55 protein-coding genes and 4 tRNA genes (1 of these 59 cut by a window edge) are annotated in these 57671 nt (G+C 66.8%); 50 read left to right on the forward strand and 9 right to left on the reverse strand.

All coding sequences use genetic code 11. The features are described 5' to 3' along the window. Positions 1 to 44 precede the first annotated feature (44 nt). Positions 45 to 485 carry a DUF6918 family protein gene (locus tag ACLQ3J_RS07175; RefSeq protein WP_296551267.1) on the forward strand — a complete coding sequence of 147 codons (441 nt, stop codon included), beginning with the start codon at positions 45 to 47 and terminating at the stop codon, positions 483 to 485. Positions 486 to 590: 105 nt separating this feature from the next. Here ACLQ3J_RS07175 and ACLQ3J_RS07180 read toward each other — a convergent pair whose 3' ends face one another. Together ACLQ3J_RS07180 and ACLQ3J_RS07185 are read right to left on the reverse strand one after the other, a co-directional pair. After that, the gene (locus ACLQ3J_RS07180; protein WP_425902684.1) at positions 591 to 1454 is read right to left on the reverse strand and encodes a siderophore-interacting protein; all 864 of its coding nucleotides are present in this window, start codon (positions 1452 to 1454) and stop codon (positions 591 to 593) included. A 72-nt stretch (positions 1455 to 1526) separates the two neighbouring features. Next, positions 1527 to 2117: a flavin reductase family protein gene (locus ACLQ3J_RS07185; RefSeq protein WP_296551258.1), complete on the reverse strand. Its 591-nt coding sequence runs from the start codon at positions 2115 to 2117 to the stop codon at positions 1527 to 1529. A gap of 106 nt (positions 2118 to 2223) precedes the next feature. Here ACLQ3J_RS07185 and menD point away from each other — a divergent pair, with 106 nt between their 5' ends. From menD to ACLQ3J_RS07200, 3 genes are read left to right on the forward strand one after another with little or no spacing between them, the layout of a single operon-like run. Beyond that, positions 2224 to 3843, forward strand: a complete 1620-nt coding sequence (gene menD, locus ACLQ3J_RS07190; RefSeq protein WP_422424501.1) for a 2-succinyl-5-enolpyruvyl-6-hydroxy-3-cyclohexene-1-carboxylic-acid synthase — start codon at positions 2224 to 2226, stop codon at positions 3841 to 3843. Next, positions 3840 to 4292 (forward strand): DUF3592 domain-containing protein, encoded by a 453-nt coding sequence (locus tag ACLQ3J_RS07195; protein WP_425902685.1) that lies wholly within the window; start codon positions 3840 to 3842, stop codon positions 4290 to 4292. The genes menD and ACLQ3J_RS07195 overlap by 4 nt, the downstream gene beginning before the upstream one ends. 53 nt (positions 4293 to 4345) lie before the next feature. Then, on the forward strand, positions 4346 to 5044 hold the full coding sequence (locus ACLQ3J_RS07200; RefSeq protein ID WP_169619483.1) for a demethylmenaquinone methyltransferase: 699 nt from the start codon (positions 4346 to 4348) through the stop codon (positions 5042 to 5044). 42 nt (positions 5045 to 5086) lie between these two features. On the opposite strand, the gene ACLQ3J_RS07205 is transcribed toward ACLQ3J_RS07200, so the two are convergent. Beyond that, positions 5087 to 6358: a geranylgeranyl reductase family protein gene (locus ACLQ3J_RS07205; RefSeq protein ID WP_169619484.1), complete on the reverse strand. Its 1272-nt coding sequence runs from the start codon at positions 6356 to 6358 to the stop codon at positions 5087 to 5089. 112 nt (positions 6359 to 6470) lie between these two features. On the opposite strand from ACLQ3J_RS07205, the gene ACLQ3J_RS07210 reads away from it, so the two are divergent. Further along, the gene (locus ACLQ3J_RS07210; protein ID WP_169619485.1) at positions 6471 to 7517 is read left to right on the forward strand and encodes a polyprenyl synthetase family protein; all 1047 of its coding nucleotides are present in this window, start codon (positions 6471 to 6473) and stop codon (positions 7515 to 7517) included. Between the two features lie 108 nt (positions 7518 to 7625). Continuing rightward, complete coding sequence (gene htpX / locus ACLQ3J_RS07215; protein ID WP_296551253.1) at positions 7626 to 8489, forward strand: zinc metalloprotease HtpX; 864 nt, start codon at positions 7626 to 7628, stop codon at positions 8487 to 8489. A 117-nt stretch (positions 8490 to 8606) separates the two neighbouring features. On the opposite strand, the gene ACLQ3J_RS07220 is transcribed toward htpX, so the two are convergent. Continuing rightward, positions 8607 to 9098 (reverse strand): YajQ family cyclic di-GMP-binding protein, encoded by a 492-nt coding sequence (locus ACLQ3J_RS07220; RefSeq protein WP_169619487.1) that lies wholly within the window; start codon positions 9096 to 9098, stop codon positions 8607 to 8609. A gap of 146 nt (positions 9099 to 9244) precedes the next feature. On the opposite strand from ACLQ3J_RS07220, the gene ACLQ3J_RS07225 reads away from it, so the two are divergent. The 26 genes from ACLQ3J_RS07225 (at position 9245) to ACLQ3J_RS07350 (ending at position 35464) form a co-directional block, all read left to right on the forward strand. Continuing rightward, positions 9245 to 9330, forward strand: a tRNA-Tyr gene (locus ACLQ3J_RS07225). A 247-nt stretch (positions 9331 to 9577) separates the two neighbouring features. Next, positions 9578 to 9650: transfer RNA gene (locus ACLQ3J_RS07230), tRNA-Thr, on the forward strand. 43 nt (positions 9651 to 9693) lie between these two features. Further along, a tRNA-Met gene (locus tag ACLQ3J_RS07235) sits at positions 9694 to 9769 on the forward strand. A 57-nt stretch (positions 9770 to 9826) separates the two neighbouring features. Continuing rightward, on the forward strand, positions 9827 to 9994 hold the full coding sequence (gene rpmG, locus ACLQ3J_RS07240) for a 50S ribosomal protein L33 (RefSeq protein WP_003941903.1): 168 nt from the start codon (positions 9827 to 9829) through the stop codon (positions 9992 to 9994). A gap of 88 nt (positions 9995 to 10082) precedes the next feature. Then, positions 10083 to 10655, forward strand: a complete 573-nt coding sequence (gene hadA / locus ACLQ3J_RS07245) for a (3R)-hydroxyacyl-ACP dehydratase subunit HadA (protein WP_169619488.1) — start codon at positions 10083 to 10085, stop codon at positions 10653 to 10655. Next, positions 10642 to 11067 carry a (3R)-hydroxyacyl-ACP dehydratase subunit HadB gene (hadB, locus tag ACLQ3J_RS07250; RefSeq protein ID WP_169619489.1) on the forward strand — a complete coding sequence of 142 codons (426 nt, stop codon included), beginning with the start codon at positions 10642 to 10644 and terminating at the stop codon, positions 11065 to 11067. The genes hadA and hadB overlap by 14 nt, the downstream gene beginning before the upstream one ends. A 179-nt stretch (positions 11068 to 11246) precedes the next feature. Continuing rightward, a tRNA-Trp gene (locus ACLQ3J_RS07255) sits at positions 11247 to 11319 on the forward strand. A gap of 32 nt (positions 11320 to 11351) precedes the next feature. Continuing rightward, complete coding sequence (gene secE, locus ACLQ3J_RS07260) at positions 11352 to 11783, forward strand: preprotein translocase subunit SecE (RefSeq protein ID WP_425902686.1); 432 nt, start codon at positions 11352 to 11354, stop codon at positions 11781 to 11783. Positions 11784 to 11827: 44 nt separating this feature from the next. Continuing rightward, a complete protein-coding gene (nusG, locus tag ACLQ3J_RS07265; RefSeq protein ID WP_296550972.1) occupies positions 11828 to 12643 on the forward strand; it encodes a transcription termination/antitermination protein NusG in 816 nt (271 codons plus the stop codon). Positions 12644 to 12706: 63 nt separating this feature from the next. Next, complete coding sequence (rplK, locus tag ACLQ3J_RS07270) at positions 12707 to 13141, forward strand: 50S ribosomal protein L11 (RefSeq protein ID WP_169619492.1); 435 nt, start codon at positions 12707 to 12709, stop codon at positions 13139 to 13141. 124 nt (positions 13142 to 13265) lie between these two features. After that, positions 13266 to 13979, forward strand: coding sequence for a 50S ribosomal protein L1 (gene rplA / locus ACLQ3J_RS07275; protein ID WP_169619493.1), 714 nt, complete (start codon positions 13266 to 13268; stop codon positions 13977 to 13979). Between the two features lie 385 nt (positions 13980 to 14364). Next, complete coding sequence (rplJ, locus tag ACLQ3J_RS07280; protein ID WP_169619494.1) at positions 14365 to 14892, forward strand: 50S ribosomal protein L10; 528 nt, start codon at positions 14365 to 14367, stop codon at positions 14890 to 14892. 111 nt (positions 14893 to 15003) lie between these two features. Further along, the gene (rplL, locus tag ACLQ3J_RS07285; protein ID WP_169619495.1) at positions 15004 to 15390 is read left to right on the forward strand and encodes a 50S ribosomal protein L7/L12; all 387 of its coding nucleotides are present in this window, start codon (positions 15004 to 15006) and stop codon (positions 15388 to 15390) included. A gap of 328 nt (positions 15391 to 15718) precedes the next feature. Continuing rightward, positions 15719 to 16828: an ABC transporter ATP-binding protein gene (locus ACLQ3J_RS07290; RefSeq protein ID WP_296550975.1), complete on the forward strand. Its 1110-nt coding sequence runs from the start codon at positions 15719 to 15721 to the stop codon at positions 16826 to 16828. 8 nt (positions 16829 to 16836) lie between these two features. Then, positions 16837 to 17628 (forward strand): MlaE family ABC transporter permease, encoded by a 792-nt coding sequence (locus ACLQ3J_RS07295; protein WP_169619496.1) that lies wholly within the window; start codon positions 16837 to 16839, stop codon positions 17626 to 17628. 4 nt (positions 17629 to 17632) lie between these two features. Beyond that, entirely contained in the window at positions 17633 to 18493 is an 861-nt protein-coding gene (locus tag ACLQ3J_RS07300; protein WP_169619497.1) for an MlaE family ABC transporter permease, read from the forward strand. Further along, complete coding sequence (locus ACLQ3J_RS07305; RefSeq protein WP_425902690.1) at positions 18490 to 19860, forward strand: MCE family protein; 1371 nt, start codon at positions 18490 to 18492, stop codon at positions 19858 to 19860. The genes ACLQ3J_RS07300 and ACLQ3J_RS07305 overlap by 4 nt, the downstream gene beginning before the upstream one ends. After that, positions 19857 to 20936 (forward strand): MCE family protein, encoded by a 1080-nt coding sequence (locus tag ACLQ3J_RS07310; protein ID WP_169619499.1) that lies wholly within the window; start codon positions 19857 to 19859, stop codon positions 20934 to 20936. Before ACLQ3J_RS07305 ends, ACLQ3J_RS07310 begins: the two co-directional genes overlap by 4 nt. Then, complete coding sequence (locus tag ACLQ3J_RS07315; protein ID WP_296550974.1) at positions 20933 to 21931, forward strand: MCE family protein; 999 nt, start codon at positions 20933 to 20935, stop codon at positions 21929 to 21931. The genes ACLQ3J_RS07310 and ACLQ3J_RS07315 overlap by 4 nt, the downstream gene beginning before the upstream one ends. Then, complete coding sequence (locus tag ACLQ3J_RS07320; RefSeq protein WP_169619501.1) at positions 21931 to 23187, forward strand: MCE family protein; 1257 nt, start codon at positions 21931 to 21933, stop codon at positions 23185 to 23187. The genes ACLQ3J_RS07315 and ACLQ3J_RS07320 overlap by 1 nt, the downstream gene beginning before the upstream one ends. Further along, complete coding sequence (locus ACLQ3J_RS07325) at positions 23184 to 24524, forward strand: MCE family protein (RefSeq protein ID WP_169619502.1); 1341 nt, start codon at positions 23184 to 23186, stop codon at positions 24522 to 24524. Before ACLQ3J_RS07320 ends, ACLQ3J_RS07325 begins: the two co-directional genes overlap by 4 nt. Next, positions 24521 to 25768 carry an MlaD family protein gene (locus ACLQ3J_RS07330; RefSeq protein WP_169651253.1) on the forward strand — a complete coding sequence of 416 codons (1248 nt, stop codon included), beginning with the start codon at positions 24521 to 24523 and terminating at the stop codon, positions 25766 to 25768. The genes ACLQ3J_RS07325 and ACLQ3J_RS07330 overlap by 4 nt, the downstream gene beginning before the upstream one ends. A gap of 125 nt (positions 25769 to 25893) precedes the next feature. Next, positions 25894 to 26493, forward strand: a complete 600-nt coding sequence (locus tag ACLQ3J_RS07335; protein ID WP_169619621.1) for a hypothetical protein — start codon at positions 25894 to 25896, stop codon at positions 26491 to 26493. A 58-nt stretch (positions 26494 to 26551) separates the two neighbouring features. Beyond that, positions 26552 to 27520: a hypothetical protein gene (locus ACLQ3J_RS07340; protein WP_425902692.1), complete on the forward strand. Its 969-nt coding sequence runs from the start codon at positions 26552 to 26554 to the stop codon at positions 27518 to 27520. A gap of 352 nt (positions 27521 to 27872) precedes the next feature. Then, positions 27873 to 31379 (forward strand): DNA-directed RNA polymerase subunit beta, encoded by a 3507-nt coding sequence (locus ACLQ3J_RS07345; RefSeq protein WP_346765036.1) that lies wholly within the window; start codon positions 27873 to 27875, stop codon positions 31377 to 31379. 113 nt (positions 31380 to 31492) lie between these two features. Then, on the forward strand, positions 31493 to 35464 hold the full coding sequence (locus ACLQ3J_RS07350) for a DNA-directed RNA polymerase subunit beta' (RefSeq protein ID WP_169619506.1): 3972 nt from the start codon (positions 31493 to 31495) through the stop codon (positions 35462 to 35464). A 94-nt stretch (positions 35465 to 35558) separates the two neighbouring features. Here the strand turns inward: ACLQ3J_RS07350 and ACLQ3J_RS07355 are convergent, their stop codons facing one another. Together ACLQ3J_RS07355 and ACLQ3J_RS07360 are read right to left on the reverse strand one after the other, a co-directional pair. Beyond that, positions 35559 to 36050, reverse strand: coding sequence for a SixA phosphatase family protein (locus ACLQ3J_RS07355; protein WP_169619507.1), 492 nt, complete (start codon positions 36048 to 36050; stop codon positions 35559 to 35561). A 19-nt stretch (positions 36051 to 36069) separates the two neighbouring features. Further along, complete coding sequence (locus ACLQ3J_RS07360) at positions 36070 to 36858, reverse strand: acyl-[acyl-carrier-protein] thioesterase (RefSeq protein WP_425902693.1); 789 nt, start codon at positions 36856 to 36858, stop codon at positions 36070 to 36072. Between the two features lie 172 nt (positions 36859 to 37030). Here ACLQ3J_RS07360 and ACLQ3J_RS07365 point away from each other — a divergent pair, with 172 nt between their 5' ends. From ACLQ3J_RS07365 to ACLQ3J_RS07385, 5 genes are all read left to right on the forward strand, one after another. Next, the gene (locus tag ACLQ3J_RS07365) at positions 37031 to 38710 is read left to right on the forward strand and encodes a 4Fe-4S binding protein (RefSeq protein WP_296549344.1); all 1680 of its coding nucleotides are present in this window, start codon (positions 37031 to 37033) and stop codon (positions 38708 to 38710) included. Between the two features lie 151 nt (positions 38711 to 38861). Next, on the forward strand, positions 38862 to 40388 hold the full coding sequence (locus ACLQ3J_RS07370) for a DHA2 family efflux MFS transporter permease subunit (protein WP_296549327.1): 1527 nt from the start codon (positions 38862 to 38864) through the stop codon (positions 40386 to 40388). Between the two features lie 130 nt (positions 40389 to 40518). Then, on the forward strand, positions 40519 to 40974 hold the full coding sequence (locus tag ACLQ3J_RS07375; RefSeq protein WP_169619510.1) for a Rieske (2Fe-2S) protein: 456 nt from the start codon (positions 40519 to 40521) through the stop codon (positions 40972 to 40974). Positions 40975 to 41014: 40 nt separating this feature from the next. Then, the gene (locus tag ACLQ3J_RS07380; protein WP_169619511.1) at positions 41015 to 41386 is read left to right on the forward strand and encodes a YidH family protein; all 372 of its coding nucleotides are present in this window, start codon (positions 41015 to 41017) and stop codon (positions 41384 to 41386) included. A gap of 7 nt (positions 41387 to 41393) precedes the next feature. Continuing rightward, the gene (locus tag ACLQ3J_RS07385) at positions 41394 to 41717 is read left to right on the forward strand and encodes a DUF202 domain-containing protein (protein WP_425902695.1); all 324 of its coding nucleotides are present in this window, start codon (positions 41394 to 41396) and stop codon (positions 41715 to 41717) included. A gap of 46 nt (positions 41718 to 41763) precedes the next feature. Here the strand turns inward: ACLQ3J_RS07385 and ACLQ3J_RS07390 are convergent, their stop codons facing one another. After that, a complete protein-coding gene (locus tag ACLQ3J_RS07390) occupies positions 41764 to 42813 on the reverse strand; it encodes a YeiH family protein (RefSeq protein ID WP_425902696.1) in 1050 nt (349 codons plus the stop codon). A gap of 101 nt (positions 42814 to 42914) precedes the next feature. Between ACLQ3J_RS07390 and ACLQ3J_RS07395 the strand changes: the two genes are divergently transcribed. Continuing rightward, positions 42915 to 43808, forward strand: a complete 894-nt coding sequence (locus ACLQ3J_RS07395) for a LysR family transcriptional regulator (RefSeq protein ID WP_425902698.1) — start codon at positions 42915 to 42917, stop codon at positions 43806 to 43808. Positions 43809 to 43815: 7 nt separating this feature from the next. On the opposite strand, the gene ACLQ3J_RS07400 is transcribed toward ACLQ3J_RS07395, so the two are convergent. Continuing rightward, a complete protein-coding gene (locus ACLQ3J_RS07400; protein WP_296549330.1) occupies positions 43816 to 44709 on the reverse strand; it encodes an EamA family transporter in 894 nt (297 codons plus the stop codon). 119 nt (positions 44710 to 44828) lie between these two features. On the opposite strand from ACLQ3J_RS07400, the gene ACLQ3J_RS07405 reads away from it, so the two are divergent. The 8 genes from ACLQ3J_RS07405 to ACLQ3J_RS07440 are packed head-to-tail and all read left to right on the forward strand — an operon-like array spanning position 44829 to position 54829. Beyond that, complete coding sequence (locus tag ACLQ3J_RS07405; protein WP_425902699.1) at positions 44829 to 45644, forward strand: TIGR03084 family metal-binding protein; 816 nt, start codon at positions 44829 to 44831, stop codon at positions 45642 to 45644. Next, on the forward strand, positions 45641 to 47380 hold the full coding sequence (locus tag ACLQ3J_RS07410) for an acyclic terpene utilization AtuA family protein (RefSeq protein WP_425902701.1): 1740 nt from the start codon (positions 45641 to 45643) through the stop codon (positions 47378 to 47380). The genes ACLQ3J_RS07405 and ACLQ3J_RS07410 overlap by 4 nt, the downstream gene beginning before the upstream one ends. Then, positions 47377 to 48525 carry an acyl-CoA dehydrogenase family protein gene (locus ACLQ3J_RS07415; RefSeq protein WP_378527996.1) on the forward strand — a complete coding sequence of 383 codons (1149 nt, stop codon included), beginning with the start codon at positions 47377 to 47379 and terminating at the stop codon, positions 48523 to 48525. The genes ACLQ3J_RS07410 and ACLQ3J_RS07415 overlap by 4 nt, the downstream gene beginning before the upstream one ends. Next, on the forward strand, positions 48522 to 50120 hold the full coding sequence (locus ACLQ3J_RS07420) for an acyl-CoA carboxylase subunit beta (RefSeq protein WP_169619518.1): 1599 nt from the start codon (positions 48522 to 48524) through the stop codon (positions 50118 to 50120). Before ACLQ3J_RS07415 ends, ACLQ3J_RS07420 begins: the two co-directional genes overlap by 4 nt. A gap of 7 nt (positions 50121 to 50127) precedes the next feature. Continuing rightward, complete coding sequence (locus tag ACLQ3J_RS07425; protein WP_425902702.1) at positions 50128 to 52218, forward strand: acetyl/propionyl/methylcrotonyl-CoA carboxylase subunit alpha; 2091 nt, start codon at positions 50128 to 50130, stop codon at positions 52216 to 52218. Then, positions 52215 to 53375 (forward strand): acyl-CoA dehydrogenase family protein, encoded by a 1161-nt coding sequence (locus ACLQ3J_RS07430; RefSeq protein WP_169619520.1) that lies wholly within the window; start codon positions 52215 to 52217, stop codon positions 53373 to 53375. The genes ACLQ3J_RS07425 and ACLQ3J_RS07430 overlap by 4 nt, the downstream gene beginning before the upstream one ends. 8 nt (positions 53376 to 53383) lie before the next feature. After that, a complete protein-coding gene (locus ACLQ3J_RS07435) occupies positions 53384 to 54184 on the forward strand; it encodes an enoyl-CoA hydratase family protein (RefSeq protein WP_425902704.1) in 801 nt (266 codons plus the stop codon). A 30-nt stretch (positions 54185 to 54214) separates the two neighbouring features. Next, positions 54215 to 54829 carry a TetR/AcrR family transcriptional regulator gene (locus ACLQ3J_RS07440; protein WP_296549346.1) on the forward strand — a complete coding sequence of 205 codons (615 nt, stop codon included), beginning with the start codon at positions 54215 to 54217 and terminating at the stop codon, positions 54827 to 54829. A 4-nt stretch (positions 54830 to 54833) separates the two neighbouring features. Here the strand turns inward: ACLQ3J_RS07440 and ACLQ3J_RS07445 are convergent, their stop codons facing one another. Continuing rightward, positions 54834 to 55388, reverse strand: a complete 555-nt coding sequence (locus ACLQ3J_RS07445; protein WP_169619522.1) for a TetR/AcrR family transcriptional regulator — start codon at positions 55386 to 55388, stop codon at positions 54834 to 54836. A gap of 167 nt (positions 55389 to 55555) precedes the next feature. Here ACLQ3J_RS07445 and ACLQ3J_RS07450 point away from each other — a divergent pair, with 167 nt between their 5' ends. From ACLQ3J_RS07450 to rpsL, 4 genes are all read left to right on the forward strand, one after another. Further along, on the forward strand, positions 55556 to 56185 hold the full coding sequence (locus ACLQ3J_RS07450; RefSeq protein ID WP_169619523.1) for a TetR/AcrR family transcriptional regulator: 630 nt from the start codon (positions 55556 to 55558) through the stop codon (positions 56183 to 56185). A gap of 10 nt (positions 56186 to 56195) precedes the next feature. Next, entirely contained in the window at positions 56196 to 56750 is a 555-nt protein-coding gene (locus ACLQ3J_RS07455) for a DUF3558 domain-containing protein (protein WP_240951861.1), read from the forward strand. Positions 56751 to 56797: 47 nt separating this feature from the next. Continuing rightward, positions 56798 to 57307 (forward strand): DUF3558 domain-containing protein, encoded by a 510-nt coding sequence (locus tag ACLQ3J_RS07460; protein WP_425902706.1) that lies wholly within the window; start codon positions 56798 to 56800, stop codon positions 57305 to 57307. A 336-nt stretch (positions 57308 to 57643) separates the two neighbouring features. Further along, on the forward strand, positions 57644 to 57671 hold the beginning of the coding sequence (gene rpsL / locus ACLQ3J_RS07465) for a 30S ribosomal protein S12 (protein WP_072704519.1). Its footprint extends 347 nt past the window's final position; only the first 28 of its 375 coding nucleotides appear in the window; the start codon lies at positions 57644 to 57646; the stop codon falls past the right edge of the window.

Consider the following 57671-nt stretch of genomic DNA (forward strand, 5'->3'; position numbering starts at 1 on the left):
TAGTCCCAACAGTCACAAGTGTCACATTTACGGAGGCAGTGAAAGTGGTTGCAGCTCTGCACGATGCTCTGCTCGGACCCGACAAGTTCCCGGCGGTCAAGGCCGACGTCGAAGCTCTGATCGATGCCGAGGTGTCGGACAAGAAGGGTGCATCGGGCCTCGCCCTCAAGGGCGGCTACGCCGCAGTGAAGAAGGTCGGACCGTCGGTCGTGCCCGGCGCGATCGAGAGCCTGCTCCCCGACTTCGTCGAGCGGCTCCAGCCGTTCTGGATCGAGTACGCCGGTGCCGGTTCGTTCGCCGACTTCCTCGTTGCTCGCGGTGACGCGGTCGCCGACGCACTCCTCGGCGTGACCGACGAGAAGATCGCCGGGTCGTCGAAGACCGCCGTCAAGAAGGTCTACGACTCGCTGCGTCCCTCGGCGAAGAAGCACGTCATCGAGGCCCTGCCTCGTCTGGGCGACCTCGTCCAGAAGCACGCGGGCTGATCCGATACTGCGGATCGATCCGACGAACGTCGCGGTGACCACCGGCTCCGGCCGGTCGGCACCGCGACGTTCTGCTTTCGTCGCAGGGTTCTCCCGAGGGAGACCTCAGTAGACGGGCTCGCCGTACTTCCAATAACCCGTGAACGTCACTGCCGACCTGTCCCAGCCGCGCTCGCGCACGAGGTGACGTCGCACCCCGGTCGCGAGATCGGATTCACCGGCGACGAACGCACAACCGCGTGCCGACGGGAGGGTCGCGGCTCGCACCGCTTCGACGGCGAGAACCCCCGGACGCGCCGCTCTGTCGGTGCGGATGAGGGGATGGACCCGCACGTTCGGGCCGGTCGCCAGGTGCTGCGCCGCGAGATCCTCCGGATGGGGAACCTCGGCGAACACGTCCACGGCGGCCGACGGATCGCGGGAGAGGACGGACTCGAGGATGCCGGCTACCGCGGGCAGCGCGCTCTCGTCGGCCACGAGCAACTGCCAGTGCGCGTTGTCGTCGGGTACGTAGCCGATTCCTTCGTCGAGCACACCGAGTTCTTCACCGGCCGAGACGGTGTTCGCCCACGCCGACGCCGGTCCGAGGTCTCCGTGCGACGCGAAGTCGATGTCGATTTCCGCCGTGTCGCCGAACGTTCCGGCGCCGGCCGCGCGGAACCGGCGGAAGGTGTAGTTCCGGAGCACGGGCCGCTCGTCGTCCGGGATCACCTGATATTCGGGCCACCACCGGTCGTCCGTCGCCGAGGGCAGCGTGAATCCGCGCCGGCCGGGGACGGGAAAGAACATCCGGAACCAATGGTCGAAGCCCATCGGACCGATGGTCGACACCGCATCGCCGCCGATGGTGACGCGGACGAACGTCGGGCTGATCCGTGCGGTGGCGAGCACGCGAGCGCGCACGATCTCGCGTGTCGCCGGTTTGACGAACTTCGGCGCCTTGCGCGCTGCCCTGGTGCGTTCGGCCATGACCACCCTTCCGGAGCCGCCCCCTACTGAGCCGACCCTAACCTGCGGGGGCGGTGTCCGGTGACGCAGGGCTCAGCAGGTAGGGCGCTCGAGGGACCGAACCTGCGGCGTCAATCCCCACTCGGTGCGTCCCAGCCTGCTCGCGGGCGCGAGCGCCGCGAAGTCCGGCGCTCCGTCTTCGGCCAGCACGTCGCGCCGAACCGTCACCGCGACCACATCGCCCATGACCACGAACGAGTCGCCCACCTCGATCACCCGGCGCAACGTGCACTCGATCGACGCGGGCGATTGCGCGACGCGGGGAGGGCGCACCCGCTCGCTCGGCTCCGCCCGCAACCCGACTTCCGTGAACTCGTCGACCTCGTGCGGAAAATTCGCCGAGGAGGCGTTGACCTGCTCCATCAGCGGAACCGTCGCGACGTTCACCACGAACTCGCCCGTCTCCTCGATGTTGCGAAGACTGTCCTTGCGGCCCACCGAGGTGAACTGCACGACCGGTGGCGCCGTGCTGGCGACCGTGAAGAAGCTGTAGGGAGCCACGTTGGCGACCCCGTCGCCCGACACGGTCGAGACCCACGCGATGGGACGGGGCACGATCGTGGCGGTGAGCAGCCCGTAGAAACGTCCGGGACTCAGATCGGCGGGATCGAAGACGGTGCGCATCCCCCCATTGTGGTGGTTGCCGGGCGGTGGATCGCTGCCCGGCCGCAACCCGGCGCGGCGCGGGGGAGAACCCGGGCACCTGCCGCCCCGCACTACCCTGGACGTCGTGAACCCGTCCACAGCCCAGGCCACCGCAGTCGTCGACGAACTCGCCCGAGGTGGGGTGCGGGATGTCGTGCTGTGCCCGGGCTCGCGCAATGCCCCGCTCGCGTTCGCGTTGCAGGCGGCAGATGCTGCCGGGCGGCTTCGTCTGCACATGCGCATCGACGAACGGACCGCCGGCTTTCTCGCGATCGGCCTGGCCCTGTCGTCGAAGCGGCCCGTGCCCGTGGTGATGACATCCGGGACAGCGGTGGCGAACCTTGCCCCGGCGGTCCTCGAAGCGAACTATGCGCGCGTGCCGCTCGTCGTTCTGAGCGCCAACCGCCCCTATGAACTGCTCGGATCGGGTGCGAACCAGACCGTCGAGCAACTCGGCCTGTTCGGTACGCAGGTCCGCGCGACCATCAGCCTGGGATTGGCGGAGAGCGCCGACCAGAACAGCGCGTGGCGATCGGCGGTCAGCCGTGTGCTGGCGGCAGCGCGCGGCACCCGGTCGGGGAACGCCGGTCCCGTGCACTTCGACATTCCGCTGCGTGAACCCCTCGTTCCCGCGGCGGACCAGAAGGGATCCGCCCCCGAAGGTCGTCCGGACGGGGCAGCGTGGACCACCACCGCCAACGCGACACTGGACGTACCGGTCGAGATCGACCTCACGCCGGACACGGTCGTCATCTCCGGGCACGGCTCCGCGCTGCGGCCCGAACTCGCGGGCCTGCCCACCGTCGCCGAACCGACCGCGCCGCTGCACGGCGTACCGCTGCACCCGATGGCGCTGCCACATCTGAAGCCGCGGCAGGCAATCATCACGGGCCGGCCGACCCTGCACCGTCCCGTGTCGAACCTGCTGGCAGACCCGGCGGTGGCGGTCTACGCCCTCACCACCGGTCCGCGCTGGCCCGATGTGTCCGGCAACGTTCTCGCGACCGGCACCCGCGCGGTGATCTCCGGACAGCCGGACGAGGCATGGCTCGAGCGGTGCCGGCAGCTTTCCGCGCACACCGACAAAGCCGTGCGTGCGCAGTTGGATTCCCACCCGAAAGCCACCGGACTGCACGTCGCCGCAGTCGTCACCGACGCGATGCGCGACGGAGACCAGTTGCTGCTCGGGGCTTCCAACCCCGTGCGCGACGCGGCGCTGGTCAGTTACCCGAAACCCGGCGTGAGTGTGTTGTCCAACCGGGGCGTCGCCGGTATCGACGGGACGGTCTCGACGGCGGTCGGCGCCGCGCTCGCCTATACCGCCGGCCGCACTGTCGCGCTGCTCGGCGACCTCACGTTCCTGCACGACGCGGCGGGACTGCTCATCGGACCTTCGGAGCCACGCCCGCGCAACCTCACGATCGTCGTCGCGAACGACGACGGCGGCGGCATCTTCGAACTGCTCGAACAGGGCGACCCGCAGTATGCAGGCGTCTTCGAGCGAGTCTTCGGCACGCCGCACGGAATGGACCTCGGGGCGTTGTGCGCCGCGTACCGCGTTCCGCACGAGAGTGTGGACTTGCAGGGCCTGGCGGCCGCCCTCGCCGATACCGCTCCGCCGTCCGGGGGGATCCGGGTCGTCGAGGTGACCACCGACCGGGCGGGACTGCGTGAACTTCATGCGGCGGTGCGGGCTCAGCTGTGACCGGAACCGAACGCGCGCGACGCATCGTCCTCATCGTCGCCATCGCGCTGTCCGCATTGGCGGTCGCCCTCTTTCTCGGTGCTCTGCGCAACGACCGGACCATCGAGAGCGACATGGGCACCGCAACCGCCGAGGTGTTGTCGGCCGGGTCGCTCCGGTCCGCGGTCGCTTTCGTCACGCCCGACGGCGTCACACACAACCCCGAACTCGGCGTGCTGTACCCGACGGGTCTGGCCACCGGCCAGCGCATCGCCGTCGAGTACGCGCGCAGTGATCCCGACCTGGTGAGGGTCACCGGACGCGATGCCCGGGTGGCACTGATCCCCACCGGTTCGGTGATTGTGGTCACGTGGCTGATCGCGGTGCCGGTCCTCGTCTACCTGCGGCGCCGTGAGGCCGCGGACACCGATCCCTCCGTGGCCGAGGACGCGGCACGCGCGATGTCCTGACGACGAGGTCCTCCTCAGGGTTCGCGGGCCCGTCGCCGGGTAACGTTTCGGCCGTGGCAAAAACTCACGGATCGCGCGCGTCCCTCGACAAGGATCCGCGCGAGGTCGCGTCCATGTTCGACGGTGTCGCGGCGCGCTACGACCTGACCAATACCGTTCTGTCGTTCGGCCAGGACCGCGGATGGCGCCGTGCGACGCGTGCCGCGCTGGACCTGAAGCCCGGCGAGCGGGTTCTCGATCTCGCGGCCGGCACCGGCGTCTCGACGGTCGAACTCGGCCGCTCCGGAGCGTGGGTGGTGGCCACCGACTTCTCCACCGGCATGCTGAACGCCGGTGCGTTCCGCCAGGTACCCATGGTCGCGGGCGACGCGATGCGGTTGCCGTTCGCCGACGCCGTCTTCGACGCCGCGACGATTTCCTTCGGCCTGCGCAACGTCGCCGATCCCGATGCCGGCCTCCGCGAGATCGCGCGGGTCGTCAAGCCCGGCGGGCGGTTGGTGGTGTGCGAATTCTCCACTCCCGTGCGGGAACCGCTGCGCACGGTCTACATGGAATACCTGATGCGTGCGCTTCCGCGGGTCGCGCGCGCCGTGAGCAGCAACCCCGACGCGTACGTGTACCTGGCCGAGTCGATCCGGGCATGGCCGACGCAGGAACAACTCGCCGTGCGTATCGGAGAGGCAGGCTGGCGCGACGTGAAGTGGCGGAATCTGACGGGCGGGATCGCGGCGCTGCACAGCGCGGTGCGCTAGGTCGGCACAGCGCGGTGCGCTAGGTCGGCACAGCGCGGTGCGTCAGGCGAACAACGGCCGGCGGTCCCAGCGCATGGACGCACGTCCGCTCGCCCGCCACGCCCGTGCCACGACATCGGTGTCCTCGTCGGTCACCAGATTTCCCATCACGCGCACCGCGACATTCATCATCGCCCGTGACCGCATCGCGACCGGTCCGGTCGTCGGCAGGAACTTCGGCACGGTGAGCAGCCCGGCGAGCCTCCGTGCGGTCGAAAATGCGGCTCCGTAATGCGCGCGCAGCAATGCGGGCCACTCGCCTGTCAGATCGTCCCGGTCGAGGATCTCTGCGAGCAGGCGCCCGCCCTCGAGTCCGTAGTCGATGCCTTCGCCGTTGAGGGGATTGACGCAGGCGGCTGCGTCGCCGACAAGCGCCCAGTTGACGCCGGCCACTCCGGACACCGCACCACCCATGGGAAGTAGCGCCGACGCGACCCTGGTCACGGGGCCCAGTCCCCACTCCGCACGACGCTTGTCCGCGTACAGGTCGATCAACGGCCGCAACGATCCCTGTGCGGGGCGCGCGGCCGTGGCGAGCGTGCCCACGCCGATGTTGACCTCGCCGGTTCCGAGTGGGAACACCCAGCCGTAACCCGGTTGCAGGGTTCCCGCATCGTCACGCAACTCGAGGTGCGAGGTGATCCACGGATCGTCGCTCCGGGTCGATGTCGCATAGGCGCGCGCGGCCACGCCGTACGCGGTGTCGCGGTGCCAGCGGCGCCCGAGGACCTTGCCGAGCGGCGAGCGCACGCCGTCGGCGACGACGAGCCGCCGGCACGACACGGTGCGCGGACCGTCCTCGGTGCGGAGGAGTACGGAGGTCACCCGGTCACCGTCACGCTCGACGTCGACGGCCTTGGCTCCTTCGACCATCCGGGCACCGGAGTCGAGGGCGACCCGGCGGATCCGGTCGTCCAACTCGGTGCGGGGCACGGCGCTTCCCATCGAGGGGAACGAGGAGTCAGGCCACGGCAACTCGAACCGGCCGCCGAACCCTTCGAGGCGCAAGCCGCGGTTGACGGTGTGGGTGCGCAACCAGTCGCCCAGGCCGAGACGGTCCAGTTCCGCGACCGCGCGCGGGGTGAGCCCGTCGCCGCAGGTCTTGTCTCGCGGGAACGTCGCGGCGTCGACCAACAGCACGTCGTGCCCGGCGCGGGCTGCCCATGCCGCAGCCGACGAACCGGCGGGACCGGCACCGACGACGAGAACATCGGTACTGTCGGGAACGCAGGACCGGGATTGCCGCGGCTCTGTCGCGGAGTTTTCGCCCACCACGTGTCCATCCTCTCAGGCACGACTTTCTCGCCTCGACGAGGTGGTGTGGTGGTGGAGCGGCTAGGTTCACTACCGTGAGGCCGAGGCGACAGAAGAGGATGGGTACGTCATCGTGAGCACTGAGGGGGCGGCTCGGACCGCCGGTCCGGCCGACGCGGTATCGAGCACCGTCGTTGCTGGTGTGGAACTCGGCGACCCGGGTCTCGCGACCAGCGTGCGCGACGGACTCGCGAGCGTCGAGGCACTGCTCGTCCAGGAGTTGTCGGACGGTGAAGACTTCCTGACGGAGGCGGCACTGCACCTCGCGAAGGCGGGCGGCAAGCGATTCCGGCCGCTGTTCACGATCCTGACCGCGCAACTCGGCCCCAACCCCGCCGATCCGTCGGTCGTGACGGCAGCGACGGTGGTCGAACTCGTCCACCTCGCGACCCTCTACCACGACGACGTGATGGACGAGGCGACGATGCGGCGGGGCGCTCCGAGCGCGAACGTGCGCTGGAACAACAGCGTCGCCATCCTCGCCGGCGACTACCTGTTCGCCCACGCGTCCCGGCTGGTGTCCACACTCGGCCCGTCCGCGGTGCAGATCATCGCCGAGACGTTCGCCGAACTCGTCACCGGGCAGATGCGCGAAACCATCGGTGCCCGTGAGCAGCAGGACCCGGTCGAGCACTACCTGCGGGTGGTGTGGGAGAAGACCGGTTCGCTGATCGCGGCGAGCGGCCGATTCGGCGGCACCTTCTCCGGGGGCGACGAAGAACACGTCGCACGGCTCGAGAGGCTCGGCGACGCCGTCGGTACCGCCTTCCAGATCGTCGACGACATCATCGACATCGCGTCGGTCACGTCCGAATCGGGCAAGACACCCGGAACCGATCTTCGTGAGGGCGTACACACGTTGCCGGTGCTCTACGCGCTGCGCGAGACCGGACCCGACGCGGACCGGTTGCGGGAGCTGCTCGTCGGCCCGATCGACGACGAGGCACACGTCGAGGAGGCCCTCGAACTTCTCGTCCGGTCGCCCGGCATGGAGGCGGCCAAGCACACCCTCGACACGTATGCGCGGCGGGCGCACGCCGAGCTCGAGGCGCTGCCTCAGGGTCCCGCCAACGAGGCGCTGCGGCACCTCGTCGACTTCACGATCGCCCGGGTGGGCTGACCTCCTCCGACCTGTCCCGGGGGAACCGGGAAGCTCTGCCGTTCGTTGATCGGGCGAATGGACCACCACCGTGCGAACCACAGACGCGGGGTGGGGGAGGAGCGTGACGTGCACGGGTATGCGAACCGTCTCAAGACGGCCGGGTTACTGGTGGGAATGTCGGCGCTGATCGTCTTCGTCGGCGCCTTGTTCCAGAACTCGACGATCCTGGTGATCTCGGTGGTGCTGGCGGTCGGTGTGAACGGGTACGCGTACTTCAACAGCGACAAGCTCGCGTTGCGGTCGATGCACGCGCAGCCGATCACCGAGGTCCAGGCACCGGTGATCTACCGCATCGTGCGTGAGCTGGCGACGGCGGCGCATCAACCGATGCCGCGGTTGTATGTCAGTCCCACCAACGCGCCCAACGCGTTCGCCACCGGCAGGAATCCACGTAATGCCGCGGTGTGCTGCACCAGCGGGATCCTCGACATTCTCGACGAGCGCGAACTACGCGCGGTCCTCGGTCACGAGTTGTCGCACGTCTACAACCGCGACATCCTGATCTCGTCCGTCGCCGGCGCCATGGCCGCAGTCATCTCCGGCCTTGCCAACTTCGCGTTCTTCGCGGGCGCGTTCGGTGGCGGCCGGGAGGGCGGCGCCAATCCGATCGCGCTGTTGCTCGTCTCGTTGCTCGGCCCCATTGCCGCGTCGGTGGTCAGGCTGGCGGTCTCGCGCTCACGTGAGTACCAGGCAGACCAGTCCGGCGCCGAGCTGACGGGCGATCCTCTGGCGCTGGCGTCGGCGCTACGCAAGCTCGAGCGCGGCACCCAGGCCGCACCGTTGCCGCCGGAGCCGCAACTCGCGGCTCAGTCGCACCTGATGATCGCCAATCCGTTCCGGGCCGGCGACAAGATGAGCAGGCTGTTCTCCACCCATCCGCCGATGGAGGAGCGCATCGCGCGGCTGGAGCGCATGGCCGGCCTGCGGTAGGCGACCCCCGCGTAGTTCCGGGGAAGTGCCCGCAGAGGCCTCAGGGCCCGGAAACCGCGGGAGCGACACCGCCCGCGCAGGGAAGCGCGGGACGGGTGTCGGTGTGGCCGCGTCGCTCTAGCGGTAGTTGACGAACTGCAGCGCCACGTCGAGGTCGGCGTTCTTGAGCAGCGCGATGATGGCCTGAAGGTCGTCACGCTTCTTGCTGCTCACACGCAGCTCTTCGCCCTGGATCTGTGCCTTCACGCCCTTGGGGCCTTCGTCACGGATGAGCTTCGTGATCTTCTTCGCATTCTCCTGGCTGATGCCTTGGACGAGAGTGCCGGTGAGCTTGTAGACCTTGCCCGACTGGGTCGGTTCTCCGGTCTCGAGCGACTTGAGGGACAGGTCCCGCCGGATCAGCTTCTCCTTGAACACGTCGAGCGCCGCCTTGACGCGGTCCTCGGTGTCGGCGGTGATCACGATGCTTTCTTCGCCGGACCATTCGATGCTCGCGCCGGTATTGCGGAAGTCGAAGCGGTTCGCGATCTCCTTCGCCGCCTGGTTCAGGGCGTTGTCCACTTCCTGACGGTCGACCTTGCTCACCACATCGAACGACGAATCAGCCACGTCTGTCTCCACTTCGGTCGGTCTGTACGGGGTTGTCATGCCGACGCTATCCGGTCGATCGGCGCCCGTAACCACCCGGTTTGCATTTCGGGGGGGTATGCGTTGTATTCTTCCAACGCATCAGGGACACGGTCCCGAGAGCACCCGGCAGGTTGCCCGAGCGGCCAATGGGAGCGGACTGTAAATCCGTCGGCTTATGCCTACGTAGGTTCGAATCCTACACCTGCCACCACACAGCCCCGGTTCTTCGGAACCGGGGCTGTCGTGTTCTCCGGGGTAGTTTCCCGGGGGGTGCCGCGGCACACGGTCCGGCAGCTGTCGGCAACCCTGTCGGGCCGACCGGAGCGTGCGGTGGCCGGCAGGTCCTGCGCGACGCTCGAGCGTCGCTTTTGGTGCCACTACCTGCTGATTTTGTGCTGACGGCGAGTGTGTGTAATCTTTTGGAGGCCGCAGCGAGCAGAGATGCTCCACGTGGCCGCGCCCCCTTAGCTCAGTCGGCAGAGCGTTTCCATGGTAAGGAAAAGGTCGACGGTTCGATTCCGTCAGGGGGCTCGCTGGATTGTGTGCCTTGATTCCGCGCGGCACATGACACCGAGGCGGTGTAGCTCAGTTGGTAGAGCAAACGACTCATAATCGTTGTGTCGCCGGTTCAAGTCCGGCCATCGCTACCAGAGTTGAATGAACCACCTGATCGATCATGATCAGATTTAACCGAAAGAAGGCATCCCGTGGCCTCCTCTACAGACGTCCGGCCGAAGATCACCTTGGCCTGCGAGGTGTGCAAGCACCGCAACTACATCACCAAGAAGAACCGTCGCAACGACCCCGATCGGCTCGAACTGAAGAAGTTCTGCCCGAACTGCGGTACGCACCAGTCGCACCGCGAGTCGAAGTAGCCTATCTGATCGACGTCGACGCGTAAGGTCTCCGCAATACCGACCGCGCCTGTTGGCGTCCTGGGCGGAATTGCGGAGGTTTTTGCGTATGACAGACGCACTCGTATCCGAAGACTCTGTGGACGTGACCGAACAGGCCGGGATCCAGTTCGATGTCGCCGCGCATGCGAAGTCCATGGTCGGACACCATTACCGTGTGGACGACTTCTACGAAGTCGGCCGCGAGAAGATTCGTGAGTACGCCCGTGCGGTGCTCGACGGACATCCCGCGCACCACGACGAGGACGCAGCCAAAGGCCTCGGATACGACGGCCTGATCGCTCCGCTCACGTTCATCTCGATCGTCGGCATGATCGCGCAGCGCAAGCTGTTCGAGGAAGTCGTCACGGGTTACGACCTGAGTCAGATCATGCAGACCGATCAGCGTCTCGTGTTCCACCGGCCGATCCAGGCAGGCGATCGTCTGTTCTGCGACGTGTACCTGGAGGAATTCCGTCAGGCAGCCGGCAGCGACATCATCACCACGAAGAACCTCATCACGGATCAGTTCGACAATCTCGTGCTGACCTCGTGGACCACATTGGTGGGCCGTACCGGCGGCGAGGTCGACGCCAACATCGCGCACGCGGTCAAGGATGTGATGATGCATGAGCCTTCGTAGCTTCGAAGACGTCGTGGTCGGGGACGAGCTTCCCACCAAGACGGTGACGCTCACACGCGGCAATCTTGTCAACTATGCCGGTGTGTCGGGTGATCCCAACCCGATCCACTGGAGCGACAAGGTCGCCGAACTTGCCGGCTTGCGCGGCGTCGTCGGTCACGGCATGCTCTCCATGGGCATCGGGGCCGGCTATGTCACGGAGTGGCTGGGAGACCCCGGTGCGGTGAAGGAATACAACGTTCGTTTCACCAGCCCGGTATACGTGGAGGCCGATGAGGCCGCCGCAATCGAGTTCAACGGCAAGATCAAGTCGTTGGACCCGGAAAGCAAGACAGCAGTGGTCGCGATCGTGGCGAAGTCGGAAGGTCGTAAGATCTTCGGCCGGGCCACGGCAACGGTTCGCTTGGCCTGACGGCCGGGCGGATTGGGTTTGTCCCGGGGCAATGCAGTACACTAAAGCTTCTGGGATCGTATAGCGCAGCGCGCTGCTCTTCGGTGCTCGTTCAAAGCCGATGGGGTAGCGCGCGTGTCATGTGATCGCAGACGGGTCGATCGACAAGGTGCTCGTTCGAGACACCGATGATCGACCAAAGGGGCGTAGCTCAATTGGCAGAGCAGCGGTCTCCAAAACCGCAGGTTGCAGGTTCAAGTCCTGTCGCCCCTGCCCCCGGACTGCCAGCGACCGAGAGGAACGATGTGAGCGAGGAGCGCGGTAAGCGCCTCAGCGACACCGGAGGGTTCACCCCCCGCGACGCTGGACCGGCAACCGGCGCAACCCCCGACGATTCCTCTGCGGTAGCGAGGCCGAGCGGCAAGCGTGTCGCCCGCTCGTCCGAGGGTGGACGAGTTTCCGTCGCCAAGGATTCCGATCCGGCAGGTTCGCGCCGTGCCAGGTCTGCCGTCGCGACCGGTGACGTCTCCGGGGACAAGAAGCCCGAGAACATCTTCAAGCGCCTGCGTCGCTACTTCCGTGAGGTCATCGCCGAGCTCCGCAAGGTGATCTGGCCGAATCGCAAGCAGCTGACCACCTACACGATCGTCGTGGTGGTGTTCGTGGCTGTGATGACGGCGTTCATCTTCGGCTTGGATCTGGCGTTCGTGCAGGGCGTCAGCTGGTTGTTCGGCTAGCGCTCGCGCGCCTGCAAATTTGATCGACGAGAGGAAAAGTGCCGGTGAGCACCCCCGAGAACGACTCCTACGAGGCTTCGGCCGAAGAGCACGTTTCGGACGAGGTTTTCGTTGACGACGCGGCGACCGCCGAGGCCGTCGATGCCGACGCGACGCCCGAGAACGTCGATGACCTTGCCCCTGCCGGTGAGGATGCCGACGCATCTGCCGAAGGTGGCGAGCCCGAAGCCGAGGTCGAGGTCGATCCCGCCGAGGCTCTGGAGAAGCAGCTTCGCCTCGAAGCCGGTGACTGGTATGTGATCCACTCGTACGCCGGTTACGAGAACAAGGTGAAGGCCAACCTCGAGACCCGCGTGCAGAACCTGGACCTGGGCGAGTACATCTTCCAGGTCGAGGTGCCCACGGAAGAGGTCACCGAGATCAAGAACGGGCAGCGCAAGCTGGTCAACCGCAAGGTGCTGCCCGGTTACATCCTGGTTCGCATGGAGCTGAACGACGAGTCGTGGGGCGCCGTGCGCAACACGCCCGGCGTGACCGGCTTCGTCGGTGCGACCTCCCGTCCGTCGCCGCTGACGATCAAGGAGGTCGTGAAGTTCCTCCTCCCGCAGCAGGCGAAGAAGAAGCCTGCGGCCGGAACGTCGGCCGCCGGCGAGCAGTCGGCCGCCGCGTCGTCGAAGCCCACCATCGAGGTGGACTTCGAGGTCGGGGAGTCCGTGACCGTGATGGACGGTCCGTTCGCTACGCTGCCCGCGTCCATCAGCGAAGTAAATGCCGAGCAGCAGAAGCTCAAGGTCCTGGTGTCGATCTTCGGTCGTGAGACTCCCGTGGAGTTGTCCTTCACGCAGGTTTCGAAGATCTGACGCACGAAAGCTTGCAGTAGCAATACGCAAGAACCACACCGAGCAAGAAACTTAGGAATAGAGATGCCCCCCAAGAAGAAGAAGATCGCCGGGCTCATCAAGCTCCAGATCCAGGCCGGCGCGGCCAATCCGGCGCCTCCGGTCGGCCCCGCGCTGGGTCAGCACGGCGTCAACATCATGGAGTTCTGCAAGGCGTACAACGCAGCGACCGAGTCGCAGCGCGGCAACGTCGTGCCGGTCGAGATCACGGTCTACGAAGACCGCTCGTTCGACTTCAAGCTGAAGACGCCTCCGGCTGCCAAGCTGCTGCTCAAGGCAGCGGGCGTGCAGAAGGGCTCCGGCGAGCCGCACAAGACCAAGGTCGCCACGGTGACCATGGATCAGGTGCGCGAGATCGCCAAGACCAAGCAGGAAGACCTGAACGCCAACGACGTCGAGGCCGCCGCGAAGATCATCGCCGGCACCGCGCGTTCGATGGGCATCACGGTCGAGGGCTGAGAATCCCTCACCGGTCGGAAGGGACACGTTCCCGTCCGGCTGCAGCACCACCACGTGGGAGGGCCGGCCAGGTCCGCAACCACTCCCGAACCATTCACCGCAGGGTGAGAAGTTAGGAAAGAACATGGCAAAGCGCAGCAAGGCATACCTCGCCGCCGCCGAGAAGATCGATTCCGACAAGCTCTACAGCCCCCTCGCAGCCGCAAAGCTCGCGCAGGAGACAGGCTCGAAGAACAGCGACAGCACGGTCGAGGTCGCAATGCGCCTCGGCGTCGACCCCCGCAAGGCCGATCAGATGGTCCGCGGCACGGTCAACCTGCCCCACGGCACGGGTAAGACCGCTCGCGTCATCGTCTTCGCCGTCGGCGAGAAGGCTGCCGAGGCAGAGGCCGCAGGCGCCGACGTCGTCGGTGCAGAGGACCTGATCGAGCGGATTCAGGGTGGCTGGCTGGACTTCGACGCCGCGATCGCGACGCCGGACCAGATGGCCAAGGTCGGTCGTATCGCGCGTGTCCTCGGCCCGCGTGGCCTCATGCCGAACCCGAAGACCGGCACGGTCACGCCGGACGTCGCGAAGGCTGTCACGGACATCAAGGGCGGCAAGATCAACTTCCGCGTCGACAAGAACGCCAACCTTCACTTCGTGATCGGTAAGGCATCCTTCGGCGACACCAAGCTGGTCGAGAACTACGCGGCTGCCCTCGACGAGGTGCTCCGTGTGAAGCCCTCGAGCGCGAAGGGCCGCTACATCAAGAAGATCACGATCGCTACGACCACCGGACCGGGCATCCCGGTGGATCCGCAGCGCACGCGTAACCTTCTCGAGACTGCAGAGTAGATCGCTCGTTCACGCGAGTACGCACTCCGAACGGCCGGCACAGGATCCCTGTGCCGGCCGTTTTGCGTTCTACCGGCGTGTTCCGCTACAGTAGCTGGGTAGTTCGGCATTGTGCCGATCTCCACCCCGATCATGTTCTACCAAAGACCGTTGGTCACCGAGGTTGCTTGCAGCATCGGTTGAAGGTCCGGATTCATCCGGCGGCCCACGCAGGAGGACGAGGTTAGGGGAGTTGCGAAACGATCGCCTCCGTGCGGTTCTGATCCCTCTCTCACGCCCCGTGTGCCCTGCGCCGGGGCGTTTGTCGTTCCCGGCCCGACGGTTCCCGGTGGGACGTCCCATTCGGGACACCGGGAAAACGACTGTTACTGAGAGGAGGCGAAGTATGGCAAAGCCCGAGAAGGTTTCCGCAGTTGCGGAGATCACCGAGCAGTTCAAGAGCTCGACGGCCGCCGTGATCACGGAATACCGTGGTCTTTCGGTGGGAAGTCTGACTGAGCTGCGTCGCGCTCTCGGAGAGGGTGCTACCTACTCCGTCGCCAAGAACACCCTGGTCAAGCGTGCCGCCGCAGAGGCGGGCGTCGAGGGTCTCGACGATCTGTTCGTCGGTCCGACCGCCATCGCGTTCGTCAAGGGCGAGCCGGTGGACGCAGCGAAGGCTCTCAAGGCCTTCGCTAAGGACAACAAGGCACTCGTCATCAAGGGCGGGTACATGGACGGCGGCATGCTGTCCGTGGACCAGGTCAACCAGATCGCGGACCTCGAGTCCCGCGAGGTGCTGTTGGCCAAGCTCGCCGGCGCGATGAAGGGCAACTTGGCAAAGGCCGCGAGCCTGTTCAATGCTCCCGCTTCGCAGGTGGCTCGCCTTGCGGCCGCCCTGCAGGAGAAGAAGGAAGCCGAAGAGGCAGCCTGACGCTGATCCGCATCACCGCGTATCGCTGAACAAATCCACGCACGCTCCGGCGTGCACCATCCCATCCGGTCGCGGATCAGCGACATGGGACTTACAGGAAGGACCGCCATCATGGCGAAGCTCACCACCGAAGAGCTGCTCGACGCGTTCAAGGAACTGACCCTGCTCGAGCTCTCGGAGTTCGTGAAGGCATTCGAGGAGACCTTCGAGGTCACCGCTGCTGCTCCGGTCGCCGTTGCCGCTGCCGGCGCTCCGGCCGCTGCTGCCGAGGCTGCTGAAGAGCAGGACGAGTTCGACGTCATCCTCGAAGGTGCCGGCGAGAAGAAGATCCAGGTCATCAAGGTCGTTCGCGAGATCGTCTCCGGCCTGGGCCTGAAGGAAGCCAAGGACCTCGTCGAGGGTGCTCCGAAGCCGATCCTGGAGAAGGTTGCCAAGGACGCTGCAGAGGCTGCCAAGGCGAAGCTCGAGGATGCCGGCGCCAAGGTTTCCGTCAAGTAAGACGGTTTCCCTCGCGCGGGCGGGACGGTCTCCGTCCCTCTCGTGCGGCGTTACTCCGAAGACCGCCCCCACGGATGTGTTCCGTGGGGGCGGTCTTTTCGGTATTTCCGGGCTTGCGGGGCCGTCGCCGACCCCGAACGGCACCCTGCGTCCGGACACTTCGGGTGTTGGGACGGCATCGGCGCAGGTCAGGGCATAAGTTCACCTATGTTGGCCCTTGGTGATTCCTTTACTTACTTTGGAGTAGGGTCGCTTGTCACCAGCACCACGTCGATGCGATAGAGTGGCGCAACCCACATCGGGAACGGGATCGAAGAGCGCGGAGGTAATCGTGGGCGTCGAGGTGTCCGTCGAGGGACTGACCAAGTCCTTCGGCTCGCAGCGAATCTGGCAGGACGTGACTCTGACCCTCCCTCCCGGTGAGGTGAGCGTGCTGCTCGGACCTTCCGGTACGGGTAAATCGGTATTCCTGAAGTCGCTGATCGGCCTGCTGCGCCCGGAGCAGGGCTCGATCATCATCGATGGCACCGACATCCTGCAGTGCTCGAGCAAGGAACTCTACGAGATCCGCAAACTGTTCGGCGTGCTGTTCCAGGACGGCGCGCTGTTCGGCTCGATGAACCTGTACGACAACGTTGCCTTCCCCCTGCGGGAGCACACCAAGAAGTCCGAGTCCGACGTTCGCAAGATCGTGATGAGCAAGCTCGAACTGGTCGGTCTGCTCGGCGCGGAAGACAAACTGCCCGGTGAGATCTCCGGCGGTATGCGCAAGCGCGCGGGCCTGGCCCGTGCGCTGGTGCTCGACCCCGAGATCATCCTGGTCGACGAGCCGGACTCCGGCCTCGACCCGGTCCGGACCACATACATCTCGCAGACTCTGATCGACATCAATGCCGAGATCGACGCGACTATCCTCATCGTGTCGCACAACATCAACCTCGCTCGCACGGTGCCCGACAACATCGGCATGCTGTTCCGCCGCCAGTTGGTGATGTTCGGTCCGCGTGAGGTGCTGCTGACCTCGGACGAGCCGGTGGTCAAGCAGTTCCTCAACGGCACGATGATCGGCCCGATCGGCATGTCGGAGGAGAAGGACGAGGCGCAGATGGCTCACGAGCAGGCGCTCGTCGACGCAGGTCACCACGCCGGCGGTGTCGAGGATGTCGAAGGCATCGTGCCGCAGATGAAAGCCACTCCCGGTATGCCGTTCCGTCAGGCCGTCGCGCGCCGGAAGGACCGTGTGCGGCAGATCCTGCACACGCTTCCGTCCGTCGCCCAGAGCGCGATCCTCGAATCGCTCGACGAAGACGACACGCCGATGGCCGCACCGGGACAGCACGGTCAGGCATCGGGATACCACGATGATCTCGATGCGGACACGCAGGTAATTCCCGTGTACTCCCCAGAGCAGCACGGTCAGCCGCAGGGCCAGAAGTAGGAGATTAGATGGGGGCTGGTAGCTCGCTGTTGCGTCCCGCGCACGGCGCACTCACCCAAGCCGGAAATATCGTCGAGCTTTTCGTCGACGTCGTGAGGAACACGTTCCGCCGACCGTTCCAGTTCCGCGAATTCATCGAGCAGGCGTGGTTCATCGCCAGTGTGACGATCCTGCCCACCGCGCTCGTGGCTATCCCGTTCGGCGCGGTCGTCTCGCTCCAGACCGGTTCGCTGATCAAGCAGCTCGGTGCCGAGTCGTTCACCGGCGCGGCCAGTGTGCTTGCGGTGATCCAGCAGGGCAGTCCGATCGTGACAGCTCTGCTGATCGCCGGGGCAGCGGGCTCGGCGGTCACCGCCGACCTCGGATCACGGACCATCCGGGAGGAGATCGACGCGATGGAAGTGCTGGGTATCAACCCGGTGCAACGTCTCGTCGTGCCTCGCGTACTGGCCATGGTGCTCGTGGCGCTGCTGCTCAACGGTCTCGTCTCCGTCGTGGGCATCGCAGGTGGTTACTTCTTCAACGTCGTCCTGCAGGGCGGTACACCCGGTGCGTATCTCGCGTCCTTCTCGGCGCTCGCCCAGCTACCCGATCTGTACGTCGCCGAACTCAAGGCAGCGATCTTCGGTCTCATCGCCGGCGTGGTCGCGTGCTACAAGGGCTTGCACCCAGGCCCCGGGCCGAAGGGCGTGGGGGAGGCAGTGAACCAGACCGTGGTCATCACGTTCCTGTTGCTCTTCTTCGCCAACCTGATCTTGACGATGGTGTATCTGCAGGTTGTACCTGCGAAGGGATCTTGACGCCATGACAATCTCGAAAGGCCGCGGAGATCTCGTCCTTCTCCGGGGTCGCAAAGTGCTGCGCGCTCCGCTGAACGTGCTCGATCGCGCCGGCGAACAGATGTCCTTCTATGCGCGTGCCGTCGCGTGGACACCGCGGACCATCACCCACTACCGCAAGGAAGTGCTCCGGCTGCTCGCCGAGGTCACCTTCGGAAGCGGCGCGCTCGCAGTCATCGGTGGCACGATCGGCGTCATCGCCATGATGTCGGGATTCACCGGCGTCGTGGTGGGGCTTCAGGGCTTCGCGGCGCTCGAGCAGCTCGGCTCCTCGGTGCTCACCGGCTTCCTGTCGGCGTACGTCAACACCCGCGAACTCGCACCGGTGGTTGCGGCGCTTGCGTTGTCTGCCACCGTAGGCTGCGGTTTCACCGCCCAACTGGGCGCGATGCGCATCAGCGAAGAGATCGACGCACTCGAAGTGATGGCCGTGCCGTCCGTCCCGTTCCTCGTGACGTCGCGCATGATCGCCGGTTTCGTGGCGGTCATCCCGCTCTACATCATCGGCCTGCTCGCGGCATACCTTGCGACGCGCGTGATCAGCACTCTGTTCAACGGCCAGTCCAGCGGGTCGTACGACCACTATTTCTACTTGTTCCTGCCACCCGCGGACGTACTCTATTCGTTCGGAAAAGTGCTGGTCTTCGCGTTCGTGCTCATTCTGATCCACTGCTACTACGGCTTCCACGCCAGCGGTGGCCCAGCAGGCGTCGGCGTAGCGGTAGGTCGGGCGGTCCGCACCGCCATCGTCACGATCGCCGTGCTCGACTTCTTCCTGAGCCTCGCGATCTGGGGCACGACGACGACGGTGAGGATTGCCGGATGAGCGAACCCACTTCGGTGCTGCGACGGCGCGTGCTCGGCCTGGTGTTCTTCCTCGTCGTGGGCTTGTTCCTGTATTTCACCGTGGCGGTCTACAACAAGACGTTCACCAAGATCGTGGAAGTCGACGTGCTCACCGACAGCATCGGAAACGCGCTTCCCCAGAACGCCGACGTCAAGGTTCGAGGCGTGAACGTGGGCGAGGTCCGCGGCACGAGTGCGGAAGAAGGCCGGGTCACGGCGCATCTGGCACTGAATCCCGACATGGTGGACAAGATCCCGTCCAACGCCACGGCCCAGTTGCTTCCCAAGACGCTTTTCGGCGAGCGGTACATCTCGCTGATCATCCCGGACGAGCCGGCCGACCCCGTGCAGCCCGGTGACGTGCTGATGCAGGACACCGGCCGACGCACCGCGGAACTGAGCGAAGTGCTCGACGGGCTTCTTCCGCTGCTCCAGGCGATTCCCCCGCAGGATCTCGCGAACACTCTCGGCGCCCTCGCGCAGGGCCTGAGCGGACGCGGCGAAACACTCGGCCGTACGGTCGACCAGCTCGAGCAGGTGTTCCGTGAAGTCAACGTCGAACTGCCGACGCTGCAGGAGGACCTGCGAGGACTCGCCGACTTCTCCCAGACCTACGCGGACGCGGCCCCGGACCTCGTCGACGCACTGGACAACCTGCGGACCACGGGCGGCACGGTGGTCGAGCAGCAGAACCAGATCCGGACACTGCTCGCCAGTGCCACCGGCGCGTCGTCGGTCACCGCGGATTTCGTCGACACGAACGCGAGCTCGATCATCAGCCTGTCGGCCGATTCGAAGGAGGCGCTGCAACTGCTCGCCCGATACTCTCCGTCGTTCCCGTGCACGTTCAAAGGCTTCGCCGATGCGCTGCCCGCGGCGGCCGGAGTGCTCGCTGCGGACGACCCGTTCCCCGGTGTGCGCGCCAATATCCAGTTCACCAATCCCAAGGGGCGGTACCTTCCCAATCAGGACGAACCCCGGCTCCTCGACGACCGTGGTCCGGCCTGCTACCTCGACGTCACCGCGCCCGGACGGAAGTTTCCGCAGTACCCGGGCGGCTCGGTCAACGACGGGTCCTACCAGGTCCCCTCGCGTAATCCCGGGCCCGCGAACATTCCGATGTTCCCGGCACCCGAGGGCTCGGGTGTGCCGGACGCGGTGAGCGAGATCATCGGTACCTCGCCCGACACGACGTCGACGGTGTCCTATACCGGTTCGAACGCGGAGCAGGACACACTCGACGTGATCTACGGCCAGGCCGCCGGTATGGCACCGGAAGACGTACCCACCTGGACCACCCGGCTGGGTGCACCGGCGATGCGAGGGACGGAGGTGAGCATCGGATGAAAAGCCTTGTCGCCCCTTTGACCAAGCTCATCGTCTTCGCCCTCGTCACGATTGTCGCGACAGGTATCCTCGCGGCCACGATCGCCAGTGTCGGCGGTGGCGGCGGTACGAAGTTCCACGCGATCTTCTCCGACGTCACGTCGCTCAACGAGGGTGACGACGTGCGCATCGCAGGCGTGCGGGTCGGGCAGGTGGACAAGATCGCGATCGTCAACGACCGCGAAGCCCGCGTCACCTTCTCGCTCGAACAGCGCGACTGGATCCCCGCCGGTGCGACAGCGACGATCAGGTTCCGCAACCTGGTGGGTCAGCGCTACATCGCGCTCGCCGAGGGCGAGAGCAAACAGGGAATGAAAATGACGGCGGGCGAGACCATCCCGCTCGAACGGACCCGGCCGGCCGTCAACCTCACCACGCTGTTCGACGGGTTCAGACCGCTGTTCCAGACACTCAGCGCCGATGACGTGAACAAGTTGTCGTACCAGATCATCCAGGTCTTCCAAGGGGAGGCCGGTACCGTCAGCGACCTCGTGCGCAGCACCGCGAGCCTCACCAACACCATCGCGGACAAGGACAGGGTGATCGGTGCCGTGATCGACAATCTCAACACCGTCCTGGCGACGGTCGACGAGCGCGATCGGCAACTCGACTCGCTGCTCGTCAACACGCAGGCACTGGTCAGCGGTCTCGCCGCCGACCGCGACACGGTCGGTTCGGCGGTCCAGTCGCTCGCAGGTCTGACCGACGCGGTCTCGGACGTACTCGAACCGACACGCCCGTCGATCTCGCAGTCGATCACTGCCCTCGAACAGGTCTCCTCCACGCTCAACGCGAACCGTGACGATCTCGACAAGGTGCTCGAGACCCTTCCGGTCAAGTTGGAAAAGCTCGGCAGGGTCGCGAGCTACGGTTCGTGGTTCCAGTTCTATCTGTGCGGTATCGACATCGTGGCCGGCCCCGGATCGATTCCCTACCTGAACCTGCCGACGGGTCTCCCCACCGTGAACCAACCCATCTACACGAATGCGGCGCAGCGATGCACGCAGGACGGGATGCAGGAGTTGCAGGGACGATGAGTAAACGCCGCAGTCCGGCCGCAGCCGGTGCCCTGGGCATCGTCGTAATTCTGCTGGCCACAGTGTCCGCCTTCTTTCTCGGTTCGCTGCCGATCATCGGAGCGGGCGTCACCTACGAAGCCGAATTCAGCGAAGCCGCCGGTCTCAAGCCCAGCAACGAAGTACGCATCGCCGGGGTCAAGGTCGGCCAGGTCACCGGTGTCGAACTCGAGGGTGACCGCGTCGTCGTTTCCTTCAAGGTGCAGGACGCGTGGGTCGGCAACGACACGTCCGCCTCGATCCAGATCAAGACGATCCTGGGCCAGAAATATCTCGCCCTGGACCCGCGTGGCACCGAGGTCCTCAACGCCGACACACGCATCCCGATGGAACGCACGGTCGCGCCGTACGACGTGATCGAGGCGTTCTCGTCGGCAGCCACGACTATCGGCGAGATCGATACCGACCAGCTCGCTACCGGTTTCGAGGCACTTTCCGAGGCGTTCTCCGAAACTCCCGACGACTTCCGGGCGTCGCTCGACGGGGTGAGCCGGCTTTCGGAGACCGTCGCCAGCCGCGACCAGGAGCTGAAGAAACTGCTCGGCGCGACGAGCAACGTCTCGAAGGTGCTCGCGGACCGGAACGTCGAATTCAACCGGCTCCTGAGCGACGGCGCCTTGCTCGTCGCCGAACTGAACAACCGTCAGCAGGCGATATCCCAGCTCCTCGACGGAACCAAACGGCTCTCCACCGAGCTGTCCGGTCTGGTGCAGGAGAACGAGGAATCCATCGGCCCGGCATTGCAGCAGCTACGCGGAGTCGTGCAGACCCTGCAGGAGAACAACGACAACCTCGCTCGCGCGGTGGAGTTGTACGAACCGTTCGTTCGCGTCTACTCCAATGTCGTCGGTAACGGTCGCTGGTTCGACCAGGTCATCGTCAACCTCACGCCGCCGGGGCTGCCCGAGATTCCGGGCTACCGCGATCCCGTCCGCCAGCTGGAAGGAGTGAACTGATGGCGCACTCCGAAGACCGTGACACCCGCTCGGGTCGCAACCGCATCGCGATCATCGCCCTCGTGGTGGCGGTGGTGGTCGCGGCCGGTGCAGGCGGCTGGTGGCTGTGGACCCGGGCCGGAACGACGAACATCACGGCCTATTTCGACAACAGTGTCGGTATCTACCAAGGTTCCGGTGTGCGAGTCCTGGGCGTCGAGGTCGGCACGGTGACCTCCGTCGAACCCCAGGGCGACGTGGTGAAAGTCGGTATCCGTGTCGACCGGGGCGTGGACATTCCCGCCGACGCGCAGGCCGTGCAGATCAGCCCCTCGGTGGTGGCCGACCGCTACGTCCAGCTCACCCCCGCCTACTCCGGCGGCGACAAGATGGAGAACGGCGCGGTGATCGAACGTGAGCGCACCGCCACTCCGGTGGAAGTCGATCAGCTCTATGCGAGCATCGACGACTTGTCGCGCGCTCTCGGGCCCGAAGGCGCCAACCGCGACGGGGCTCTGACCGAGTTCGTCGAGGTGGGTGCAGAAAACCTGGCGGGCAACGGTGCCGCACTCGGACAGAGCATCGATCAGCTGTCCTCGGCCGCACGGACCCTCAACGAATCGCGCGGCGATCTGTTCGGCACGATCGAGAACCTGCAGGTCTTCGTCAGCGCACTGGCCGCCAACGACCAGCAGGTCCGCCAATTCAACACCCAGCTCGCGGACCTGTCGGGGTTCCTCGCCGGCGAACGCGAGAATCTCGGACAGGCGGTGAACCAGCTCTCGGTGACGCTCGGGGAGGTCGCGACCTTCGTGCGCGACAACCAGACCGCACTCAAGGACAACGTCGACGCCCTCGTGCCGATCACCACCACGCTCGCGGAGCGCCGGGAGTCGCTGGTGAACTCGCTCACCCTGCTGCCGCTCGCCGTGAGCAACCTCGTCAATTCGTACGACGCGGAAGCCGGCGTTCTGGCGTCGCGTCTCGTCCTGACCGACCTGCAGGACCCTGCCGGTGCGGTGTGCAATCTCATCGACGTGGGCCGGCTCGTTCCGGGCGACCCGCGCTTCGAGCAACTCGGCAGGCAGATGCAACCGCTCATCGACCGGTGCGACGTCATCGCGGGGCAGGTCACCGCGGCCCAGAAAACCCCGGACCTGATCCTCCCGTTCGGAATTCTCAGCGGCGAGAACATTCAGCGTCAGGTCGTTCCGGGCACGGTGCCGGGTGTCGAATCACCCCGGCTCGATCTCGAAGGTCAAGGGGGTACCCGGTGAGCGGCACGGTCAGGTCCGCGCGGGCCACCGTTCTCGGCGCAGGCGCATGTGTGGTCGCGCTCGCGGTGTCGGGCTGTGGCGGACTCTCCGGCGTTCCGCTCCCCGGCGGCGCGGATGTCGGTAGTTCGCCGATCCGGGTTGCGATCCAGTTCGAGGACGTCCTCGACCTCGTCCCCCAATCGACGGTGAAGGTCGACGGCGTCCCCGTGGGCCGCGTGGAGTCGATCGGGGTGGCACCGAACGACGGCTGGACCGCGGACGTGGCGATCGTGCTCGATTCCGCGGTGGATCTGCCGCAGAACTCGTTCGCCTCCGTCGAGCAGACCAGTTTGCTCGGTGAGAAGTTCGTCCAGCTCACCAGGCCCGAGGACGAGCCCCCGGTCGGCAGGCTCTCCGACGGAGACGTCATTCCGCTCGATCGCACCCGCCACGCCACCGAGATCGAACCTGTTCTGGGTGCTCTGTCGCTGTTGCTCAACGGTGGTGGCGTCGGTCAGATCGCACCGGTGGTGAAGGAACTCTCCAGCGCGTTCGACGGCAGGGAAGGCACGACGAGGAGCCTGCTCGAACAGGCCGAAACCCTCATCACCGGACTCGACGAGCAACGCAACGACATCACGCGTGCGCTGGACGGACTCGATGCGCTCACCGTGCGGGTCGCCGAGCAGAACGACAAGATCGCCGCGGTACTCGACGAGCTGCCCGTGGCGACGGAAGTGCTCGAACAACAGCGTCCCGAGCTAACCGAACTGCTCGCCCAACTGGACAGGCTGGGCGTCGCCGGTGTCGGCGTGCTCGAACAGTCGAAGGAAGACCTCATCGCGGATCTGCTGGCACTGCGCCCGACCTTGCAGCAACTCGCCGCGTCGGGAGACGACCTCGTCGAGGCTTTGCCGTTCATTCCCACGGTGCCCTTCCCGGACGGCGTGGAACGGATCGCGCTCGGTGGTTCGGTGAACCTGTTCCTCGCCGTGGATCTGCAGATCGGTGATGCGCTGGCCGCGCTCGGCGTGGGTCAGGGCGAGCCGGAATACCGGCAGCCCAAATTCGGCAACCCGAAGCCGGTCGTCGATCCTTCGAACCCGTACTACAACGGAAACGGTCCTGCAGTCGGCTGGCCGACCGTCTCGCTGGTCCCCGAACTTCCCCTGCCGACGCTGCCCGGGCTGGAACTGCCGGAAGGGGTGTCGCTGCCGGAAGGTATCGACATCCCGGGCCTCGGTGAGGCCGCGGCAGGGACAGGGGGAGCTCCGCCCGGTAACGAAGGGGCAGCACCCGCACCCTCGAACCCGCTGGAGGGATTGTTGAACGGTCTCGGATTCGGGGGTGGACAGTGAGATCACGTCTCGTGCGGTTCCAGTTGGTGGCGTTCGTGGTGATCGCCGTCCTCGGCCTCCTGTACGTCGGTGCCCGTTATGTGCGGCTCGACAACCTGTTGGGTTTCGGGCAGTACACCGTGAGCGCACGGTTCCCCGACTCGGGCGGTGTCTTCGAGAACGCCGAGGTCACCTACCTGGGTGTGCCCGTGGGCCGGGTCGGACCGATGACCCTCACCGCCGACGGCATCGACGTCGAGTTGCGCCTCGACAACGGTGGCCCTTCGATTCCCGCGGCAACCCGTGCCGTGGTGGCGAACCGTTCGGCGATCGGCGAGCAGTACGTGGACCTCCGGCCCACGAGCGCCGACGGCCCGTATCTCGTGGAAGGCTCGGTGGTGGAGTCCACCGCCGAGGATCTGCCGACACCGGTCGAAGATCTGCTCGTCAGCACGAGCGAACTCGTGAACTCGGTGCCTGTCGAACCGTTGCGCACCGTGGTGACCGAACTCGGTGCCGCTCTCGACGGGCGAGGAGGCGACCTGCAGTTGCTGGTCGATTCGCTAGCGGGACTCAGTGAGTCCGGGGTGCAGTACCTCCCGCAGACGCTCGCATTGATTCGTGACAGCCAGACGGTGCTCGACACCCAGTCCGAGCAGTCGTCGTCGATCCGGCAGTTCAGTTCCGACCTGGAACTCGTCACGGCGCAGTTGCGCGACAGCGACCCGGATATCCGGCGGTTGATCGAGACCGGAACCGACGCGAGCGACCAGCTGTCGCAGCTCATCGCCGGTTCCGGACCGGGCCTCACCGCGAATCTCACCAATCTCGCCTCGCTCGGGGAAGCCCTCGCCCCGCAAGCGATCGCCCTGCAGCCGCTGCTTGCGTTCCTGCCCGCGGTCGCGGGCAGTGCGGGTACCGTCGCGCCCGGCGACGGCACGGTCAAGCAGGGGATCATCCTGGAGACGAACAACCCACCGTCGTGCACCATCGGGTACGAAGGAACGCAGGAGATCCTTGCCCGGATGAGAGCCGAGGATCCGAACTTCGACGACACCCAGCAGGACTTCCCGTTCAACACCGAAGCGTCGTGCGAGGTGCCGCAGGGGAGCGTCACCGGTGTGCGCAGCGCCAACCGGATCGTGTTCGCCGATCCGGCGACGATCCAGCCCTGGGACTTCACGCCGAAGAAGGACCCGGACCGTCTGAATCTGAACCCCGTGGCGACGCAGCTGGCGCCGTTGCTCGGAGTCACCCCCAAGTGAGCAGTGAGTAGGTTGTTGGAGTGAGTGCATCAGGAACATCCGTCGTCGGCCCCGACGAGCGGACGTCTTCGGAGAAGGAGCCCCACCGGACCGGCCGCAGTTCGTCGCGCACGTGGGCACTGGCAATCGTGAGCGTGCTGGCCGTGGTCGCACTCGGCGCCGCAGTGTGGTTCGGGTACGGCTGGGGCAGGGCGCTTTTCGTCGATAGGCCGGTCGCCGATGCGCGGGACGCCGCCCTCTCGGGTGCGTACCAGGCGGCGATCAACCTCAACAGCGTCGATGCGGAGAACGTCGATGCGTCGATCGAGAACATGCGGTCGTCCATCACGGGTGAGGCGCTCGAAAACGATCTGGCCGCCACCGAGCAGCAGATCCGCGATCAGGTAGCCCAGACCGGGACGAGCATGTCCGGCGAAGTGTTGTTCGGAACGCTCACCGAGCTGAACACCGACGACGATGTCGCGAAGGCGCTGGTGGTGCTCGCGGTACGCACCACGACGCCGCAGAACTTCGTGACCAACAAGGTGTCGGTCAACGTCTCTCTCCGGGAGGACGGCGGCGTGTGGAAGGCCGAGACGATCGAGCCTCTCGGCTCGGTGCAGATGGAGGCCGGACCCGCCCCGGGTGCGGCACCGCCGGAAGCCGGCGACGGCGCTCCGGCCGAACCCGCTCCGGCCGAACCTGCCCCGGTCGAGCCCGCCCCGGAGGGGACCGAGGGACCGTGAGAGCCGGCGAGCGTTTCCCGCGCACGAGTCTGCTCGAACCGATGAAGGAGTGTGTGTAGTGCCACCGCAGCGACGGAATCCCGGACAGTTCGGACCGCCGCGTCGGCGCCCGAAGATCGCGGGGTCCACTCGTGCGCGGTCGTCCGACGCCTCGAACGACCGCCCCATCGACGAGGGTGCTGCCGCGGAGAACCCTGCCACCGAGAACCCTGCGGCCGAAACACCTGCGGTCGAGACACCGGGGGTGGAGACACCTGCTGCCGAGACACCTGCCGACGACTCGTCTGCGGGAGACGGGCCGGCCCGTGAGGCGCCCGTCGTCGAGAAGTCCGCGTCGGAGTCGCCTGTGGCCGAGCCCTCCGATACCGGCGCGGTGTCGAGGGTCGAACCCGGCGCGCGCGCCGACGCGACACCCGGCGACGCCGCACCCGACGATGCGAAGACCGACGATGCGAAGACCGACGATGCGAAGACGAACGGCGTGACGCCGCCTGCCCGCGTGTCCGGCACCGCGTCAGCGGCGAAACCGGCACGCAGAAACCGGAGCATGCGTTCTGTGCTGGCGATCGGCGTGGTCGCGCTCGTCCTCGCCGCGGTGGCCGTCGTTGCCGCCTTCCGCCCGGGGACGAGCGTGTCGAACGAGGCGTGGGTCGATGCCGCGGCCACCCGCGAGGTCACCGACGCCGCCAAGCACGCGATCGAGGCCATGCACGGGTACAACTACGAGACCATCGACGAGGACTTCGCGGAGATCCGTGGGTTGCTGACCCAGGAGCGCCTCGAGGAGTTCGATGCGACGGCAGAGGTGACCAAGCAGGCGGCGATCCAGACGCGCACTGTGACGGAGGTGAACGTCCTGCACATCGGTACATCTGTGCTCGACGAGACACAGGCCGAGGTCGCCGCCTACATCAACGTCAGCGCGACCGGCGACGGCATCGCGCAGGGGAGTGCGCAGGCGCCCGTGCTGGTGCGGATGGATAAGACCGACGGGCAGTGGCTGGTGTCGGAGATCCGGGACCGGTGACGGCCCGCGGGGTGACGGCCGGGATTCGCACGATCTCGGTCCCGCGCAAGGCTTGACGCGGAGCGCGTGAACGGTCACTCTATCGGTACGCCTGTGCGGTTCGTTCCTTCCAGCCGCTTGCCAGGTTTCTTTGAGGCACCCCTGTGGACATCTGCATTTTCTTGGTGTAGGCTCGTTCTTTGCGCTGGCTGCCTCCTGTCCACTCCTCGTTTGCCGAGTTGGATTTCACCCCGAGGGTGAGATCGTCCCGGTTCTTCGGTGGAGTTCTCGTTCGGGTTGTAACCAGCGAAAACGCCCCACATGAAGAAGCAGGTACAGCGGCGGTCGCACCGGTTGGAGCGTCCCGCGTGAGGTGCTGGAAGGACGCATCTTGGCAGTCTCTAGCCAGACCAAGGCAGTAGCCGGAATCCCCGGAGCCCCGAAGAGGGTGTCGTTCGCGAAAATTCGCGAGCCTCTCGAAGTCCCAGGACTCCTCGATATACAAACAGATTCCTTCGAATGGTTGATCGGATCCGAGCGCTGGCGCGCAAAGGCTGCCGAACGCCTCAACGGCAGTGCCGTCGGCGGTCTCGAAGAGATCCTCCACGAGCTCTCGCCCATCGAGGACTTCTCGGGCTCGATGTCTCTCTCCTTCTCCGATCCGCGCTTCGACGAGGTCAAGGCCTCTGTCGAGGAGTGCAAGGACAAGGACATGACGTACGCCGCTCCGCTGTTCGTCACGGCGGAGTTCATCAACAACAACACCGGCGAAATCAAGAGCCAGACGGTCTTCATGGGTGATTTCCCGATGATGACCGACAAGGGCACGTTCGTCATCAACGGCACTGAGCGCGTCGTCGTGTCGCAGCTCGTACGTTCTCCGGGCGTGTACTTCGACAAGTCCGTCGACAAGAGCACCGAGAAGGACCTGCACAGCGTCAAGGTCATCCCGGGTCGCGGTGCGTGGCTCGAGTTCGACGTCGACAAGCGCGACACCGTCGGTGTCCGCATCGACCGCAAGCGTCGTCAGCCCGTCACGGTGCTGCTCAAGGCGCTCGGCTGGTCCACCGAGCAGATCGTCGAGCGTTTCGGGTTCTCCGAGATCATGATGTCGACGCTCGAGAAGGACAACACGGCCGGCACCGATGAGGCGCTGCTCGATATCTACCGCAAGCTCCGCCCGGGTGAGCCGCCGACCAAGGAGAGCGCGCAGACCCTGCTGGAAAACCTCTTCTTCAAGGACAAGCGCTACGACCTCGCTCGCGTGGGTCGCTACAAGATCAACAAGAAGCTGGGCCTGAACACCGGCCAGCCGATCGAGGCGTCGACCCTCACCGAGGAAGACATCGTCGCCACGATCGAGTACCTCGTGCGTCTGCACGCGGGTGAGAACAAGATGACCGTCCCCGGCGGCGTCGAGGTTCCCGTCGAGGTCGACGACATCGACCACTTCGGTAACCGTCGCCTGCGCACCGTCGGTGAGCTCATCCAGAACCAGATCCGCGTGGGCCTGTCCCGCATGGAGCGTGTGGTTCGCGAGCGGATGACCACTCAGGACGTCGAGGCCATCACCCCGCAGTCCCTGATCAACATCCGTCCCGTCGTGGCCGCGATCAAGGAGTTCTTCGGAACCTCCCAGCTGTCGCAGTTCATGGACCAGAACAACCCGCTGTCGGGCCTGACGCACAAGCGTCGTCTGTCCGCTCTGGGCCCCGGTGGTCTTTCGCGTGAGCGCGCCGGCCTCGAGGTCCGCGACGTCCACCCGTCGCACTACGGCCGCATGTGCCCCATCGAGACCCCTGAGGGCCCGAACATCGGCCTGATCGGTTCGCTCTCGGTGTACGCACGGGTCAACCCGTTCGGTTTCATCGAGACCCCGTACCGCAAGGTCGAGGGTGGCGTCGTCACCGATGAGGTTGCCTACCTGACCGCGGACGAAGAGGACCGTTACCTCATCGCGCAGGCGAACTCGCCGATCGCAGCGGACGGAACATTCGCCGAAGAGCGCGTGCTCGTCCGTAAGAAGGGCGCGGAGATCGAGTACGTCGCCGCCGACACCGTCGAGTACATGGACGTGTCGCCCCGGCAGATGGTCTCGGTCGCCACCGCGATGATTCCGTTCCTCGAGCACGACGATGCCAACCGTGCCCTCATGGGCGCGAACATGCAGCGTCAGGCTGTCCCGCTCGTGCGCAGCGAATCGCCGATCGTCGGTACCGGCATGGAACTCCGTGCCGCCGTCGACGCCGGCGACGTCATCGTCACCGAGAAGGGTGGTGTCGTCGAGGAGGTTTCCGCCGACTTCATCACCGTCATGGCCGACGACGGAACGCGCAAGACGTACCGTCTGCGCAAGTTCGATCGCTCCAACCAGGGCACCTGCTCCAACCAGCGTCCGATCGTGGACGAGGGTCAGCGCGTGGAGTCCGGCCAGGTCCTCGCCGACGGCCCCTGCACCCAGAACGGTGAGATGGCGCTCGGCAAGAACCTGCTCGTGGCGATCATGCCGTGGGAAGGCCACAACTACGAGGACGCGATCATCCTGTCGCAGCGCCTCGTGGAGGAGGACGTGCTCACCTCGATCCACATCGAGGAGCACGAGATCGACGCCCGCGACACCAAGCTCGGTGCCGAGGAGATCACCCGGGACATCCCGAACGTCTCCGACGAGGTCCTCGCGGACCTCGACGAGCGCGGCATCGTCCGCATCGGTGCCGAAGTTCGCGACGGCGACATCCTCGTCGGCAAGGTCACGCCGAAGGGCGAGACCGAGCTGACCCCCGAGGAGCGCCTGCTCCGCGCGATCTTCGGTGAGAAGGCGCGCGAGGTTCGCGACACGTCGCTGAAGGTTCCGCACGGCGAGACCGGCAAGGTCATCGGCGTCCGCGTGTTCTCGCGCGAGGACGACGACGATCTTCCTCCCGGCGTCAACGAGCTCGTCCGCGTGTACGTGGCACAGAAGCGCAAGATCCAGGACGGCGACAAGCTCGCCGGCCGCCACGGCAACAAGGGCGTCATCGGCAAGATCCTTCCGCAGGAAGACATGCCGTTCCTGTCCGACGGCACGCCGGTCGACATCATCCTCAACACGCACGGTGTTCCGCGTCGTATGAACATCGGCCAGATCCTCGAGACGCATCTCGGCTGGATCGGCAAGGCGGGCTGGAACATCCAGATCGCCGATGACGGCAGCCGTCCCGAGTGGGCACAGAACCTCGCCGAGGAGATGGTGTCGGCGGAGCCCGACACCAATATCGCCACCCCGGTGTTCGACGGTGCCCGTGAAGAGGAACTGACCGGTCTGCTCGCGTCGACGCTGCCGAACCGTGACGGTGAAGTCATGGTCGGACCGGACGGCAAGGCAACCTTGTTCGACGGTCGTTCCGGCGAGCCGTTCCCGTACCCCGTGTCGGTCGGCTACATGTACATCATCAAGCTGCACCACTTGGTCGACGACAAGATCCACGCTCGTTCGACCGGTCCGTACTCGATGATCACCCAGCAGCCGCTCGGCGGTAAGGCCCAGTTCGGTGGCCAGCGCTTCGGTGAGATGGAGTGCTGGGCCATGCAGGCCTACGGTGCCGCGTACACGCTCCAGGAACTTCTCACCATCAAGTCCGACGACGTCGTGGGCCGCGTGAAGGTCTACGAGGCGATCGTCAAGGGCGAGAACATCCCGGAGCCGGGTATCCCGGAGTCCTTCAAGGTGCTCCTCAAGGAACTCCAGTCGCTGTGCCTGAACGTCGAGGTGCTCTCCAGCGACGGCGCGGCCATCACGATGGCCGACGGCGACGACGAGGATCTCGAACGGGCTGCCGCCAACCTGGGCATCAACCTTTCCCGCAACGAGTCGGCCACCGTCGACGACCTCGCGAACTAGGAGCCGAGCCGATGCGGTACGCAACCGGACAACCGGACACGTACCGCATCGGGCCCCGGCAGCGATAGCGACAACTAGCAGCAACAAAGCCCGCACAGGGGAAAGGAAGTTACGTGCTCGACGTCAACTTCTTCGATGAACTCCGGATCGGCCTGGCCACCGCCGAGGACATCCGTAACTGGTCGTACGGCGAGGTCAAAAAGCCGGAGACCATCAACTACCGCACGCTCAAGCCCGAGAAGGACGGCCTCTTCTGCGAGAAGATCTTCGGCCCCACCCGGGACTGGGAGTGCTACTGCGGTAAGTACAAGCGCGTCCGCTTCAAGGGCATCATCTGTGAGCGCTGCGGCGTCGAGGTGACTCGCGCCAAGGTGCGTCGTGAGCGGATGGGCCACATCGAACTGGCCGCACCCGTCACCCACATCTGGTACTTCAAGGGTGTGCCGAGCCGTCTCGGTTACCTGCTCGACCTCGCTCCGAAGGATCTCGAAAAGATCATCTACTTCGCTGCGTACGTCATCACCGCGGTCGACGACGACCTGCGTCACAACGAACTCTCGACCCTCGAGGCCGAGATGGAGGTCGAGAAGAAGGCTGTCGCCGATCAGCGCGACGCCGACCTCGAGGCCCGTGCGCAGAAGCTCGAAGCAGACCTGGCCGAGCTCGAAGCCGAGGGTGCCAAGTCCGACGTCCGCCGCAAGGTGAAGGACGGCGGCGAGCGCGAGATGCGTCAGCTGCGCGATCGCTCGCAGCGCGAACTCGATCGCCTGGACGAGATCTGGAGCACCTTCACGAAGCTGAAGCCGAAGGATCTCATCGTCGACGAGATGCTCTACCGCGAGCTGCAGGATCGCTACGGGGAGTACTTCACCGGTGCCATGGGCGCCGAGGCGATCCAGAAGCTCATCGAGAACTTCGACATCAACGCCGAGGCAGAGTCGCTGCGCGAGACCATCCGCAGCGGCAAGGGCCAGAAGAAGCTGCGTGCGCTCAAGCGGCTCAAGGTCGTCGCGGCGTTCCAGCAGTCCGGCAACTCGCCCATGGGCATGGTGCTCGACGCTGTTCCGGTGATCCCGCCGGAGCTCCGCCCGATGGTTCAGCTCGACGGTGGCCGTTTCGCGACGTCCGACCTCAACGATCTGTACCGCCGCGTGATCAACCGCAACAACCGCCTCAAGCGACTGATCGACCTCGGTGCTCCCGAGATCATCGTCAACAACGAGAAGCGGATGCTGCAGGAGTCCGTGGACGCGCTGTTCGACAACGGTCGTCGTGGCCGGCCTGTCACGGGCCCGGGCAACCGTCCGCTCAAGTCGCTGTCCGATCTGCTCAAGGGCAAGCAGGGTCGTTTCCGTCAGAACCTGCTCGGTAAGCGCGTCGACTACTCGGGCCGTTCGGTCATCGTCGTCGGTCCTCAGCTCAAGCTGCACCAGTGTGGTCTGCCGAAGCTGATGGCGCTCGAGCTGTTCAAGCCGTTCGTCATGAAGCGTCTCGTCGACCTCAACCACGCGCAGAACATCAAGTCCGCCAAGCGCATGGTCGAGCGTCAGCGCGCTCAGGTGTGGGATGTCCTCGAAGAGGTCATCAGCGAGCATCCGGTTCTGCTGAACCGTGCTCCCACGCTGCACCGTCTGGGCATCCAGGCGTTCGAGCCGCAGCTCGTCGAGGGCAAGGCCATTCAGCTCCACCCGCTGGTGTGTGAGGCCTTCAACGCCGACTTCGACGGTGACCAGATGGCCGTGCACCTCCCGCTCTCCGCGGAGGCGCAGGCCGAGGCCCGCATCCTGATGCTGTCCTCGAACAACATCCTGTCGCCGGCGTCGGGTCGTCCGCTCGCCATGCCGCGTCTGGACATGGTGACCGGTCTGTACCACCTGACCCGTCTGCGTGAAGACGCTCCCGGTGCGTACCAGCCGGCCGCCGAAGATCAGCCGGAGCAGGGCGTGTACTCGTCCCCGGCCGAGGCTCAGATGGCTGTCGACCGTGGCGTGCTCTCGGTTCAGGCTCCGATCAAGGTGCGGCTCACGCATCAGCGTCCGCCGCGTGAACTCGAGTCCGAGCTGTTCCCCGAGGGCTGGAAGTACGGGCAGGCATGGACGGCGGACACGACCCTCGGTCGTGTGCTGTTCAACGAACTCCTGCCGGTCAACTACGGCTTCGTCAACGACATCATGCCGAAGAAGCGTCAGGCCGCGATCATCAACGATCTCGCCGAGCGCTACCCGATGATCGTCGTCGCACAGACCGTCGACAAGCTCAAGGACGCGGGCTTCTACTGGGCCACTCGTTCGGGTGTCACCATCTCGATGGCGGACGTGCTCGTTCCGCCGGAGAAGAAGGACATCCTCGAGCGTTACGAGGGTCAGGCCGACGCGATCCAGCGGCAGTACGACCGAGGAAAGCTCTCCGAGGACGAGCGTCGCGATTCGCTCGTCAAGCTGTGGCAGGAAGCGACCGAAGAGGTCGGTCAGGCCATGGAGGCGCACTACCCGGACGACAACCCGATCCCCACGATCGTCAAGTCCGGTGCTGCGGGCAACATGACCCAGATCCGCTCGCTGGCGGGTATGAAGGGCCTGGTGACGAACCCGAAGGGCGAGTTCATTCCTCGCCCGATCAAGTCCTCCTTCCGTGAGGGCCTGACCGTCGCCGAGTACTTCATCAACACGCACGGTGCGCGTAAGGGTCTGGCCGATACCGCTCTGCGTACCGCCGACTCGGGTTACCTGACCCGTCGTCTGGTGGACGTGTCGCAGGACGTCATCGTCCGCGAGGTCGACTGTGGCACGCCGCGTGGCATCGAGATGGTCATCGCCGAGCCCGAGCGCGACGCCGAGGGCAACGAGACCGGCAAGCTGGTCCGCGATGCCCACATCGAGACGAGCACGTACGCCCGTACGCTCGCCACCGATGCGGTCGACAAGGACGGCAACGTCGTCGTCGAGCGTGGTTCCGATCTCGGCGACCCCGCCATCGAGGCACTGCTCGAGGCCGGTATCCGCAAGGTGAAGGTCCGCTCGGTCCTGACCTGCGACACCGGCACCGGCGTGTGTGCCACGTGCTACGGCCGTTCGATGGCCACCGGCAAGCTCGTCGACATCGGCGAGGCCGTCGGTATCGTCGCCGCACAGTCGATCGGTGAGCCCGGTACGCAGCTGACCATGCGTACGTTCCACCAGGGTGGCGTCGGTGAGGACATCACCGGCGGTCTGCCCCGCGTCCAGGAACTGTTCGAGGCCCGTGTCCCCAAGGGCAAGGCTCCGATCGCCGACGTGTCCGGCCGTGTCCGCCTCGAGGACGACGATCGTTTCTACAAGATCACGATCATCCCCGACGACGGTGGCGAGGAGGTCGTGTACGACAAGCTGTCCAAGCGTCAGCGTCTGCACGTCATCCGTAAGGCCAACGGCACCGAGGGTGTCCTCGCGGACGGCGACCACGTGGAAGTCGGCCAGCAGCTGCTCGAAGGTGCTGCCGATCCGCACGAGGTGCTGCGCGTGATGGGTCCCCGTCAGGTCCAGGTCCACCTGGTCCACGAGGTCCAGGAGGTGTACCGGAGCCAGGGTGTGTCGATCCACGACAAGCACATCGAGGTCATCGTGCGCCAGATGCTGCGTCGCGTGACGATCATCGACTCGGGTGCGACGGAGTTCCTGCCCGGTTCGCTCGTCGAGCGCAGCGAGTTCGAGGCTGCGAACCGTCGTGTGGTCCAGGAAGGCGGCGAGCCGGCTGCCGGACGTCCGGTCCTCATGGGCATCACGAAGGCCTCGCTGGCCACCGATTCGTGGCTGTCGGCAGCGTCGTTCCAGGAGACCACTCGTGTGCTCACCGACGCGGCGATCAACTGCCGCTCGGACAAGCTCATCGGTCTCAAGGAGAACGTGATCATCGGCAAGCTGATCCCGGCCGGTACAGGCATCAACAAGTACCGGAACATCCAGGTGCAGCCCACCGAGGAAGCACGTGCTGCCGCCTACGCCATCCCGGCGTACGACGACCAGTACTACTCGCCGGACGGCTTCGGCCAGAACACCGGCGCTGCGGTTCCGCTGGACGATTACGGTTACTCCAACGACTACCGCTAGCAGTCGACTGTCCTAGGACAGTGATGCTGCAGTAGAACGACAGAGGTCCCGCCCCTTTCTCTTCGGGGGCGGGACCTCTTCGCTGTCCGGACGTTTATCGCGGGATGTGGAAATCGGTGAGTTCGGCCCGGCCGGGTTCGAGTTCGTCCCAGCGCCCCCGGACCGCCAGGACGGCGACCGACGACGTGGGGAACTTCTCCGTGACCTGCTGCGCCTCGTCGGTGCTGTGGTCGGTGACGAGATTCAGGACCGTCGTGGACAATGTCGGCTCGTGGCCCACGACAAGGAGGGTCCGGACATCCTTCGGCACCGAGTGGATCTCCTCGAGCAGCGTGGCGGGATCTGCGAGGTAGAGGCTGTCGCGGTAGTCGACGGGTGCTTCGATACCCGCTTCGGTGAGGGTCTTGCGGGTTCGGACCGCGGTCGAGCACAGCACCTTGTCGATCGGAGGCACTGTGGCCCTGATCCACCGCCCGGCGAGCCCCGCCTCGCGGCGACCGCGCGGGGACAGCGGACGGTCGTGATCGTCCACGTCGTCCGGGTACGCGGACTTGCCGTGGCGCAGCAAGATCAGAGTGCGGGTCATGGGCTCCACCGTAGAGCGTTCAGAGGCGAACGACCCGGGCGACCGCGCGGGCGCGATCGTCCACTGTGAACCACAGCGTCAGGCCGTGTGGGTCGTCGCCGGCGCGGAGGACCAGGGTCTCGTCGGTTCCGATGGGTCGCAGATGTTCGATCACCGCTCGATACGGTGAGCTCTGCAGATCGGGACGGGACGCGAGCAGTTCTTCCACCCCGTGCCAGTACACGGCGTTGTTGACGTGTCCGAACGGGTCGAAATCGGTGACGCGGAGCGGGAATTCGCGACTGTCGGTGATCTCGCCCTCCGGTGAGGCAGGCAGCCACGCGCGCCACCGGAGCCGGGTGTCGAGCGCATATCGCGACATGTGCTCGAAGAGCCCGTCACTGATGCGGGTCGGGGCACCCGTCGTGGGACCGATGTCGATCCAGAATCCTGCCGTGTCGATGAGGGGTCCGCCCTCGTCGTCGTGCGGGTCGTCCAGACGGACTCGTACGTTGGCCCACCGGGTGGAGAGGGCATCGCACCAGCGGCGCAGCCGGAGATGCTGCGGGAACCGCGCCGGCCGGTGGACGTCGATCACGGTGCGCCGGACGATCCACAGGGGATCGGTGTGCGCGGCGTCGACGGCCTCGAGGTTGTCGATGCCGATGTCCTGGAGGTACCGGGCGACGCCGTCGAGTCGGAGACGCTGCGAGGTGTCGACATCGCCGGTACGCACGGAGCGTTCGGTGCGGAAGGGCGTCGCCTCGGCTGGGAGTGCCGCGAGAGGTCGCGCCCAGGGCGGGTCGTCGGTGGATGTCGCTATGGCCACTGCGTGTGTCCCCCTGTGTCGGATGCCCGATCGGCCGATTCTCGCAGCTACCCGGCTCGTGCGCAGCGCGTCTTGCGAACCGGGTGTGGCGGGGACTACAGTCGTATTAACTGTTACGCACTGTTACATGAACTCGGCGGTCGTGCCGCCCCGCCCTTCCGAGGACCCCGCCATGGCCTATGTGATCACTCAGACGTGCTGCAACGACGCGAGTTGTGTCGCGGTGTGCCCCGTGAACTGCATCCACCCCTCGCCCGACGAGCCGGGGTTCGCGACCGCGGAGATGCTCCACATCGACCCGCAGGTCTGCATCGACTGCGGTGCGTGCGCCGACGCCTGCCCCGTCGAGGCGATCCTCCCGGAGGACAAACTCGACCCCTCACAGGCGCGTTTCGCCGAGATCAATGCCGAGTACTACGTAGATCACCGGACGCCCGACGGCTGGCTTCCCCTCACTCCCACCCATGCCCCGCCCCGCGGACAGGGGACCCTCCGGGTCGCCGTCGTCGGCGCCGGTCCCGCGGCGTGTTACGCCACGCAGGCACTGCTCGAGCGCTCCGACGTCGAAGTGGAGATGTTCGACCGTCTTCCCACGCCTTTCGGACTGGTGCGTGCCGGTGTCGCGCCGGATCACCCGGGAACGAAGAGCGTGACCGACTCCTTCGAATGGTCGTTCCGGCGTGACGCATTCGCGCTCCACCTGAACACGGAGATCGGCCGCGACCTGACGCATGCCGAACTCCTCGACCACCATCACGCCGTCGTCTACGCGGTGGGCGCTTCCGCCGACCGGCGGCTCGGTATCCCGGGCGAGGACCTTCCGGGAAGTCACGCCGCCACCGAGTTCGTCGCCTGGTACAACGGGCACCCCGACTACGCCGACCGCACGTTCGACCTCTCCGGTGACCGCGCCGTGATCGTCGGGAACGGAAACGTCGCGCTCGATGTCGCCCGCATCCTCACGATGGACGTCGACGAACTCGCCCGCACCGATATCGCAGACCACGCGCTGACGGCGTTGCGGAACAGCAACATCCGTGAGGTCGTGCTGCTGGGCCGGCGTGGGCCCGCCCAGGCGGCGTACAGCAACCCGGAGTTCGTCGCCCTCGGTGATCTCCGCGGCGTCGACGTCGTCATCGACGACGCAGACCTCGACCTCGATCCGGTCAGTGCCCGTGCGGTCGAAGAGGATCCGGCGACGGCCCTGAAGGTTCGCCTCGCGCGCGAATACGCGCAGCGACCGCTCCGCCCCGGCCACCGGCGCATCGTGTTCCGCTTCTTCGCCGCGCCGCACGAACTGCTCGGCGACGAGCGTGTCACGGGTGTGCGGGTCGCCCGCACCGAACTCACCGGCACCGACGGTGCGGTTGCTGTTCGCCCGACGGACGACTTCGACGACGTGGCCGCACCTCTGGTGCTCCGGTCGATCGGATACCGGGGTGTCGCGGTACCGGGCATCCCGTTCGACGAGGTGCGCGGCGTCGTGCCCCATTCGGAGGGACGCGTCGACAACGGCGTGTACGTGACCGGGTGGATCAAGCGGGGTCCGAGCGGAGTCATCGGCACCAACAAGGCCTGTGCACGCGAGACCGTGAACGCGTTGCTCGCCGACTTCGACGCGGGCGTCCTGCGGGAGCCGCGGGGTGACCGGCGCGCGCTGCACAAGTTGCTCGCGCGGCGGCGGCCGGAGCGCGTCGACCTCGAGGGGTGGCGCGCGATCGACGCCGCCGAACGCAAGGCGGGCATCGCCCAGGGCCGTCCGCGGGTGAAGATCACCGATCGCGAGGCGCTCGCGGAACTCGGGCGCCGGCGCCGCCGACTGCTGCCGCTGATCGGAGCCGTGCGCCGGTAAATCGGTTGGGCCGGGCGGACGTGGTCGTTAAGATCATCCGGCGTTTCGCAGTCGCCATCGATGCCGACTTCCGATCTGGTGACCGGATCTTCGCGCGACGCTCGTTTCCTACCGCGCGGGTACTCGCCTGCGCCGACCCTGGAGTAACCGCATGACTGCGCCGCCCGACAAATCCCCAGCTCAACCCAGTGACAAGCTCGATGCCGCGGTACTGAAGATCGCCTCGGTCGTCGTGCTCGGCGCCATCATGTCGATTCTCGACGTCACGGTGGTGTCGGTGGCACTGCCGACATTCATGTCGGACTTCCAGGCGTCCTACGCGACCGTCGCGTGGACCATGACGGCCTACACCCTCGCGCTCGCCAGCGTGATCCCGCTCACCGGCTGGGCTGCGGACCGTTTCGGCACCAAGCGGCTGTATCTGACGGCACTCGTCTTGTTCGTCGCCGGTTCCGTGCTGTGCAGTGTCGCGTGGGATGTCACGTCGCTGATCGCGTTCCGCGTCGTCCAGGGCTTCGGCGGCGGCATGCTGATGCCGCTCGGCATGACGATCATGACCCGTGCGGCCGGCCCGCACCGCGTGGGTCGCGTCATGGCGGTGCTCGGTATCCCGATGCTGCTCGGCCCCATCGGCGGTCCGATCCTCGGTGGCTGGCTCATCGACGTCGCGACCTGGCATTGGATCTTCTTGATCAACCTGCCGATCGGGATCGTCGCGCTGATCGTCGCTGTCGTCGTGCTGCCCAAGGACGCACCGAAGGCGTCGGAGGCGTTCGACTTCAAGGGGATGCTGCTGCTTTCGCCCGGGCTCGCGTTGTTCCTGTTCGGCGTCTCGTCGCTCCCGGAGACCGGCACCGTCGCGTCCGCCCGGGTTCTGGTCAGCGGCCTCGCCGGTCTCGCGCTCATCGCGGCGTTCGTCGTGCACGCGTTGCGCACCGACCATCCGCTGATCGACCTGACCCTGTTCCGCAACCGTCAGCTCACCTTCGCCGTCCTGACGATGTCGGTGTTCGCGATCGGGTTCTTCGGTGCCGGTCTGCTGTTCCCGAGCTACTTCCTCCAGGTGCGAGGCGAGAGCACGCTGGCGGCCGGACTCCTGCTCGCGCCACAGGGAATCGGTGCGATGCTCACGATGCCGATCGCCGGACAACTGGTCGACCGTATCGGGCCGGGAAAGATCGTGCTGACCGGCCTGGCTCTCATCGCCGCCGGGATGAGCGTGTTCACCCAGGTCGGCGTGGATACCGGCTACCCGCTGCTCCTCGGTGCCCTGTTCGTGATGGGTATGGGTATGGGCTGCACGATGATGCCCACCATGACCGCCGCGCTGCAGACTCTCACCGACAACAGCATCGCGCGGGGTTCGACGTTGATGAACATCGTCCAGCAGGCCGCCGGATCCATCGGCACCGCGGCGATGTCGGTGATCCTCACCAGCCGCGTGATCGCACCGCAGGGTGCGCCCGAGGGGTCGTCCGGTCAGCCGGATGCCGAGATGCTCGCCCAGCTGCCGCCCGAGATGCAGCAGTCGGTGCTGAGTTCACTCGCCGAGGCGTTCGCGTTCACCTTCCTCATCGCGACGATCATCATGATCTTCGCGCTGATCCCGGCAGCCTTCCTTCCCCGGAAACGTGCCGAGAAGACAGAGGGCGCAGCGGCCCCGGTCGTGATGCACTAGCCGGGCAGCCGGACGCCGTGGCGTAAGGAACAATCCCGTGCGCGGGGGCCGTGACGCAGCTCGCGGCCCCCGTTCGCGTTCCCCGATAGGCTCGGTCGGAGCAGAAACCGCGACCCGAACGGACACGTGCATGAGCTTCGATTCTTCCGACCGGACCTCCGTACCCCGGCGCGCATTGCTCGGCGGAGCCGGAGCGGCAGCGGCCGTCGCTGCGCTCGCAGCGTGCGGCGCGTCGACCGATACGGCGGGGGATCCTCCACAGGCACAGCCCCCGACGACGACGGCGCCGCCCGGGCCCGACGCACAGGTGGTCGCGGCCGTGGCGGATGTACCGGTCGGAGGCGGAGTGCTCATCGAAGGCAAGCGCCTCGTTCTCACGCAGCCCACCGAAGGCGACTTCTGCGCATTCCTCGCCCTGTGCACGCATCAGGGCTGCAACATCACCTCCGTCGAAGGCGACACCATCGTGTGCGCATGCCACGGCAGCAAGTTCGCACTCGACGGCTCGGTTGTGCAGGGCCCCGCCAAGCGTCCCCTCAAGTCGCAACCCGTCGAGGCACGCGGCACCGATCTCGTCGTCGGCTGACCCGGCCCGCCGGACCGGCCGGCGGGATAGTGTCCCACTCGTGGATCCGTCCGGAGAGCAGCGTTGGCGCCCGAAGGCACTGCGGGTCGGTACCGACCCCGACCCGCGATTCACCCTCGCCAACGAGCGCACCTTCCTCGCGTGGATCCGGACGGCGCTGGGCCTGATCGCCGCCGCGGTGGGGCTCGAGGCTTTTGCCGGTGACGTCATCGGCTCCGCCCTTCGCACCGCGTTCTCGTGTGCGCTGCTGGTCTGTTCCGCAATTCTCGTGGTCGTGGCGGTGGCCCGCTGGCTGAGCGTCGAGCGCGCCATGCGCACGCAACGTCCGCTCCCGCTGCCGTGGGCGTCCTTCCTGCTCGCGGGTTTGCTCGCGACGGCGGGCGTCGGGCTCGCCGTCGCGATCGCGGTGTGACCTGCGGATGAGGCACGACGATCCCGGACTCCAGCCCGAACGTACGAGCCTGGCCTGGATGCGCACCGGGGCCGCCCTCGGTGCCGTCGTACTGCTCTTCATGCGGTTCGTTCCGGGGCCGGGTCCGGTCGTCGCAGCCGTGGGACTGCTGTGCCTCGTGCCTTCCGTGGTCGTGTTGCTCTCCGCCCGGATCGGTCACCGTGCCCGCGTGCGCGGATTCGTCGCGGGGGACGTGGGACGTTTCTGGTGGCGCAACATCGCCGTCGCAGCGGCCGTCGTGGTGCTCGCGACAGCGACGGCCGTGCTCATCGCTGTCGACGGACTCGCGTGAGGCGCGCGGATTCGAGCCCGTGGTGCGGACGTAGAAGTTTCCGCGCTCACGCGATCACCAGGACGCCGGCCAGTGCGATCGCTGCAACCCACACCGTCGCTGCGGCGGCCAGCACCAGCGGGCGCCATCCCAGTCCGCGAATGATGTCGCGCCGCACGCCCGTTCCCAGTGCGAACATCGCGATGGTGAGCAGCGCGACCTGAACCCAGTGAGCCACATCGAGTGCCTGCGGCCCGATCAGGCCGGTCGCGCGTACGGCGACGAGCACCAGAAATGCGACGAGAAACGCGGGTACGAGCGGAGGAGTGCGCCCGTCGCGCCGTGCATTCCCGCTGTGCCGCGCCACGGCGCCGACGACAGCGACCACCGGGGCCAGCAACGCGACGCGCGCGAGTTTGACGGTGACCGCGACGGCGAGCGCACCGCCGGCGGCGGCCGCGCCGGCCGCCGTGGCGTCGAGGGCGGTTCCCGCCGCCACCACTTGGGCAACCTCGTGCACCGCTGCGCCCGCCCACATGCCCGCTTCGGTCGAGTCGAGTCCCAGGGCACCGGACATTGCGGGAAGGAGGGGGATCATGGCGGTACCGAACACCACGACGAGTGCGACGGTCGTGACGAGTTCGCGTTTCCGCGCGTCGATCACACCGTCGACCGCAGCGGCTGCGGCGGCGCCGCAGATCGAGAAGCCGCACGCGATGAGCATTCGCTCCGTCCATCCGACGCCGAGCCACTTTCCGAACAGCAGCGCGCCGCCGATGCCTGCCGCGACCACCGCGGCCGCGACTCCCATTGCGCCCCAGCCGAGTCCGGCGACATCCGATATCGACAGTTGCAGTCCGAGTAGCGCGACACCGATTCGGAGGAGGTGCTTCGACGCCAGCGTCAATCCCGGTTCGAGCACTGCCAGGTGTGGCCCAATGTTGGCGACGACGACTCCGAGCACGATCGCGATCAGCAGTGGGCTGGCGCCGGGGAACAGTCCGGCTGCGGCGAGCGCGACTGCTGCGCCCGCTGCTCCCACGAGCAGGCCGGGAACGGCGGGACGCACGCGCCGGAGCAGCGGCTCGGGGCGGAGCGGAGAGAGGACGGCGACCATGTCTCCAGCGTGTCGCGCCCGGCCCCGCGCGACTAGCCGTGGATTCGGTATGTGCTCATATCGAATAGATATGCCCAGCGCGATAGGCATATCGTAACGGCATGACGGACTGGCCCGATCTGGCGGCGCTCGACCTGCTCGTCGGCATCGACGACCACGGCGGTCTGGGCGCAGCAGCGCGGAAGGCAGGGATCGCCCAGCCCAACGCGACCCGCATGCTGAGACGGCTCGAGAAGCAACTCGGCGCGGTGCTCGTCCGCCGGGGCCGCACGGGATCGGTGCTCACTCCGGAAGGCACCGTCGTCGCGCACTGGGCCCGTGAGGTCCTTGCCGACACCGCTCGCATGCTCGACGCCGCGGCGTCGCTGCGTGTCGACCATCCTCCCGAACTCGTGGTCGCGGCATCCATGACGGTGGCCGAACACCTCATCCCACGGTGGCTCGGAGAGTTCCGGGCGATCCGCAGCGACGTGCAGATCCAGTTGCACGTACACAACTCGGTGCAGGTGTGCGACGCCGCTGCCGCCGGGGAGTGCGACGTGGGCTTCGTCGAGGGTCCGTCGGTGCCGCGCGGGCTCTACAGCGTGCCGGTGGCGCGGGACCGGCTCGTGGTGGTCGTGCCGCCGGACCACCCGTGGGCGCGCAGACGCCGACCGCTGACCGTGGCGGAACTGGCGTCCACTCCGCTGGTCGTCCGCGAGGTGGGGTCGGGTACCCGCCGAACCCTCGACCTCGCGCTGGAGGAGTACGCCCGTCCCGCGCCGCTGCTCGAACTCGGGAGCAGTGCAACGGTCCGGACGAGCGTGCTCGGCGGGGCAGGTCCTGCGGTTCTCAGTACGCTCGCGGTGGCCGAGGACCTCGAATCCGGCAAGTTGCGCGCAGTGGACGTGGAGGGACTCGACCTTTCCCGGGTTCTGCGGGCGGTATGGCGCCCGCCGCGCGCGCTCGCCGGACCGGCCGGTGAACTCGTCCGGATGATCACCAGGCCGCGTTGACGCGGAACTAGGTGACGGGCGCCCGCGGGCGGGAGTTGCGCAGAGCCCCGATCCCGGCTGCGACGACGAGTGCGATACCGATGGCGGAAAGAGCGTCGACGAACTGGCCGAGCACGAGCACGCCGGCAAGGGCCGCCGCCGCGGGTTCGAGAGCGATCAGGATGGCGAAGACGTTCTTGGACAGGTCACGAAGGGCGCGGATCTCGAGGCTGTACGGGATCACCGACGACAGCAGCGCCACGGCGAAGCCCGCTGCGAGAAACGTGGGTGAGAGCATCTCTGTCCCGGCGGAGACGACGCCGAACGGCAGCACGGCCACGGCGGCGATCGCGGTGGCGCCGGCCAGCCCGGCGGTGCCGGAGAGCGCCGAGCCCGCAAGCCTGGTCGCGACATGTGATCCCGCCACGATGTATCCCGCCCACCCTGCCGCCGCGACGAGCGCCAGTGCGACGCCCAGCGGGTCGAGGCCCGCGGTGAGGCCGTCGCCGTGGCCCGCGCCGAGGCACACGATTCCGCCCAGCGCGAGGAGGACCCACACGCCGTCCCGGGCCCGCCGCGACAGCACGGCCGCCACGGTGAGGGGACCGAGGAACTCGATCGTGACGGTGGTGGCGAGGGGGAGTCGTGTGAGGGCGGCGTAGAAGAACGAGTTCATCAGCGCGAGACTCGCGCCGAGTGCGAGGACTGCCTGCCACTCGATACGCGACCACCGGTGGACCGGTGGGCGCGCGATCGCACACAACACCAGGGCGGCGAAGAGCAGTCGCACGGTCACCGTGCCCGCCGCACCCGCCTGATCGAACAGGGTCGTCGCAAAAGCGGCTCCGAACTGCATCGACAGCACGGCCCCCAGCACCGCCACGACGGGCAGCGCAGTGCCCCCGTGATCCTTGTCGGCCATCCGTCCTCCGCTGTCGTCGTTGTCGATGCGCTCAGTCTCGCCGACCGTACTGCCAGCCGCGCGACAGAAAACAATCACGCCTGCTTGATTCCTGCGCGCGTACGTGTGACCCTTGTCGCATGGTGGAGTTGCACAATCGCGCTGCGGATCTGCAGACCTTGCTCGACGACCTTCGGGCCGAGGGAGACGCCCTCGACGATCTCGTCGCGGACCTGCCCGCAGACCGGTGGGCCGTCGCGACGCCCGCGAAGGGCTGGACGATCGCGCATCAGATCGGCCATCTGCTGTGGACCGATCGTGCTGCGCTCACGGCCATCCGTGATCCCGAGGCGTTTCGCGCCGGGGTCCTCGAAGCGTTCACCGACCCGCTCGGCTTCGTCGACGCCGGAGCCGCGGAACTGGCGCAGTTGCCGGCCGCGGACCTGCTCGCGGACTGGCGCGCGGCACGACACGAGCTCGCGCTCGCCCTCGCCGAGGTTCCGCAGGGTACGAAGATCATCTGGTACGGACCGCCCATGTCCGCAGCGTCCATGGCGACGGCGCGACTGATGGAGACCTGGGCACACGGCGGCGACGTCGCCGACGCTCTCGGAGTAGTGCGGGCACCCACGGCCCGGCTGCGCCACATCGCGCACCTCGGCGTGCGTACCCGCGACTTCGCGTACATCATTCGTGACGCCACGCCACCGGCCGAACCGTTCCGCGTCGCGCTCACAGCACCTGACGGCAGCGAATGGACCTGGGGTCCCGAGGATGCGCAGCAGTCCGTCACCGGACCCGCCCTCGACTTCTGCTCGCTGGCCACACAGCGAGTCCACCGCGACGACACCGCGCTCGTCGCGACCGGTTCCGACGCCGACGAGTGGCTCGGCTTCGCGCAGGCGTTCGCCGGCCCGCCCGGGCCGGGTCGCGCTCCCGGCGAGGCGGTTCCGTGATCTCCGCGCCGGTGCGCGACGGTCACCGCGCCGTGCGTATCGGCAACTGCTCGGGTTTCTACGGTGACCGTGTCTCCGCGATGCGCGAGATGCTCGACGGCGGCGAACTCGACTACCTCACCGGCGACTATCTCGCCGAGCTCACCATGCTCATCCTCGGCCGAGACCGGATGAAGAATCCGGATCTCGGCTACGCGAAGACCTTCGTACGACAGCTCGAGGAATGCATGGGCCTTGCGCTCGACCACGGCGTCCGCATCGTCGCGAACGCCGGCGGTCTCAATCCGGCCGGACTCGCGACCCGGTTGCGTGACATCGCCGAACGGCTCGGCCTGGACGTCACGGTGGCTCACGTCGAGGGCGACGATCTGCTCCCACGGATCGACGAACTGGGCCTCGGCGGCACGCCCGCGCCGTTGACCGCCAACGCATATCTCGGCGCGTGGGGCATCGTGGAGTGCCTTCGTTCGGGCGCCGACATCGTCGTCACCGGACGGGTGACCGACGCGTCCGTCACCGTCGGCCCCGCCGCAGCCCACTTCGGCTGGGGACCGGGCGATTTCGACGCGCTCGCGGGTGCGGTTGCCGCGGGCCACGTCCTCGAATGCGGCACCCAGGCGACCGGCGGCAACTACGCATTCTTCACCGAACTCGGCAACCTCGACCGGCCCGGTTTCCCGATCGCCGAGATCGAAGCCGACGGTTCGTCGACCATCACGAAGCATCCGGGAACCGGTGGCGCGGTCACCGTGGGCACCGTGACGGCGCAACTGCTCTACGAGGTCGGCGGCGCCCGGTACGCCGGTCCCGACGTGACCACCCGCCTCGACACCGCGGTTCTCGAAGACGGCGGGCCCGACCGGGTGCGTATCTCCGGCGTACGCGGAGAGGCGCCGCCGCCCACGCTCAAGGTCTGTCTCAACGCGCTCGCGGGGTTCCGCAACACCGTGGAGTTCGTGCTCACCGGACTCGACATCGAGGCGAAGGCCGCGCTCGTGCGCCGCCAGATCGAGGCGAACCTTCCGGCACGCCCGGCCGAACTCGAATGGACCCTCGCCCGCACCGACCACCCCGACGCAACCACCGAGGAAACCGCGAGCGCGGTGCTCCGGTGCGTCGTCCGCGATCCGGACCCCGACGTTGTCGGCCGCGGATTCACGTCCACAGCAGTAGAATTCGGTCTTGCGAGTTACCCCGGATTCCATGTCACCGCACCGCCGGGAACGGGCAGCGCCTTCGGCGTCTACACGGCAGGTCTGGTCGCCGCCGAGCAGGTGCCACACATCGCGGTACTGCCGGACGGCAGCGGCGTCGACATCTCCCCGAGCGCCACCACCCGGACGCTCGAACCCGTTCCCGAACCGCCACTGCCCGAGCCCCTTCCGCCCGGCCCGACGCGCCGCGCCGCGCTCGGCACCGTTCTGGGCGCGCGCAGCGGAGACAAGGGCGGTGACGCCAACATCGGGGTCTGGGCACGGAGCGACGACGCCTATCGCTGGCTCGTCCACACCCTCACGGTCGACGCGCTCACCTCCCTGCTTCCCGAGACGGCAGCGCACGATGTCACCCGGCACGTGCTGCCGAATCTCCGGGCGGTGAACTTCGTGGTCGAGGGAATCCTCGGGCGCGGCGTCGCCTCCCAGGCCCGATTCGATCCCCAGGCCAAAGGACTCGCCGAATGGCTGCGCTCCCGACACCTGGACATCCCACTCACTCTCCTGGAGGACTCGGCGTGAGCATCTGGACAACCGACGAGCGCACGTCGCTGCGCGCCACCGTGGCCGGTTTCGTGCGCCGCGAGATCCTGCCGAATCTCGACGACTGGGAACGCGACGGCGAACTCCCGCGCGACCTTCACAAGAAGACGGCCGACGTCGGGCTGCTCGGTATCGGTTTCCCGGAATCCGTCGGCGGGTCCGGTGGTGACGGTGCCGACGTGGTGACCGTGTGCGAAGCGTTCCACGAGGCCGGTGCGTCCGGTGGCGCGTTCTCCTCCTTGTTCACGTGCGGAATCGCACTGCCGCACCTGATCGCTGCCGGAGACCCGGAGCAGATCGACCGGTGGGTGCGTCCCACCCTCGCGGGCGAGATGATCGGTTCGCTCGCGATCACCGAACCGGGAGGCGGGTCCGACGTCGGGCACCTCACCACCACCGCAGTGCGCGACGGCGACGATTTCGTAGTCAACGGCGCGAAGACCTACATCACGTCCGGGTGCCGCGCAGACTTCGTCGTCACCGCCGTCCGCACAGGAGGTCCCGGTGCCGGCGGCGTGTCGCTCCTGGTGATCGAGAAGGACACCCCCGGGTTCACCGTCTCCCGCAAACTCGACAAGATGGGCTGGCGCGCCTCCGACACCGCCGAGTTGTCCTTCGTCGACGCCCGGGTTCCGGTGGCCAACCTCGTCGGCGCCGAGAACTCCGGGTTCATGCAGATCGCACAGGCTTTCGTGTCCGAGCGCATCGGCTTGGCAGTGCAGGCGTACGCGAGCGCGCAGCGCTGCCTCGACCTGACCGTCGCGTGGTGCCGTGACCGGGAGACCTTCGGCCGTGCGCTCATCACGCGTCAAGCCGTGCAGCGCACCCTTGCCGAGATGGCCCGCCGGATCGACGTCGCGCGGGTGTACTCGCGGCACGTCGTCGAACGGTCCGTGGCGGGCGACACCGATCTCATCGCCGAGGTGTGTTTCGCCAAGAACACCGCGGTCGAGGCGGGGGAGTGGGTCGCACACCAGGCCGTGCAACTGTTCGGCGGCCTCGGATACATGGCCGAATCGGAGGTCGAGCGCCAGTACCGCGACATGCGCATTCTGGGCATCGGGGGAGGCACCACCGAAATCCTCACCGAACTCGCCGCGAAGCGTCTGGGGTACGGCGCGTGAGCATCCTGAAGTCGACTCTCGACGTGGCGTCGTCGCAGTACGGCGCGGCAGCGGAGGCGATGCGCACCAAGCTCGCCGAACTCGACGCCGAGCACACAAAAGCACTCGGCGGGGGCGGGGAGAAGTACGTGCGCCGCCACCACGAGCGCGGCAAACTGCTGCCGCGTGAGCGCATCGAACTGCTGATCGACCCCGACTCGCCCTTCCTCGAGCTCTCACCGCTCGCTGCCTGGGGCACCGAGTTCCCCGTCGGCGCCAGTACGGTGACCGGCATCGGTGTCGTCCACGGCGTGCAGTGCGTTATCGTGGCGAACGACCCCACCGTCCGCGGCGGTACGAGCAACCCCTGGACGCTGCGGAAAACTCTGCGCGCCAACGATATCGCGCTCCAGAATCGGCTTCCCATGATCAACCTCGTCGAGTCGGGGGGTGCGGACCTGCCGACGCAGAAGGAGGTTTTCATTCCCGGCGGGCGGTTGTTCCGCGACCTCACGCGCCTGTCCGCGGCGGGCATCCCCACGATCGCGCTGGTATTCGGCAACTCCACCGCCGGGGGTGCGTACGTGCCGGGCATGTCCGACCACGTCGTGATGATCAAGGAACGATCCAAGGTCTTCCTCGCCGGACCCCCACTGGTGAAGATGGCCACCGGCGAGGAATCCGACGACGAGACGCTCGGTGGCGCCGAGATGCATGCCCGCGTCAGCGGCCTGGCCGACTACCTGGCGGTCGACGAGGAAGACGCCATCCGACTGGGCCGCGACATCGTCCGGCGGCTCGAGTGGGCGCGGCTCGGACCGGACCCGAAACCTGATGTGAGAGATCCCCGCTACGGGCCGGAGGACCTGATCGGCATCGTTCCCGGCGATCTGCGGATCCCGTTCGATCCCCGTGAGGTGATCGCACGCGTGGTCGACGATTCCGACTTCGACGAGTTCAAGCCGCTCTACGGATCGTCACTCGTGACGGGGTGGGCACAGATACACGGGTATCCCGTGGGCATACTCGCCAACGCGCGGGGCGTGCTGTTCAACGAGGAATCCCAGAAGGCCGCGCAGTTCATCCAGCTCGCAAATCGATCGAACACGCCGTTGTTGTTCCTGCACAACACGACCGGATACATGGTGGGGCGCGAGTACGAGGAACGCGGCATGATCAAGCACGGCTCGATGATGATCAACGCCGTATCGAATTCTCGTGTCCCCCACATCTCTGTTCTCCTCGGTGCCTCGTACGGTGCCGGGCACTACGGGATGTGCGGCCGCGCATTCGATCCGCGTTTCCTGTTCGCCTGGCCCAGTGCGAAATCCGCGGTGATGGGCGGTGCCCAGCTCGCGGGGGTCATCTCGATTGTCGGGCGCGCTGCGGCGCAGGCGCGCGGCCAAGGGGTCGACGAGGCCGCGGACGAGGCGATGCGTGCCGCCGTGGAGAACCAGATCGAGGCCGAGTCCCTGCCGATGTTCCTGTCCGGCAGGCTCTACGACGACGGTGTCATCGACCCGCGTGACACTCGCGACGTGGTCGGATTCTGCCTGTCCGCAGCCGCATCGGGACCGATCGAGGGCGCCGGTGACTTCGGCGTCTTCCGGATGTGAGGACACCGTGACCGACAACCCCGGCGCCACCGTGACGACCGTATTGGTCGCCAACCGCGGAGAGATCGCCCGAAGAGTGTTCGCGACGTGCCGTCGTGCCGGACTCGGCACGGTGGCGGTCTATTCCGACGCGGACGCACACAGCCCCCACGTCCGCGAAGCCGACGTCGCGGTCCGGTTGCCCGGCGCGAGCCCGTCCGACACCTATCTGCGCGGTGACGCGATCGTCGCCGCCGCGCTCGCCGCAGGTGCGGATGCTGTGCATCCCGGGTACGGATTCCTCTCCGAGAACGCCGAGTTCGCGAGGCAGGTGATCGAGGCGGGTCTCATCTGGGTCGGTCCGTCGCCCGACTCGATCGCCCGGATGGGTTTTAAGATCGAGGCGAAGAAGATCATGGCCGCGGCCGGCGTGCCGGTCCTTCCCGAACTCGAGCCCGGCGCGGTCACCACCGACGACCTGCCGGTGCTCGTGAAAGCCTCGTCGGGAGGCGGCGGACGGGGCATGCGTGTCGTGCGTACGCTCGACGAACTGCCCGCCCAACTCGCCGCGGCGAGTCGCGAGGCGGGTGCGGCCTTCGGTGATCCCACAGTGTTCTGCGAACGGTATCTGGAACACGGCCGCCACATCGAAGTGCAAATTCTCGCCGACCGGCACGGCACCGTATGGACGCTCGGCGAACGCGAATGCTCGGTACAGCGACGCCATCAGAAGGTCGTCGAAGAGGCACCGTCGCCACTGGTCGAGGCGACCGAGGGCATGCGCGACGCAGTGTTCGACGCAGCCCGGCGCGCGGCCACGGCGATCGGGTACGAAGGTGCCGGAACCGTCGAATTCCTTGCGTCCGGTCCCGCACAGGGATCCGATAGGGGGGAGTTCTACTTCCTCGAGATGAACACCCGCCTGCAAGTCGAACATCCGGTCACCGAATGCACGACCGGTGTGGATCTGGTGGGGCTGCAGATCGATGTCGCATCCGGTGGGGAACTCGCAGCCGAACCGCCTCTGCCCTCGGGTCATTCGATCGAGGTCCGTCTCTACGCGGAGGACCCCGCCCACGACTGGCAACCCCAGTCCGGCGTGTTGCACCGGTTCGCCGTGCCGGCCGCGACCGAGGAGTTCGCACCGCTGCGATTGCCGGGGATCCGGGTCGATGCGGGCGTGGTCGACGGCTCGGACATCGGAGTGCACTACGACCCGATGCTCGCGAAAGTGATCTCCTGGGCTCCGACGCGGGCTGCCGCGGCACGCATGCTCGCGCGCGCCGTGGCCGATGCGCGGCTGCACGGACCGAGGACCAACCGTGATCTCCTGGTGCGCGTGCTCAGGCACCCCGCATTCCTCGCCGGAGACACCGACACCGCGTTCTTCGATACCCATGATCTGGCGGTGCTCGCTGCGCCGCTGGCCGATGCCGAATCCGAACGGATCGGCGCCCTCGTCGCCGCCCTCGCCGACGCAGCGGCCAATCGCGAATCTGCTACCGTCGCAAGGACGTTGCCCGGGGGATGGCGTAATCTCGCGTCGTCGTTCCAGGTGAAGACGTACGCGGGCGACCGGGACGAGCACGAGATCCGCTACCGGTTCGGTCGCGACGGACTCATGACCGATGCCGTCGACGACGTCCGGGTTCTCGCATACGACCCGCACCGCGTGGTCCTCGACATCGACGGACTCCGTCGCGAGTTCGAGGTCGCGCGGTACGGCGACGTCGTGCACGTCGACTCGTCGCTGGGCCCGGTCTGCCTGCGCGCGATTCCGCGATTCACCGACGCTGCGGCCGTGGTGCCGACCGGATCGTTGCTGGCACCGATGCCCGGCTCGGTGATACGGCTCGGCGCTGCCGTGGGCGACACCGTCACCGCCGGACAGCCGGTGCTGTGGCTCGAAGCCATGAAGATGGAACACACCGTCACTGCCCCCGTCGCGGGAACCCTCACCGTCCTGGAGGTCGACATCGGCACCCAGGTGGCGATGGGATCGGTCCTCGCCGTCGTCACGACCGGCGACGCACCCGCGCGACCCGCCACAGACCCGTCCGAAATATCCACAATTCCAGCCCCGTCCGAACACCCTCGTACCCCCGGAGAGATCTCATGAGCGTCATCGAAACCGAAGAACAGAAGGAACTGCGCGCCTCCGTCGCCGCACTCGCCGAGCGTTACAACTACGTCGACTACGTGCTGCCCAAGTCGCGCCGGCACGAGCCGCTCACCGAACTGTGGAACGAAGCGGCCAAGCTCGGGTTCCTCGGCGTCAACCTTCCCGAGGAATACGGCGGCGGCGGTGCCGGGATCTACGAGTTGGCGCTCGTGCAGGAAGAACTGTCGGCGAAGGGCGCCGGTCTGTTGCTGGTCGTGGTTTCGCCCGCCATCTGCGGCACGATCATCTCCAAGTACGGCACCGACGACCAGAAGCAGGAGTGGCTACCGGGTCTCGCCGACGGCTCGAGGATCATGGCATTCGGTATCACCGAAGCCGACGCCGGATCGAACTCGCACAAGATCACCACCGTCGCGGCGCGCGACGGGGACGACTGGATTCTCTCGGGCAGCAAGGTCTACATCTCGGGCGTCGACCAGGCCGACGCGGTGCTGGTGGTCGCCCGCACCGAGGACGCCAAGACCGGCAAACTGCGGCCCGCACTGTTCATCGTGCCGACCGATACCCCGGGGTTCGTCAAGACCCCGATGGAGATGGACATCATCGAGCCGGACTACCAGTTCAGCCTGTTCTTCGACCAGGTGCGGCTGCCGTCGACGGCACTGGTCGGCGAGCCGGAAGCGGCACTGATGCAGTTGTTCGCGGGCCTGAACCCCGAACGCATCATGGGTGCGGCGATGGCTGTGGGAATGGGCCGCTTCGCGATCGACTCGGCGGTGCGGTACGCGAAGGAACGCACCGTCTGGAAGGCTCCGATCGGTGCGCACCAGGGCATCGCGCATCCGCTGGCGCAGCGCAAGATCGAGATCGAACTCGCCAAACTGATGATGCAGAAGGCCGCCGTGCTCTACGACAACGGTGACGATTTCGGTGCTGCCGAAGCCGCGAACATGGCCAAGTACGCCGCGGCGGAAGCGGCGATCGGCTCGCTCGACCAGGCGATCCAGACGCACGGTGGTGCCGGCCTGACCCGCGAGTACGGACTGTCCGCCATGCTCGGGGCGGCACGCATCGCGCGGATCGCGCCGGTGAGCCGGGAGATGATCCTCAACTTCGTGTCCCAGCATTCGCTCGGGCTGCCGCGGTCGTACTAGGAGGCGAGATGCCGGACCCCGATATCGCCGGGCACGCGTCGGCCCCGGTCGTGCGGTACTCGGTGGCGGAGGGCGCAGCGACGCTCACGCTCGATTCGCCGCACAACCGCAACGCGATCTCGTCCGCGATGGTGCACCAGCTACGCGCCGGCCTCGATGCGGCCGCGAGTCACACCGCCGTGCGGGCGGTGGTTCTCACCCATACGGGTGGAACCTTCTGTGCCGGCGCCGATCTCGGCGAGTCCTCGGGGAGTCCGGACGAGGCGGCCGCGCAGCGGACCCACGACATGGTGGGTCTGCTGCGCGGCATCCTCGAACTGCCCAAGCCGGTGGTCGGTGTGATCGACGGCCATGTCCGTGCCGGCGGAATGGGTCTTGTTGCAGCATGCGACATCGTCGTCGCGGGGTCCCGCGCGACGTTCGCACTCACCGAGGCCCGGCTCGGCCTGGCGGCGTCGATCGTCTCGCTCACCGTTCTGCCGAAAATGACGCCGCGCGCCGCGGGCCGTTACTTCCTCACCGGAGAACGCTTCGGGCCGGAGGACGCGGCGGCACACGGACTCGTCACGCTCGTGTCCGAGGATCCGGCGACGCGGGCAGCAGACGTGATCGCGGATCTGCGGGGGTGCTCCCCGCAGGGCCTCGCGGAGTCGAAGCACTTGCTCACCATGCGGATGCTCGACGATTTCGATCGATACGCCGAGGGACTGGCCGCGCAGTCCGCGCGGTTGTTCGGATCGGCCGAAGCGGTGGAGGGCGTCACCGCCTTTCTGCAGAAACGGCCCCCGTCGTGGTCCCCGGGACGGTGAGGGATGCCGGCCCCTACGCTGGTCGGCATGATGAGTGCGCCGAGCGAGCCCCGTCGACGCGCGGAGCAGCAACGCGGCCGTGCCACCCGCGTCACCATCCTGGATGCCGCTGTGTCCGTGCTGGTCGAGCACGGATACTCGAACGCCACCACCGTCCGTATCCAGGCCGCGGCGGGTGTCTCGCGCGGTCGGCTCCTGCACCATTTCCCCAGTCGCGATTCGCTTCTGGTCGCGTCGGTGCATCACCTTGCGGCGCAGCGCGTCCAGGATCTCGGGCACGACCAGGAGTGGCCCGACGACCCGGTCGCGCGGGTCGCGCTGGCGGTGGACCTGATGTGGCTGCACTTCCGGCAGCCGTATTTCTGGGCCTCGATGGAACTGTGGCTCGCGGCCCGCTCCCACGAAGAACTCCGCCGCGAATTGATACCGCTCGAACGGACTCTCGGCGGGATGATCAAGGCGCAGACCGATCGGTTCTTCGGCAGCGACTTCGTCGGGCTCCCGCGCTACCGCGTGGTGCGCGATCTCGTCTACAGCAGCATGCGGGGGATCGCCCTCGGTTATGCGATCGATCCCCGCGATCCGGACGCGGACCCGAATCTCGTGGTGTGGCGTGAACAGTTCGAGGATCTTCTGCGGCGGTGATCCGTCACCGGGTGTCGACGACATCCTCGAGTACCTGCGACAACACCCGGTTCAGCGACCATCGCAGGACGGAGACGTCCTGAGCGGGAAGAGTTTGCTGATAACCGATCAGGGCGAACATCGCGAGATGCGCGAATCTGTGCGCGTCGTCCCCCGGGCCGAGGATCGCGGCGGTGGACTCGGCCACCACGTCGAATCGCTGCCGGTCCACGAGGGCCTGGATGTCGCGCACGGCGTGATCGCTGTAGGCCCAGCCCCGGATCGCCGATTCGGCGGGATGCGGAAGCTTGCACGCGAAGTCGATGAGCATCTCGAGCCGGCGCCGGGGAGAACCTTCGAGCCGTGCGGTCTCGGCCAGTTGCAGGGTCTGCCTGTCGAGCCAGTTCTGAAGGAACTCTTTCTCGAAATCGGCCCAGCTCGCGAAGTAGTTGTAGAACGACCCGGTGGTGACCTCGAGGTGTGCGCACAGGCGTGCCTGCTTGAGTCCCGCGTGGGCGTGCGTCGCAAGAATGTCGAGGGCGGCGGTGAAATAGTCTTCGCGCCTGACAATCGTCGCCACGTGGGTTCCCCTTTCGTCCGGTGCGTCGTCCCGCTGTTCGGGCAGGCTACGTTCGTACGGTCTCGACGTGATCTCATTCCGTCGGGTCGTGGGACATCGAGGCGGCGTTCCGGGCGCCGAATGCTCTCCGGCCGGCATCCCTGCGGGGCGAGGATCGAGGAGGACGGGTGACGCGCGAACCCAAGCAGGACCGCAGTCGAGCGACGCGTCTGCGCCTGCTCGAATCCACGATAGATTGCCTGGCCGAGTTCGGCTGGGCGGCGACCACCGTCGGCGTCGTCGCGGAACGCGCCGGAGTGTCGCGTGGGGCGACCCAGCACCATTTCCCGACCCGTGAGGATCTCATCACGGCTGCTCTCGATTTCATGTTCGACAGCCGGATGGAACGCGCCCGGAACGAGACGCCCGACGTGCCGCCCGGCAGCGCTCGCACCGAGGCGGTCGTGTCCCGTCTCGTCGAGCAGTACACCGGCAATCTGTTCAACGCGGCGTTGCAGGTCTGGACCGCCGCGGCGGCGGATCCCGCGCTGCGCGAACGCCTTCTCCCGCTCGAGGAGCGTTTCGGCCGGGTCGCGCACAAGGTGGCTGTCGAACAACTCGGCGCGGACGACTCCGATCCGGTGGTGCACCGCATGGTGCAGGCGACTCTGGACCTCGCCCGTGGCCTCGGCCTGGCCGACGTCCTCACCGACGACTCGGTGCGACGCCGCGAGATCGTCAGGCACTGGGCGGCCCAGCTCGACACCGTGCTGGAAGACGCCCGGCGTCGGCGCGCAGCAGGCCCTGCGGCTCGGTAGTGTCTCGGCCATGTCCTTCGAGCGGACCGGTAGCAGAGCGGCGACGGCGGCCCTGGCATTCCTGGCGATGCTCGTCGCGGCCGGATGCGGCTCCGGCGACGATGCCGCAGACCAGGGGCAGACCTCGACGACATCGGCTGTGACCGAGCCGGGCCCGCTTTTCGGGGAGTGCGGGTCGCTGACCGACGACGAGGTGGCGAATGCGTTCGCGCTCGGTCCGTTCTCGTCCGTCACACGCAACTCCGTCGGCTGTGAGTGGGAACTCTTCGTGGGTGGGCCGAGCGTGAGTTTCAGCTGGTACCGGGGAAGCCCGATCGGCAGGGAACGGGCCGGGTCCGATCTGATCGGCCGTCCTGCAACGGATGTCGAGGTCGGGGGCAATCCCGGCTTCCTGGGTTCGTCCCAGTCGCTGGACGGGCAGACGACCCTGTGCGAGATCGGGGTGCAGTTCGGCGGCGACTTCATCCATTGGTCCGTCTCCTACGGGAACTTCCCGCCCGCGGCCGACGCATGTGCCGTCGCTCGCAGCCTTGCGGAGACCAGCGTCGACAGGGCACAGCAGTGATGCGCCGGGTCCCGCTCCGGCCGGCCGGTCGTCGTCTCGGCGCCGGCATGGCAGCACTGGTGGTATGCGCCACGGTGCTCACCGGATGCTCCCGGACCATCGAGGGCCGCGCGGTGCAGGAAGGTGCGGGTGGCGGCGGAAACACCGAGGAATTCACCCGGCTGCTCACCGAGTGCGACGCGGTCGCGGACCCGCAGATCGCCGAGGCGGTCGGAGCCGAAGCGGTGTACCGGGGGTTCTTCGGAGCGATCTGCCGGTGGGAGGGCGACGGGCCCGGCGGCGTCGTGAAGGTCACGTTCAACTGGTTCGAGACGGGCTCGCTCGACCACGAGCGCTCCGCCGCCGAACACCTCGGGTACACGGTGGAGAACACCACGGTGGAGGGACGACGGGCGCTGCAGATGCGCCGGCCCGACGACCCGTCGTCGTGCGGGGTGAGTTCGGGTGCCTCGACGACCGGTATCTTCGGCTGGTGGGTGCAGTACCAGGGCGGTGGGCCGGACCCCTGCGAGGCCGCTGCTACCTTGGCACGGCTCACCTTGAACCTCAGCAGCTGACCGTGGCTGGGGCCGACCAGGGTCGAGCGGGTCCTCGGTTGCCTACCTCACTTTGACCTGATGCTCGCCAGCCGGGTATCGTTGTGGGTCGTGTCCGGCAAGCCCGGACCGGTCTGTGTGCCTATGCGAGGTAGTGCCGTGCGCGTCGTCTGTAGAAGTCTGCAGTTACGAGTTCCCGGCTGCCTGTGTGGGGGTACGCGACACACCCGACCTCGTGTGCACACGAGGGGCGAGTGAGGGGCAGCTAGCTCTCTTGTCCCAACCGATGGATCCCTAATTTCAGAACAGCCAGTGTTGCTCGTGTGAGCAGCTCCAGACAACGAAGAAAGCCGGTTAATGCCAACCATCAATCAGCTGGTCCGTA

It is taken from the genome of Rhodococcus sp. DT1 (genome assembly GCF_049844875.1).
Taxonomy (GTDB): domain Bacteria; phylum Actinomycetota; class Actinomycetes; order Mycobacteriales; family Mycobacteriaceae; genus Rhodococcus.

Coding starts and splice junctions, on each gene's coding strand:
- ACLQ3J_RS07305 (WP_425902690.1), top strand. CDS start 18,490: ATGAGCGAACCCACTTCGGTGCTGCGACGGCGCGTGCTCGGCCTGGTG.
- ACLQ3J_RS07395 (WP_425902698.1), top strand. CDS start 42,915: ATGACGGACTGGCCCGATCTGGCGGCGCTCGACCTGCTCGTCGGCATC.
- hadB (WP_169619489.1), top strand. CDS start 10,642: ATGAGCCTTCGTAGCTTCGAAGACGTCGTGGTCGGGGACGAGCTTCCC.
- rplK (WP_169619492.1), top strand. CDS start 12,707: ATGCCCCCCAAGAAGAAGAAGATCGCCGGGCTCATCAAGCTCCAGATC.
- ACLQ3J_RS07355 (WP_169619507.1), bottom strand. CDS start 36,050: ATGACCCGCACTCTGATCTTGCTGCGCCACGGCAAGTCCGCGTACCCG.
- ACLQ3J_RS07310 (WP_169619499.1), top strand. CDS start 19,857: ATGAAAAGCCTTGTCGCCCCTTTGACCAAGCTCATCGTCTTCGCCCTC.
- ACLQ3J_RS07295 (WP_169619496.1), top strand. CDS start 16,837: ATGGGGGCTGGTAGCTCGCTGTTGCGTCCCGCGCACGGCGCACTCACC.
- rplA (WP_169619493.1), top strand. CDS start 13,266: ATGGCAAAGCGCAGCAAGGCATACCTCGCCGCCGCCGAGAAGATCGAT.
- ACLQ3J_RS07440 (WP_296549346.1), top strand. CDS start 54,215: ATGAGTGCGCCGAGCGAGCCCCGTCGACGCGCGGAGCAGCAACGCGGC.
- ACLQ3J_RS07435 (WP_425902704.1), top strand. CDS start 53,384: ATGCCGGACCCCGATATCGCCGGGCACGCGTCGGCCCCGGTCGTGCGG.
- rplL (WP_169619495.1), top strand. CDS start 15,004: ATGGCGAAGCTCACCACCGAAGAGCTGCTCGACGCGTTCAAGGAACTG.
- ACLQ3J_RS07385 (WP_425902695.1), top strand. CDS start 41,394: ATGAGGCACGACGATCCCGGACTCCAGCCCGAACGTACGAGCCTGGCC.
- ACLQ3J_RS07180 (WP_425902684.1), bottom strand. CDS start 1,454: ATGGCCGAACGCACCAGGGCAGCGCGCAAGGCGCCGAAGTTCGTCAAA.
- ACLQ3J_RS07460 (WP_425902706.1), top strand. CDS start 56,798: ATGGCAGCACTGGTGGTATGCGCCACGGTGCTCACCGGATGCTCCCGG.
- ACLQ3J_RS07300 (WP_169619497.1), top strand. CDS start 17,633: ATGACAATCTCGAAAGGCCGCGGAGATCTCGTCCTTCTCCGGGGTCGC.
- ACLQ3J_RS07390 (WP_425902696.1), bottom strand. CDS start 42,813: ATGGTCGCCGTCCTCTCTCCGCTCCGCCCCGAGCCGCTGCTCCGGCGC.
- ACLQ3J_RS07375 (WP_169619510.1), top strand. CDS start 40,519: ATGAGCTTCGATTCTTCCGACCGGACCTCCGTACCCCGGCGCGCATTG.
- ACLQ3J_RS07430 (WP_169619520.1), top strand. CDS start 52,215: ATGAGCGTCATCGAAACCGAAGAACAGAAGGAACTGCGCGCCTCCGTC.
- ACLQ3J_RS07455 (WP_240951861.1), top strand. CDS start 56,196: ATGTCCTTCGAGCGGACCGGTAGCAGAGCGGCGACGGCGGCCCTGGCA.
- hadA (WP_169619488.1), top strand. CDS start 10,083: ATGACAGACGCACTCGTATCCGAAGACTCTGTGGACGTGACCGAACAG.
- ACLQ3J_RS07405 (WP_425902699.1), top strand. CDS start 44,829: ATGGTGGAGTTGCACAATCGCGCTGCGGATCTGCAGACCTTGCTCGAC.
- ACLQ3J_RS07370 (WP_296549327.1), top strand. CDS start 38,862: ATGACTGCGCCGCCCGACAAATCCCCAGCTCAACCCAGTGACAAGCTC.
- ACLQ3J_RS07400 (WP_296549330.1), bottom strand. CDS start 44,709: ATGGCCGACAAGGATCACGGGGGCACTGCGCTGCCCGTCGTGGCGGTG.
- ACLQ3J_RS07320 (WP_169619501.1), top strand. CDS start 21,931: ATGGCGCACTCCGAAGACCGTGACACCCGCTCGGGTCGCAACCGCATC.
- rplJ (WP_169619494.1), top strand. CDS start 14,365: ATGGCAAAGCCCGAGAAGGTTTCCGCAGTTGCGGAGATCACCGAGCAG.
- ACLQ3J_RS07315 (WP_296550974.1), top strand. CDS start 20,933: ATGAGTAAACGCCGCAGTCCGGCCGCAGCCGGTGCCCTGGGCATCGTC.
- ACLQ3J_RS07185 (WP_296551258.1), bottom strand. CDS start 2,117: ATGCGCACCGTCTTCGATCCCGCCGATCTGAGTCCCGGACGTTTCTAC.
- ACLQ3J_RS07365 (WP_296549344.1), top strand. CDS start 37,031: ATGGCCTATGTGATCACTCAGACGTGCTGCAACGACGCGAGTTGTGTC.